The following is a 57,252-nucleotide window of genomic DNA, read 5'->3' as shown; positions in this document are numbered from 1 at the left end:
ATGCGCGCGGTGAGGTCTTCACCTTCGGGGGCGACGCGTTCGCTGCAGGTGCGTCCAGCCTGTCTGGCGGCGCCCGCAACCAGGCCAAGGCGCTCGCCGAGTACCTGAACATCGGCAAGAAGGGCCGCCTGCGCATCGAGGCCTACGACAGTGCCAACGGCGTGGGCCAGAAGCGTGCCGAAGCGCTGCGCGACGCCCTGGTCGCGGGTGGTGTCGCCAGCAACCGCATCCAGGTCAGCGGCAAGAAGGCAGCCTCCACCCGGGCCCGTTCGGCCGAGGTCATCATCGCCCCGTAATGCATTGATATTGTTTGTTTTTCGTTGCAATGAGCATTCAGCCTGAACCCCGCCCCGGCGGGGTTCGGTCTTTTTGACGCAGGGGTCTTGTACCCCGCCTTGAGCAGGCGTAGGGTCAATCGTCCGGGACGCAATGCCGCGGACCGGACGATGGGAGGGCCGGGCCGATGCAAGCAGGGCGCGAACCGCAGCAGATCGACGTGCGCAGGCCAGTGCCGCAGGTCGTTGCAGGCGTCCAGGTGGCCATCGGCCGGCGCTCCTCCATGAACAACGCCCCGTGCCTTGTGGCCGGGGCGTTCGTGTATCTGTCGAAGGAGGTCCATCATGTTTGAAGATCAGCCCCAGAGCGAGATCGACGCCCGTCGCGCGCGTGATCCGGAGTTCAGGGCACTCCATGACCAGCACCGCAAGTTGAACAAGAAGTGCATGGACGCGGAGTTGGGTGTACTCCCGATCGATGATGTCACCCTGGGTCGCATGAAGCGTGAGAAGCTGCTGGCCAAGCAACGCCTTCTGCGAATGTACGAAACACCGCTCCCAACGACGTCCCCCACGCTTTGACGCACCCCGTCGCGCCCGGAACGGCGTGACCCGGCCATCGATGGCCCCGCCGGGCGACCCCGCCCCGGCATCGCGGCACCGCCGATGAGGCGGCCGCGCCAAGGCACCACAGGCGGTGGTGCCTTGGCCAGCAGGCACAACTCACCGATGCGGGCGGTACCGGTCTCCTCGTCGATCCGGGGCCGCCCGCATCCCTTCATGGGGCAGGCGGGCGGCATGCCTGCACCGACCTGACATTCAGCGCCATCCGTCGGATAATCATCGGTCCGGCCCTGCGTGGCGCGAATCGAAAGTCCTCCGAATGCCCATCCATTCTTCCGTCCTCGAACTCATCGGCCAGACCCCGATCGTCAAGGCCCAGCGCCTGGACACCGGCGTCTGCGAGCTCTACCTGAAGCTGGAGAGCGCCAACCCGGGCGGATCGATCAAGGATCGCATCGGCCTGTCGATGATCGAGGCGGCGGAGCAGCGTGGTGACCTGAAGCCGGGCGCGACCCTGGTTGAAGGTACCGCCGGCAACACCGGCCTGGGCCTGGCGCTGGTGGCACAGCAGAAGGGCTACAAGCTGATCCTCGTCGTTCCCGACAAGATGAGCCGCGAGAAGATTTTCAACCTGAAGGCGATGGGCGCTGAAGTGCGCCTGACCCGTTCAGACGTCGCCAAGGGCCATCCGGAGTACTACCAGGACCTGGCCAAGACCATCGCCGAGCAGACCCCGGGCGCCTACTTCATCAACCAGTTCGGCAACCCGGACAACCCGGCCGCGCATGAGTTCGGCACCGGCCCGGAAATCCTCGAGCAGATGGGCGGTGACCTCGACGCCATCGTGTTCGGCTGCGGCAGCTCCGGCACCATGACCGGCCTGTCGCGCGCGTTCGCCAAGCTGTCGCCGAAGACCGAGCTGGTGCTGGCCGATCCGGTCGGCTCGATCCTGGCCGAATACATCAACGACGGCGTGCTCAACGACAAGTCGGGCAGCTGGCTGGTGGAAGGCATCGGCGAGGACTTCCTGCCCTCGATCTCCGACTTCAGCCGCGTCAAGAAGGCTTATGCGATCAGCGATGCCGAGAGCTTCCACACCGCGCGCGAGCTGCTGGGCAAGGAAGGCATCCTGGGCGGTTCGTCCACCGGCACCCTGCTGGCGGCGGCGCTGAAGTACTGCAAGGAGCAGACCACGCCGAAGAGGGTGCTGGTGCTGGTCTGCGATACCGGCAACAAGTACCTGTCGAAGATGTACAACGACTACTGGATGCTGGACAACGGCTTCCTGCAGCGCCCGCAGCACGGCGACCTGCGCGACCTGATCCTGCGCCCGTACGGCCAGCGCGACACCGTGGTGATCGGCCCGAACGACCTGCTGACCACCGCCTACCAGCGCATGAAGCTGTACGACGTCTCGCAGCTGCCGGTGATGGACGGCGAGAAGCTGGTCGGCATCGTCGACGAAAGCGACGTGCTGCTGCATGTCTATGGCGACGAGGCGCGCTTCCGCGACACCGTGGCCACCGCGATGGTCAGCAAGCTGGACCGGCTGGACGTGAAGTCGCCGATCGAGGCCCTGCTGCCGGTGTTCGACCGCGGCCAGGTGGCGATCGTGATGGACGGCGACGCCTTCCTCGGCCTGATCACCCGCATCGACCTGCTGAATTATCTGCGTCGGCGCGTTCAGTAAGGCGTTTATCGCCGCAGATCGCTGCTGAATCCCGGTTTATCCGCGTCAAAGCTCGTTAAGGCCGCGCTGATAGACTCCCGCTCCTTCGACGGCGCCGGTCATCGGCGCCAATCAGGAAACGACATGTCCAACGCTTCTTCCCCGGACCGCGCGCTGGCCCTGGCCACGCTGGCCATCCACGGCGGCCAGTCGCCCGACCCCAGCACCGGCGCGGTGATGCCGCCGATCTACGCCACTTCGACCTATGCCCAGTCCAGCCCGGGCGAGCATCAGGGCTTCGAGTACTCGCGTACCCACAACCCGACCCGGTTCGCCTATGAACGCTGCGTGGCCTCGCTGGAAGGCGGTACCCGCGGCTTTGCCTTCGCTTCGGGCATGGCGGCCAGCTCGACCGTGATCGAGCTGCTCGACGCTGGCAGCCACGTGGTGGCGATGGACGACATCTACGGCGGCAGCTTCCGCCTGTTCGAGCGCGTGCGTCGCCGCACCGCCGGGCTGGACTTCAGCTTCGTCGACCTCACCGATCTGGCGGCGTTCGAAGCCTCCATCACGTCGAAGACGAAGATGGTCTGGATCGAGACCCCGACCAACCCGATGCTGAAGATCGTCGACATCGCCGCGGTCGCCGCCATCGCCAAGCGCCATGGCCTGATCGTAGTGGTCGACAACACCTTCGCCTCGCCGATGCTACAGCGTCCGCTGGAACTGGGTGCGGACCTGGTCCTGCATTCGGCCACCAAGTATCTCAATGGCCACTCGGACATGGTCGGTGGCATGGTGGTGGTCGGCGACAACGCCGAACTGGCCGAGCAGATGGCCTTCCTGCAGAACTCGGTGGGGGGCGTGCAGGGCCCCTTCGACAGCTTCCTGGCCCTGCGCGGCCTGAAGACCCTGCCGCTGCGCATGAAGGCACACTGCGCCAACGCGCTGGCGCTGGCCCAATGGCTGGAAAAGCACCCGGCGGTGGAGAAGGTGATCTACCCGGGCCTGGCCTCGCACCCGCAGCATGAACTGGCCGGCAAGCAGATGGCCGGCTACGGCGGCATCGTCTCGATCGTGCTCAAGGGCGGGTTCGAGGCGGCCAAGCGCTTCTGCGAGAAGACCGAACTGTTCACCCTGGCCGAGTCGCTGGGCGGTGTTGAAAGCCTGGTCAACCATCCGGCGGTGATGACCCATGCCTCGATTCCGGTCGCGCGCCGCGAACAGCTGGGCATCAGCGATGCGCTGGTGCGGCTGAGCGTGGGCGTGGAGGAGCTGGGGGATCTGCAGGTGGATCTGGAGAGGGCACTTCAGTGACCGTCGGATTGTCCATGGTGTCTGACGCATGAGTGCCTCGAATCTGGCTGGTCTCATCTTCCAGCTCACCCGGCGTGAAGTCAGTGGCCGCTACAAGGGCTCAGTGCTCGGCTTGTTCTGGTCCTTCGTCAATCCGCTGTTGATGCTCAGCGTATACACGTTGTTCTTCTCGGTGATCCTGAAAGTTCGCTGGGGCGATCAGCCACAGCGTCAGGCGGATTTTGCGATCCTGTTGTTCGTCGGCCTGATCCTCCATGGATTCATCGCCGAATGCATCAACCGCGCGCCGGGATTGATCACGGGAAACGTCAACTACGTCAAGAAGGTCGTGTTCCCGATCGGCATTCTGCCGATCGTTTCCTGTTCATCGGCGCTGTTCCATTGGTTCATCAGTCTGAGCGTTCTGGCGCTTGCACTGGTGTTCGTCGGGAACGGTGTTCCGGTCACTTTTCCGTTGATTCTGGTAGTGATGGTCCCCCTGGTGCTGTATGCGCTGGGCATCAGCTGGATACTGGCGTCTGTGGGCGTTTACCTGAGGGACGTCAACCAGGTGGTGGGTGTTTTCTCGCAGATCCTGCTGTTCATTTCGCCAGTGTTCTTCCCGGTCACCAAGATTCCCGAGTACATCCGCCCGCTCTTCCTGGCCAATCCGCTTACGACGATCATCGAGCAGGCCCGTGCCGTCGCGGTGTTCGGTCAGCTGCCGGACTGGTGGCAGCTGGCGGGGCAGTTTGCTGCCGCGTCTGTGGTCTGCCTGCTGGGAATGGTCTGGTTCCGTCGCACCAAGTGTGGATTCGCTGATGTCCTTTAAGAAGGAGCTTGCACGATGAGTCGCCTGAAGCAATGGCTTCTTCGCCAGCGTTTCTTCTATGTGCTTATGGGGCTGAAGTACTACCTCGGCAACAATGTCGTTGCCCGCTTTCCGATCGAATGTGTTCGCCGGTTCTATCTGACCCGCGTGCTCAAGGTGGCGATCGGCAAGGACACGCACGTCAGCATGCGCTGGTTCGTCACTGGTTATCCGGTGCGCGCGCACGTCAGCATCGGTGACAACTGCGTGATCAACCGGGAGGTGTATCTGGATGGCCGGGTAGGCGTGGTTGTTGGAAACAACGTCAATGTTTCCTTCCAGACCTGCATCCTCAGCCTGCACCATGACCACAACGCACCGACCTTTCCCGCGATTGGCGGCGTGGTCACCATCCAGGACCATGCCTGGATCGGTGCCCGCGCCACCTTGTTGCCGGGCGTGACCATCGGCGAAGGTGCCGTGGTTGCGGCGGGTGCGGTCGTGGCACGCGACGTGGCACCGTATGAGGTGGTGGGTGGCGTACCCGCCCGAAAGATCGGTGAACGCAACCGGGATATCCAGTACCTCACCAGGTTCTCACCGTATTTTGATTCGGATATCTTCGATGAAACCGCAGGTTAAGAAACAAGTCCTCGTGTTCATGCTGGCGCCTTCGCTGCCGGCGGTGACGGGGGGCGACATCTATGCGGTGAACGCAGTTCTGCCGTTCGCCGAGGAGATCGACTACCACCTGTTCTGCTACGTCGGCGGCGACGCCGACCGACGCAAAGTCGAGCAGCATCGCGCGCTCTACGACAAAGTGTTCCGGTCGGTCCATCTCGAGCCTCGTCCGAAGATGCCGTTCGAGCTGCCCAAGGTGCAGCGAGCCCTGTCGATGGCGCGGCAGGCACTGCAGGGTCTGCCTTTCATCGATGCCAGCTACTACAGCCGCAGTGCCGTTGCGGCTGCACGTCGCATCGTCCGGGAACAGGGCATCGATGCGATCGAGGTCAACTCGACCCATCTGGCGTTCTTCCGTCGATTCTTGCCACAGGTGCCGGGCATCCTGCTGAGCCACAACATCGAAGCTGACATTTTTCCGTTCTGGATGCCGGCAGGCCTGACCGGATGGAAGCTGCGTTTCATGGAATGGGTTGCCAGCCGAAGCCGGCGAGCCGCGAAGGCTGTCGAGATCGACAATGCCTTCGGGTTCTCGGCGATGACCTTCATCTCTCGCCATGACATGTCGCGGGTTACCGACAAGGTCCCGCGCTACCTCATGCCGCTGCACTTTCCGTTGGGTACCACGCGTTTTGAAGACAAGCCGGATGATGTCTTCCACGTACTGTGGATGGGAGGCTTTGGCTGGTACCCGAATGCGGAGGCGGTGACCTGGTTTGCCGAGAAGATCCATCCGCTGCTGGCAGGCCAGTTGCAGGAGCGGAAGATTGTTCTGCACTTCTGCGGCGGCAATCCTCCGGAGGCGCTGCAGGCATTGCATGACGGGCGCAACGTTCTCGTGCATGGCTTCGTCGACGACCTGCAATCGCTGCTGGACAAAGCGCATCTGCTGATGGTGCCACTGCTGTCCGGCGGCGGCATCCGCGTCAAGATCGTCGAGGCGATGTCTGCCGGCATCCCGGTACTCAGCACCAGCAAGGGGTGCGAGGGCATCGGCGCGACCGACGGCGTGGACATCCTGGTGCGTGATGACGCAGAAGGGTTTGCCCGTACATTGCTGGAATGCGCGCAGGACCGAGCGCGACTGGCAGCTCTGTCGGCGGCAGGGCAGGATCTCATGGCGCGCGAGTATTCACAGCAGGCAAGCCTGGACGCCAAGCGAGCCGCCTATCGGCATGCGGGGGTGATGTGATGCAGGCAGCAGATACGCCGTTGACGGCTGCGCCGGTGGTTTCGGTACGTGGTGTCGGCAAGGTCTTCCGCATTTTCGACCGTCCGGCGCAGCGCCTGTTGCAGCCGGCAGCAAACCGGCTCCGGCGCCTGGTGGGCATGCAGCCGCAGCCGGCGCGCGTGTTCCATGCGTTGGACGACATCAACTTCGACATCGCGCCGGGCGAAACTGTTGGAATCATCGGCCGCAATGGCAGCGGCAAGTCGACGCTGCTGCAGATCCTGGTCGGTACGTTGCAGGCCAATACCGGCAGCGTGACCGTCAACGGGCGGGTATCGGCGCTGCTGGAACTGGGCGCTGGTTTCAACCCGGAATTCAGCGGGCGCGACAACGTCTACCTGGCAGGTGCCATCATCGGCCTGGGTTCGGCGGACATGACCCGCCTCATGCCTGAAATTGAAAAATTCGCCGATATCGGTGAATTCATCGACCAGCCTGTCAAGACCTACTCTTCTGGCATGTTCGTACGGCTCGCGTTCGCCGTGGCGATCCACGTGTCACCCGATATCCTAGTTGTGGATGAAGCGTTGGCAGTGGGCGACACCGCCTTCCAGACCAAGTGCCTTACCCGCATTCGCAAGATGCAGTCTGAAGGCGTCAGCATCATCTTGGTTACCCACTCCACCAATACCCTGCTGGAATACTGCGACCGGGGCATCTACCTGCGTCGCGGACGGGTCGTGCTGGACGGACCGTGCCGCGAGGTTGTCAAGAAGTATGCCGACGACCTGGTGGACGAAGAAGGCGGAGCCGTGATCTATGCGGACGAGGCCCTTGCCAGCTTGCAGGACGATGGCCTGCCTGCAGACGCTGCGGCATTGCCGGCAAGCGAAATCACCGGCGTGGAGATTCTCGACCTGCAGGGGCAGCCAAGGACGACGTTCGGCCATGGCGAACAAGTACTGGTGAAGGTCGCCATCCATGTACGCCGGCGTATCGAGCAGCCCTGCTATGGAATTCAGTTGAAGAGCGTGGATGACATCGCCCTGTGGGCTGGCACCACCCAGAACATGAGCCTTTCGCCGCTGCCGACGGAACCGGGCGATTATGTTTTCGACTGGCAGTTGACGTTGAATGTCACCGGCAACCGCTATGTGCTGGCACTGGGCATCGGTGACCTCGACACGGGCGAGTACCACCGTCACTCACGCGTGCCCTACGCGGGCCATGTGGATGTATTGCCTCAGCCCCATTCCGGTCATGGCTGGCTTGCTCCCGCCCCTCGCTTCACCGCACCAGTGAGAACTGCATGATGACGCACTCCAAGCCAGTATTCAGGGCCCTGGTCGTGGGTTTCTATGGGGCACCCAACGTGGGCGACGAGGTGCTGCTGGACCTGCTGGTCCGTCGCATCCGCGAACTGGGCGGCGAGCCGGTGGTTGCCAGCATCGATCCCTCGTTGACCCGCCGCATGCATGGTGTGGATGCCGTGCAGTTTGCCAATGTCGGGGACATCGCTCGTGCATTGATGCATTGCGACGTACTGGTGATGGGGGGCGGCGGCATCTTCCAGGACCATCATCCCTTCAACCTCGATGCGGTGTACCTCCCTTATGCGAACGACATTTCCGGCTATGCACGGCCGATGCTGCTCGCGCGGCAACTGGGAGTGCCGACAATCGTATGGGGGCAGGGGGTTGGGCCGCTGAGTTCAGAGGGCGCACGCACCCTGGTGCGCGAGTTGTTCCAGCATGCGGCCGCCGTATCCGTGCGGGATGAATCATCCAAGGCACTGCTGCGCCAGATCGGCGTGGATCGGGATATCCTCGTTGCCGCCGATCCGGGATGGTTGTTCCGCCGCTATCACCCATTGCCGGCGCAACAGGCCGCGCACGATGCAGGCCAGCCGCAGAACAAGGTACTGGCGGTGGTGGTGCGTGAATGGGACAAGGGGCAGTGGAAAACGTCCCTGGTGGAGGCGTTGCGCACTGCAGTTCCTGCAGGATGGCGGATCCAATGGGTGGCGTTCCAGGCCCATACCGAAGGCAGTGGCGCGACGTCCGACCTGCCCTTGATCGAATCGCTGCGCCAGCAGCTACCCGGGCGCAGCAATGATGAACTGATCGCACCGGCAACAACGGATGCGACCTGGCAGACAATCGCCAGCGCTGACGCGGTGCTGTCCATGCGCCTGCATGCCAGTATCCTTGCCCTGCTGGCCGGCAAGCCCACCGCAGGCCTTGAGTACGACGACAAGCTGTCGCATGCCCATGCGATGGCTGGAATGCCGTCGATTCTGAGGCTGTCGACCGACGATGGCCCGGAGCGCTTCGTGCAGGCGATCGAATCGCTGGTCACCGAAGCCTGGCGGCCGGATCCGCAGGTGGTGGACAGCCTGGAAGTGTCCGCCAGCGCGCACCTGCAGCTGCTCGACGGCTGCTCCTCCCTGCCGCCGGTGCCCCTTCGCTTCGACGCAACCTCCACAGACTGGTTGTCACTGTGGTTGCAACAGGCACTGGTCGAGCTTGAACAGACCCGGCAGCAGAGCCAACGCGCCCACGATCTACTGCTGTTCCGGGACCATCAGCTTGCCGTGCAGACGACGCAGAACACAAACCTGACGCAGCAACTTGTCGAGAAGCAAAAGAAGATGAATGAAGACATGGTCCGCCTGGATGCGGCTCAAGGCCAGCTGCAGGAGAATGCGCAGGCATTGCAGCAGATCAGGCAGGAAAGTGCGCAGGCACTGGAGCAGATCAAGGAGGAAAGTGCGCAGGCACTGCAGCAGGTCAAGGAGGAAAGTGCGCAGATGCTGCAGCAGATCCAGCAGCAGTTGGCAGGCAAGCAGGCCTATATTGATGACAAGGAGGTCTACATTGCGATCCTGCTGCAGCAAATCGAACAGGTGCAGGCCGAGCTGGCGCGCAGCCGTCAGGAGACCGCAGATGCGCTGAATCTCTGGCGTCGCCTGCGTAGGTTCCTGCAGTTGCTTCGCCGCGATCTGGTGCGCCTGCTGGCCGCCCCCTTCAAGTTGGCTTCGGTCTGGAGGCGGCACGGGTTGAAGGTCGCACTGCAACAGATCCCGCGACGCATGAAGACGCTGGGTGTTCCTCAGACCGCTGCCACGCAACAGATGGCGGAACCGCCACCGCCGATGGTGCGACCGGTTCGCCGCGAACGCCTGCTGGTGATCGCCAACACGTTGACCACCGACGGCTGGCCCAACCGGGCGATGCACTTCGCGAAGGCGGGCGATCGTGCCGGCTTCTTCGTGCGCATCACCGCGGTGGATGGAAGTGCCTGGCCGGACGATGGCAGCGGCCTGCCGGCGCGTCTCGCTGTCGATGCGCACGCCTGGCTGCAGGAAGTGCGTGCCGAGGGTACTCGCGTTCTGCTTGCCGATGCATCGCCGGAGGCGCTGGGCCTGGCCCGGTCGGCACGTGAACGCGGTGCCGAAGTGATCGTCGACCTCGCTGCACTCGGTGCGGATTCTCTCTCCGCGGAACTGCGCGTCCTTACTGATCGCGTTGTCACCGGAACCCCGGAGCAGAAGGTCGATGGCCTGCCGTCGCGCTTCCTGGGCGCGGCTGGAGACAATGAAATCTTCGACTCCTACCGCAGTCATGGGCTGCCGCAGGCATATGAGGACGGGCGACAACATGTCCTGTTCGTTGTCCTCGGCGGAGACGGCGACGCCTGGCTTGATGCCGCGCTGAAGTCGTCCCCCGATCTCGTTTTCCATGTCACGGGAATGAACGTGGATGGCCGCGACAGCCGCCAGGTACGTGCCCTCGATTGGTCGTGGCAGCCGCAGCAGATGGCTCCGCTGATCGCCGGCGCGCATGCGGTTGTCATCGTCGGCGGGGCCGGGGACCGCACGCGCCTTGCCGACCTGTCAATGGCGGCGCTGCTGCTGGAGAAGCCGGTGTTTGTCGATGCGCTGCCGTCATTCGCACCGTCGCCCAACCTGCATCGGGTGGATGCCGTGCAGCTTTCCGCACAGCTGGCCGGCGCCACTGCGTCGGAAGACTACGCATCCATCGCCCGCCACGCCTGGCTGGGCCATGTCGAGCAGTTGATGCAACCGGAGTATCCGCTGTCGGTAAGCGTGGTTGTGCTGATCCACAACAACCGCCGCATCATTGAGCGCTGCGTGAGCACGTTGCTGGAGCACGCCGGGGAATGGCTGCAGGAAATCGTGGTTGTCGATAACCAGTCCAGCGATGGCGGCGCCGAACTGGTTGAATCGCTGTACGCAGGGCATGCCAAGGTGAAGCTTGTGCGCAACAGTGAGAATGGATGCTCCTCGGGTCGCAACCTGGGCGTCAAGCATTCCACCGGCCGTTATATTGCGTTCTTCGACTCCGACCAGTGGTTGACCTCTCCGTCCTGCTTCAGTGAAGCCGTGAACATCCTGGCGGCCAACCCCGGTGTCGGCACCATCGGCTGGAATGCAGGATGGTTCGACGCCACGCGTGATGACCTGGGTGGACCCATCTCCGACTACCTTCCCAATCGCGGCATGAACAACGAGGCCCGCATCAAGGGATACCGCGATGACGTGGGTTTCCTGGGGACCAGCTGCATGTTCATTGCCCGTGACCTGTTCGAGCGTCTGGAAGGCTTCGATGTGTTCTACGACCCTACGTGCTTCGAAGACACGGACATCTGCTTCCAGGTGAAGAAGGCTGGTTATTCGGTGGCGTTCCGTGACCTGGCCGGTGTCCGTCACCAGCCGCACCAGACTACCGGCGCCAGCGAGGGCAGCGAGCGCTACAAGCAGCTGTTCAACCGCAACGCAGCCTACTTCCGCGACAAGTGGAAGGGGTATCCGGAGTTCTTCGTGGACCTCAAGTCCTGGCATTGAGCGAGGCAGAGACTGCAATGGGGTGGGGCAAGGTCAAGCGACGGCTGCTGGAAGCCATGCTGATGTTCGGCCCTGGGTTGTACAGTCGCTGGTCGATGTCACGGTCCACAGGAACACCCGCGGAGGTTCCGTCGACGGAACGCCCGCGGGTGCTCCTCGTGGACCATGATTTTCCCGAGATTGACCGTGATGCGGGATCGCGCGCGATCTCATGCTTCGCTGACCTGTTGGTCGATGCCGGCATGGAGGTCGTCTTCTGGTCGGCAACGATTGAGCCCTCCGCAGCTGGGAGAGCTGCCCTTGAAGGGAGAGGCATCACCCCATTGAGTCGACGGGAAACGGGGGCACTGGACGGATGGTTGGCGACGTTCGGAGGAAGTTTCATCGGGTCGGTGTCAAGCCGCCCACTGATCGCGGCCATGTATCTACCGGTCCTGCGCGCGGCGATTGCCGGTACTCATCTCTATTACGGGCACGACATCCACTATCTGCGGTTGCAGTTGATGCGTGCTACGTCCAAGGCCACCCTTGCCGATCATTGGCAGTGTCTGTTGATGAGAGTGGTGGAACAGCGGGCGTGGAGAAATGCCGACGTAGTTCTGTATCCCTCTAAAGATGAGGCTGAAACAGTGAACCGTTACCTTGCTGATCGCGGCTTGGCCGGGAACGGCGAGATGTTCCCGCTGTGGACCGTGGATGCAGGATCCATGCAGCACACGCCCGGCCCGGGCAAAAGATCGGGATTGCTGTTCGTTGGCAGCATGGCGCATGCACCAAACGCAGATGGTCTGGACTGGTTTCTGCACAAGGTGCTGCCCTTGCTTCAGCGGGGGGGACAGGCGCCGGTCCTCACCGTGGTGGGCTCCGGTATGGAGAACTACCGTGTGCCCCAGCATGCCTCTGACACGGTGCGTATTCTCGGTCGCATCGATGATGCTGCATTGGAGCGCTGTTACGCGTCTACGCGCCTGGTCATCGCGCCGTTGCGTTTCGGCGGCGGGGTCAAGGGGAAGGTGATCGAGGCAATAGGGCAGGGTGTTCCAATCATCTTGACCGGTGCGGCCGCGCAGGGCCTGGCTGGAGTCGAGGATATACTGCCGACTACCGATGACCCGTCGAAGTTTGCTGCTGCCATCCAGGCGCTGGATCAAGACGACCAGGCTTGGTCAGCCGCGTCTACCAAGGCGCGCCTGTTCCTGGCGGAACACTATGACCATCGTCAATTCGTGCAAAGGCTCAGGCACCTGCTGCTGCATTCCTGATCGGGAGTGAAGTCCTGTGATGCACGAGACTGTCCATGGGGCAATGTTCCCTATCGCTCGCTGGATCGGCTGCAGGTAGCCGCGCGGGCCTGCCCAACCATGCCGTTGGCTCACAAAGGATTGGCTTGGCCATCATCCAGTCGAGTAGCATTCCGCACGGGATACGACGTCTTCAGGGCAGTCAAAGAGCCGATTGGGCCCGTTCACGGCCATCGGTACCTCGGCCTGGATGATGCTAGGCCGGTCAAATTCAGTTGGGCGAATCTGGAGTTAGGGGAAGATATGGATTGGAGTAACTTGGCTGGGCGGGCGCGGTCGCAGCTGCACTCGATGTGCACTGATGCCCCGAGCCATGGCGGATTCAAGATGGTGGCTGCGCTTCTGTCCATGCTGCTCGTGGCATCCGCTTATAGCCAACTATCGAATCTGCATGTGTTCGGTCACGATGAAGTTCACTATAACCACTATTTCCAGCTGAAGCTGTTGCAGGATGGCCGGTGGCTGAACTACATCTTCAAGGATGTGCTTGTCAGTATTGACGCGTCGGCTTGGTTCGCCGCGTATATCGCCGCACATCTTTTGCTGGTCTATCGCATTGCGCGCCGCGCAGGCCTGTCGGTTGCACTGGCACTGATCATTTCGGCCGTCGTTTCGATCTCTCCGCCAGTCGTGGAACAAAGCATGTGGCCGGCCACTGCGTTCTCGGCAGTTGCAGTCCTGATCCTGGCCGAGGTGGTCACGCGGCGAGTGGCGATAGCACCGGTTGCGGTCTATGCGGCGCTCGGGATCCTTCTGTTCGGGACGATGCAGAGCTACTACTTCCTGGTCCCGCTCCTGTTCATCGGCGAATTCGCGTCCGAACAGCGGAGTGCTCGGGATCGATGGAGGTTGTGGTTGCAACACACGCTCAGCTGGGTGGGAGGGGCGGTACTCGGCGCTTTGGTCATGTCGATGATGCTGCTGCTGCTGGCAGGGCATTTCGGTCCGCAGGTGGATGACTGGCGATCGCCACATCCGGCCAAGGATCTTCCCTCTTTATGGCAGAACGTAAGCTACGTCATTGGATCATTCGGGAAGTGTGTAGCTTCCATTGGCAAGGCCTCGAACCTGGATGGTTGGTTGCTGTTGGCAACCGTGCTGCTGCTCGTTCCATTCGCCGTTCGCCGGAAGGGTTCAATCCAGATCCTGTTGACGCTCGCAATGGTCGCTGCGGCGTTCCACGCATTCTCTATTCCGTTGGCACCAGTAATTACCACGCGCAGCCTGATCGCGCTGGTACTTGGACTGGCGCTGTTTTTCGGCCTTCTTGGAGGCGGGAATCGTATCTCACGGGCGGTCGTATTCCTCCTCCTGCTGGCGGGCGGTATTGGATTCCAGGCACAGGCCCGTACGTTCCTCCAGACCCAGGTGGAAACGACCTCCTTCCTGTTTGAGAAGATCCACACGCTATTGCCATTGCCGGCAGACCGGTATTCAGTACTGGCGGTTTCCGGCCGCATGCCGGGTGGCAAAGAGCCAGCTGCCACTTTCAACAACGAATACTTGATGAATTCGGTGGTGGTGGCTACCGGGGCCAGGAGTTTTGTTGATTGCCGGACGCACGAGGCAGAAGTGTGCGCGATGGCGGTGGAAGGTGACGCCGTGAATGAAACCGGGCTGGGTGAAGGGCGACTGAGGCTCTTCCAGGATGCAAAGGGTGGCGCGGTCATCGTCTATAGCGATGACTGATCAGGCGCCGCCAGTGCGCCCGGCCCGACGTAGATCGCAGCGGCTCCCGTGCAAGGAGGTCATCGCCATTTCCTTGCTGGGGCAGCATCGTGGTGGTTTGCCGCGCTGATCTCTATCCCGCCTCGCCGGACTTTTCTCCGGCGAGGCCAGTGATACGGAGGCGACCCCATCCAGGTCCCTCCATGCAGATCATTCAGATCTGCTTCCGGTAATGTGCGTACGCTGCAACGAGCATGTCCTCGTCATTGCGTGTGGGATGCCAATCCAGAACTTCCTGCGTAGGTGCAATGTCGACCACGTAGTTGATGTCGGCGATCTGATACTGCTCCCGATGCAGCAGCGGTTTGCCCAGCTTTTCCAGAAGCGACAGGGTCATCTTCAACGGCTTGGCGGGTACCGGCACTACAATCGAGCGCGAGCCGATACGCTTGATCGTATTGCGCAGCAACTGGCGAACTGGTGGTGCATCGCCCGATCCCAAGCTCAGTGCGACGGCGGGGAATCCCTTCTCGACCGCAGCAAGAATTGCGCTGACGACATCCTCCACGGCGATCATCTGGTAGCGGTTCCGACCGCTGCCGATGGTTGGCACGGGAAGGCCAAGGTCCATCAGCCGGAACAGCTTGATCAGGATGCCAAAGCGTCCGGGGCCCACAATCATGCGTGGACGCAGGACGGTAATCAGGTAGCCCTCGGTTCGTGCTTGTTCGCACAGCTGTTCCGACGCCGCTTTGCTGCGTCCATACGGCCCCAACGGGTTGCGTCGGTGCGTTGGAGGTACAGGCAGCGATTCCGGCAGCCCGTACACCATGTCCGTGCTGGTATAGATCAAGCGTGGCTGGCGCAGTTTACGCATCCACTTCAGTACATTGGCTGTACCGGTAACGTTGACCTCGGCGAACCAGGCGTCCTGTTCTTTTGCCGGCACGGCGTTATGGAATTGCCTTGCCGCAAGATGGTGGACGACATCACCTTCATCCAATGGCACGCGCGACAGCGCCGCAGTATCCAGAATATCCAGCTGGTGATGGACGACCCTGCCGGAGAATTCTGCAGGCAGAGGCAGCAGGTCAACGGTCTGAACCTGCTGGCCCTGTGCAAGGAGGGTCCGGACGAGATGCGATCCGGTGAAGCCTGAGCCACCAATGACAATATGCTTGGTCACGGCTCAGCCCCCACGCGCGACGAGAACGACGCCAGCACAGATCAGCGCGATTCCAGCCAGCTTCATTACGCTGACCGGTTCACGGAAGAACAGATATGCAGCACCAACGACAATCACGTATCCCACGCTCAGGAAGGGATAAGCGAAACTCACCTGGACCTTGGAGAGGACGTACATCCAAAGCACGATGCTGATCGCATAGCACGACAGTCCGCTGAAGACCCACGGATTGAGGACAACGCGGATGGCGCCCTGTGCGAGCTCAAGCACGCCCTGGTTGGTCACCAGCGAAACATTCGGCATGCCTTTGCGAAGGAAAAGCTGCGCACTCGCATTGAGGGCTACGGAGAACAGAATGAGTGGGATGAATTTGAGATACATGCGATCAACTTTGGAATGATGAGGAGGCATTACCAGTGGCGTGTCGCCGCCATTACGATGATCAGCCCGGCGATGCCGACGCCCTGGCTGACGCGGTCGCGCGCTGCGAACACGATGGGGTCATCATGCATGTCGCCCCGGTGGGCGACAAACCAGGCACGGCTGATCCAGTACAGCAGCACAGGACAGAGCAGCCACAGCACTTGGGGCGTGGCGTACAGTCTGAGGCTGTCAGGGCTGTTGATGTAGAGGGCGAAGACCAGAACGCCGATGTAGCCCGCAGCTGTCCCGAATGACTGCACCAGCGGCAGATCGGCCACGGAATATCCGCGACCGGAGGCTTTCTGCTTTCCCTGCGTTGCAGCCGCGGTTAGTTCGGTATAGCGCTTGAGAAGGGCAAGGCTGAGGAAAATGAACATCGAGAACGCGAGCAGCCAGAATGACCGTGGCGAATCGATTGCAAAAGCGCCGCCGATGATCCGCACGGTGTAAAGCGCCGCCAACACCACGACATCGATCATCACGATGCGCTTGAGCGTGAACGAATAGGCCAGGGTCGTGATGAAGTAGATCAGCAGGACCAGTGCAAACGCAGGACTTGTCCACAGCGCCAGTGCGAAACCGGCCAGTGTCAACAAGGGGGTGGCGACCAGGCCATGAAACAGGGGCAAGGTCCCGGCCGCGAATGGTCGCTTCCGCTTCCGTGGATGCTGCCGGTCTGGCGCCAGATCCAGCAGGTCGTTCAGCAGGTAAACGCCGGATGCGCACAGGCCGAAGGCAAGGAAGGCGAGCGCCGCGTTTACTACGGCTTCTGGTTCGAACAGACGGTGCGCGGTAAGCAGTGGAACCAGTACCAGAAGGTTCTTCAGCCACTGGTACAGCCGCAGGGCCTTGATCCAGGTGCGGAGCCCTCCGGGCTGTCCAGGCAGGTGGTCGATCAACCGGGTTTGCGCGCGGGCCTGGTTTGCCAGCGATCCGGTGGCGTTGACGACGACAGCACCTGCGGCGTGCTTCCAGACCGGCAGGTCAACGCGGTGGTTGCCAAGATAGTCGAACCCCCGTTCCCCATAGCGCTCGACAAGGGCTTCAGCCTTGGCGTGCCCGGCCAGATTGCGGGCCCCATCGCTGGCGATGACCTCGTCAAAAACGCCGAGATGATCGGCGATCGGCTGGACCAACAGCCGGTCCGAGGCGGTGCACAGGACACGCGGACGCTGCGGTGTCGCGCGCAGCATGGCCACGACACGCTCATCGTATGGCAGGGTTTCAACCTGCAAGGCCACCCGGGAAGCGAGCTGGCGCTTAACATAGGCCTTGCCGCGCAGCAGCCAGAACGGTACCAGCAAAGCAAACAGCGGGTTGCGCGCCAGCAGGGCCAGCAGTGATTCGTACAGCAGGTCGCTACGCAGCAGCGTCCCGTCCAGATCGACGCACAGGGCTGCTCCCGGCGTCAACTCACCGGATCCAGCCGGTACATCATTGTGATGCGACATATGCCGCAGTTCCCCTCATCCAATAGTGCGGGGAGTATACGAGGGGGAGTTACATTGCGACAGATTCAGGTACCAGCGCGGGGGCGTGAAGGCAGCGCATCCCGGGACAGGCTGGAGCAGCCGGTTGAGTCGTCGCAGCCGGGGCCAAGTGCAGACGGTGCAGGGTAATCAGCTCGCAGTCCTCCGTAGCGCAGGTCGTTTGTCCAGGCACCAGCGTCAAGGTGAGCTGCCCGCCGGCGGCGCTGGACAGGCCTGCCAGGTCGATGGGGTATTCACGCGTCCCTGCTTCGATCTGAAGCAAGCCGAGCGGGGCGTCGTTGGCCAGCACCGTGAGCTCGCGAGGTGACTGCGCCGACAGTGAAAGGACTGCCTGCAGCCGGGCGGGCTCGGATGGCAGGCGCAGTCGTAGCGAGGCGGCCGCGCCACGAACGCTGCGCCCTTGGGGAGAGGGACCGTGCCAGCCACAGGAAATGAAACGATTGCTGGCATCGGCGCTGAAATCCACCGACGATCCCACAGGCAGTGCCTCGTAGGCAGGCAGCAGGGTATAGCCATCCAGTCGCACCGCAGCGTCTGGCGATACGCCGACACGGACTTCAGCCAGGGGCAGGTCTTCAGGGAATACATACCTGGCTTCCAGCATCGTCCCGTCACGTCCATCGGCCGTGTCCAGCAGCGCATGGCGGTCGTAGGTCTGTGCCCCGTAACTGGCAACGACGTCGGCCCAGGCACCGTTGGCGGGGTGGGCCACGCCCTGCAGGCTGAGGGTGTAGTTGCCTGCGCACAGATCCTGGTAGGCGCCATAGGCCAAGGTCCCTTCCGCACCCTGCGAGAACAGCTTTCCATCCATCGCTTCACCGACGATCGTATGGCTCGCATCGAAGTGGGTGCGGATGATGAAATCGTTGCGCAGCTGGGATGCCGGGGGCGCTTCGCGTGCAGCCTGCAGCAGTTCCGGCACCAACGCGCCGGCCTTGAGCGATTGTTGTGACACCACGCGAGCCGTTCCGTCAGCGCTCCCCCACAGGCACCACTCATCGGCGGGCTGTCGTTCGTCGAACGCAAAGCAACGATCAATGTAGAGGACCTGCTGGGAATCACCGCCGGCCAGAAGGTGGCCAGAGCGGATGCCGTTCGTGCCAAGCTGGGCAATTCGGCCGCGGTCATCGGCAGCGATGGCCAAGGGCGGAGTCAGCGTCTGCTTACCCAACTGGATGACGCCATCCACCAACTGCAGGTGATCGTCGATCCGGCCCAGCTCCCATAGCGTGCTGGAATAGGCCATGAAACCTGGCAGGTGGTCCTCGCTGGCATCTGGTTCCCGACCGGGTCGGACACTCAATGAAGTACCTGCGCCCTTCACGGAAAGCTGTGAGCGGCCAAAGCCGAGTGCCACTCCCCCTTGCAGGGCATCAAGCAGTGAGGCGCCCGTATCGAGGGTGGTCGCGGGTCGATCAACCTGCCTCGCGCGCAGGTCGCTGCCGAACATGAGAAGAAGGTTGCTGCGATCAGCATCTCGCAACAGGTCGGCAATGTCGTTGGGCAGGGCCAGATGGTCCGATGCAACAACAATGATTGTATTGCGAGCGTAGGGACTGGCGCGGATGCGGCGTACGAAATCAGCAACCAGTCGGTCCGAGCAATGGATTGCGTCGAGCATCGGCCTGCGCTGGCCAAGCCCCTCATAGGCGACATCGAGGCAGGCATGGGGGATGTGTCCGCTTGGATGATGTGTATCCAGAGTCAGGCCGACGAGGGCGAAAGGCGTGGTCTGCTGCGAGAGCGCAGCGAAGCGGTCCCAGAGCGCATCCAACAGGACATCATCGTGGACGCCCCATGGCGAGAAACGGTTGTCGCCCAGCTTCAGGCTCTTGAAATAGGAGCGATCGCGTACCGTGCCGAAGCCGTGGCTGGCGAGGAACTGTCCCTTTCCAGCGAAATCAGAAGCGGCGCCACCGATGAACTCGACGTCGTATCCGCGCTCGCGCAGGTGATCGGTCAGGCAGTACGCGCCAGGCAGGAAGCGGCCGATGCTTGCATAGCCATTGGCGTCCTGGCTGAGGGAAAGGGGGACGCCGCACAGGGAACTGACCATGCCGGCGATCGTCCACGTGCCGCCTTCGCGCGAGTCCACGTGCCGGAAATCCACGGCCTCGCTGCGCAGCTTGTTCAACTCTGGCGCAAGGCCAGGGAATCGCGACTCATCGAGATAGGTGCGCTCGAAGCTTTCGGCGTAGAGAATCACCACGTTGCGGTGATTCCCGAGCGGGGCGTCGGGACGTACGTACTGGTCCCCTTGTGCCGGTGCAAGACGTGCCTGCCGATCCTGGCGTACCAGTGTCGCGACGTCGTAGACGATCGGATTGAAAACCAGCGTCGCCAGCAGAGAAGCCGCGAACAGGGGACCGGCGGGTGCCCACCTCCGTGCCGAATGCAGGCGGGGCATGAAAGCGAGGGCCAGGCATGCCACCAGTGCTGCCGAAAGCAGGCCGATGGGCAAGCTGAAATCAGCGGCGCCTGCGCCGCGCATGCCTGCGCGCAGATGATAGATCACGGCGTAATCGATGCCGTTGCCACTGAGTGCATCAATGAAAAGCCAGATCGCCAGCAGTGCTCCGCAGAGCGCAGTGACCAGCAGCTTCCATCGCTGTCCATGTGTGCAATGTCGCGCAAGCAACGCGAGCATTCCGATCCATGCCGCAAAAAACAGGCATTTCATCGCCATCTGCATTCTCTCCCTCCGGTTGGAGCGATGGGAGGGGAAATGCTACAGAATCAAGACAGCGCAAAAGGCGTGTTGCAATATGCCGACATGTTTTGACGAGTGGCAGGGTGGGCAATGTCTGCCCACCCTGCGAGTTGCTACGCAGGTTTCGACTACAGCGCCTTTTCCAGCTCCGGCAGGATCGCAAACAGATCGCCCACCAGACCGATATCGGCGATCTCGAAGATCGGCGAATCCGGATCCTTGTTGATCGCGACGATCGTGCCGGCATCCTTGATGCCGGTCAGGTGCTGGATGGCGCCACTGATGCCGACGGCCACGTAAAGTTCCGGGGCGATGATCTTGCCGGTCTGGCCGACCTGCAGGTCGCTGGGCACGTAGCCGGCATCAACCGCAGCGCGCGAGGCACCGACGGCGGCACCGAGCTTGTCGGCCAGCTGGAAGATGACCTTGAAGTTCTCTTCCGAACCGACACCACGGCCACCGGAGACCACGCGCTTGGCGCTCTGCAGGTCCGGGCGGTCGCTGGCACCAGCGGCGAGGCCGACGAAGCGGGTGTGGGTCGGCAGGGCAGCATCGACGCTGGCCGCCTCGATGGTCGCGCTGCCGCCCTGGGCGGCTTCCGGCCACGAGGCGGCACGCACGGTGGCGACCACGATCTGGTCGGCCGGGGCTTCCACGGTGATGATCGCGTTGCCGGCGTAGATCGGGCGCTTGAAGGTGTGGCTGCCTTCAACGCTCATCAGGTCGGAAACCTGGTTGACGCCCAGCAGGGCGGCCACGCACGGCATCAGGTCCTTGCCGAAGGTGGTCGACGGGCCGAACACGTGGGTGTAACCCTTGGCCAGCTGCGCGATCTGCGGTGCCAGCACCTGGGCGATGGCCTGCGCGTTGGCAGCGTTGGCCACGGTCAGGACCTTGGCGACGCCAGCGATCTTCGCGGCCTCGGCAGCCACGGCAGCCGGATCGGCGGCCAGCACCAGCACGTCGATGCTGGCGCCGCTGATGGCGGCAGCAGCGCTGACGGTCTTGGCGGTGGCGGCGTTGAGCTTGCCGTCGTGGTGCTCGGCGATGACGAGAATCCTGCTCATTACAGCAACCCCTTCTGCTTGAGTGCGGCAACCAGTTCGGCCGCGTCCTTGACCATCACACCCTTGCTGCGCTTGGACGGCGCGGCGTACTGGGTGGTCTTGAAGGTGTCGGCGGCTTCAACGCCGAGGTCGGCCAGCTGCAGGGTCTCCAGCGGCTTGGCCTTGGCCTTCATGATGTCCGGCAGCTTGATGAAGCGCGGCTCGTTCAGGCGCAGGTCGGTGGTGACCACGGCCGGCAGATCGACTTCCAGCGTTTCCAGGCCGGCGTCGACTTCGCGGGTCACCGTGGCCTTGCCGTCGGCAATGTCCAGCTTGCTGGCGAAGGTCGCCTGCGGGCGCCCCCACAGCGTGGCCAGCATCTGGCCGGTCTGGTTGGCGTCGTCGTCGATCGCCTGCTTGCCCAGGATCACCAGGTCCGGCTGTTCCTTCTCGATCAGCTTGAGCAGGGTGCGCGCGGCGGTCAGCGGCTGGATGGCCTGGTCGGTGACCACATGGACGGCGCGGTTGGCGCCCATGGCCAGGCCGTTGCGCAGGTGCGCCTGGGCATCGGCCGGGGCGATGGTGGCGACCACGACTTCGCTGGCGATGCCCTTGTCGCGCAGGCGCAGGGCCTCTTCCAGGGCGATTTCATCGAAGGGGTTGGGGGACAGCTTGACGCCGTCGGTGACCACGCCGGAACCGTCCGGCTTGACCTGAATGCGGACGTTGTAGTCCACCACGCGCTTGTACGCGACGAGGATTTTCATCTGGTACGGGGTCCTTCAATAACGGAGAGAACGTCCGGTCCTCGCACAGCAACCGGTTCGGGGGTGGGACCCCGATTCTAACTGGCCTTTGTCGACCATGCGAATGCGTATGGTGAAACGGCGTCCTGTATCCACGTCGCCTGAGTGGCTACTCTAGCGGCCGGTTCCGCTGCCCCGCCACATGCCTTCATTGACCTCGCCCCCTCCATACCGCCTGCTGCTGGCGATTGCCGTTGCTGGTGTGGCCATGCGCCTGCTGTTCGTGCAATGGATCCCCTTGCAGCCCGTTGCCGATTTCGGCCGCTATCTGGAGGTTGCCAGCAGCGTTGCCAGCGGTGGCGGCTTCCGGATTTCAGGCATTCCCTATGTGTCCCAGCCTCCGTTGTACCCCGGAGTGCTCGGCGCCTGGTTCATGCTCACCGGCGTGAACGTGGGCGCGGGCAAGATTCTCAATGTCCTGCTCTGGGCCGGCACGCTGGTTTCGTGGGTCGGTCTGGGGGTGCGCCTCCAGCTGCGCCCGGCCTGGCAGGTTGCCTCTCTGGCAGTGCTGGCATTCCATCCGGCGCTGGTCGCCTACAGCAATGTACTGGGTACCGAATCGCTGTCACTGTTCCTTGCCGTGTTCGGCATGCTTGTGGCGGTCGTGCGTTTTCCGGGCCGATGGCTGCTGCTGGGAGCCGTGCTGGCACTTACCGCGTTGAACCGGCCACAGATGCTGCCGTTGCCGGGAGCCGTGGCACTGGCGTTGCTCCTGCGTGATGGGATGCGCATCGCCACCTGGCGGCGGATCAGCATGGTGGTGCTGGGTTTTCTGCTGGTACTGGGGCCGTGGACCCTGCGCAACGCAGTTCTTTTCGGCCAGTTTGTGCCCGTCAGTGCAAACAGCGGGTATGTGCTGATGGTCAACAACAACGATGCCAATGCGCATGGCGGGTGGATGCCCTTGAAGGATGTCCCCCTCCAGGCTGACGACAAGGCCCGGTTCGCCGATGCTGGATTTCCCCAAGGGTTCTTCAGCGGAGAAAGCGAGGACTGGAAGCTCCGCCACTGGACGCCTGCGGCCGACGTGATTGGCTCAGCAATTGGCCGCCGTTGGATTTCCGAACACCCCGGCCGCTTCCTGGAGTTGGCGCTGCTGCGCGTGCGCGGATCGTTCGATGTCGGCAGCCTCCTGCATTGGCCGTTCCTGGAGAGAGGCGGTGCTCCGGTGTGGCTGGGTAGGTTGACGCTGGCACTCAACATTGCGTTGACGGCCTGGACGATGGTTGCGCTGCTGCGCATCTGCCTCCACCTGCGCCGCTGGCAGCCCGTTCATTGGCTTGCCGTGGCCACACTTGGCCTGGGAATGGTGTCGATCCTGCTGTTCGAGGGGCAGGGACGCTACCTCCTGCCACTGGTCCCAGGGGCGCTGTTCATCATTGCCGCCGCGGGCAGGCTACGCTTGCCCAGCCGGATCAACGCTTGATATCCCGTGGTCCTCCGAACCCTTCGCTGCAGACACGTCCCAACCCGTACCAATCAGGAGAACAGGTAGTGCCCACATGGCTCGTCACCGGCGGTGCCGGATTCATTGGCGGTAACTTCGTTCTCGAGGCCGTCGCACGCGGCGTCAAGGTCATCAACCTCGATGCACTGACTTACGCCGGCAACCTGAAGACCCTGGCCAGCCTGGACGGCAACCCGCAGCATGTGTTCGTGCAGGGCGATATCGGCGACAGCGCGCTGGTCGCCCGCCTGCTGACCGAGCACCAGCCCGATGCAGTGCTGAACTTCGCCGCCGAAAGCCACGTGGACCGTTCCATCGACGGCCCAGGCGCCTTCATCCAGACCAATGTGGTGGGCACCCTGGGTTTGCTTGAAGCGGTACGCGACTACTGGAAGGCGCTGCCGGCCGAACAAGGGGCGGCCTTCCGCTTCCTGCATGTGTCCACCGATGAGGTGTATGGCACCCTGGGCGAGACCGGCAGGTTCAGCGAAACCACCCCGTACGCCCCGAATTCGCCGTACTCGGCGTCGAAGGCCGCTTCGGACCACCTGGTGCGTGCGTTCCACCACACCTACGGGCTGCCGGTGCTGACCACCAACTGCTCCAACAACTACGGCCCGTATCACTTCCCCGAGAAGCTGATCCCGCTGGTGATCGCCAAGGCGCTGGCTGGCGAACCGCTGCCGGTGTACGGCGATGGCAAGCAGGTGCGCGACTGGCTGTTCGTGTCCGACCACTGCGAAGCGATCCGCACCGTGCTGGCCAAGGGCCAGGTCGGCGAGACCTACAACGTCGGCGGCAACTCGGAAAGGCAGAACATCGAAGTGGTGCAGGCGATCTGCGCACTGCTGGACCAGCGCCGTCCGCGCGAGGACGGCAAGCCGCGCAGCAGCCAGATCACCTATGTCACCGACCGTCCTGGCCATGACCGCCGCTATGCGATCGATGCTTCCAAGCTGAAGAACGAGCTGGGCTGGGAACCGGCCTACACCTTCGAGCAGGGCATCACCTTCACCGTCGACTGGTACCTGGACAACCAGGACTGGGTCAACGGCGTGCTCGACGGCAGCTACCGCCTGCAGCGCATCGGCACCACGGACTGAACCCAGGAGACACCATGACCCAGCGCAAGGGCATCATCCTCGCCGGTGGCTCCGGCACCCGCCTATATCCAATCACCAAGGGTGTCAGCAAGCAGCTGCTGCCGGTGTACGACAAGCCGATGATCTACTACCCGCTCAGCGTACTGATGCTGGCGGGCATCCGCGAAGTGCTGATCATCAACACCCCGCACGAGCAGGCGCTGTTCCAGCAGTTGCTGGGCGACGGTTCGCAGTGGGGAATGGACATCCAGTACGCGGTGCAGCCGAGTCCGGATGGCCTGGCCCAGGCCTACCTGATCGGCCGCGACTTCGTGGCTGGCAAGCCGAGCTGCCTGGTGCTGGGCGACAACATCTTCCACGGCCACGGCCTGCGCGAGGTGCTCAAGCGTGCTGACGAGCGCGTGCACGGCTCGACCGTGTTCGGGTATTGGGTCAATGACCCGGAACGGTATGGCGTGGCCGAGTTCGACCAGGGCGGCAAGGTGATCGATCTGGTGGAGAAGCCGGAAAAGCCGCGCTCCAACTATGCGGTGACCGGCCTGTACTTCTATGACGGCAAGGCCTGCGATTACGCGGCCGAATTGAAGCCGTCACCGCGTGGCGAACTGGAGATCACCGATCTCAACAAGCGTTACCTGGCCGAAGGCGACCTGCACCTGGAGGCGCTCGGCCGTGGCTATGCGTGGCTGGATACCGGTACCCACCAGTCGCTGCTGGAAGCATCCAACTTCATCGAGACGATCCAGACCCGTCAGGGCCTGCAGGTCTGCTGTCCCGAGGAAATCGCGTTCGGCAAGGGCTGGATCAACGCTGGACAATTGGAAGCGCTGGCCGCGCCGTTGATCAAGAACAGCTACGGTGAATACCTGCATAAGCTCGCCGTGCGTGGAGTCGTTCCATGAAAGTGATTGAAACCCGGTTGCCCGGCTGCGTGGTGATCGAGCCGGCGGTGTTCGGCGATGCCCGCGGTTATTTCTTCGAAACCTGGAACGCCGAGCGCTTCGCCGCGCTGGGCCTGCCGGACCGTTTCGTGCAGAGCAACGTGTCGACCTCTGCGCAGGGCGTGCTGCGCGGCCTGCATTACCAATGGCCGCGGCCGCAGGGCAAGCTGGTCAGCGTGCTGGAAGGCGAGGTCTACGACGTGGCCGTGGATATCCGCCGCGGTTCGCCGACCTTCGGCCAGTGGGAAGCGGTGGTGCTGAGCGCGGAGAACAAGAAGCAGTTCTGGATTCCAGAGGGCTTCGCGCACGGTTTCGCCGTGCTGTCCGAGCGTGCGGTGTTCAGCTACCTGTGCACCGAGGTCTACCTCAAGGACTTCGATGCCGGCGTGCGCTGGAATGACGCCGGCATTGCCGTGGACTGGCCGGTCAGCGCACCGACCCTGTCAGCCAAGGACGAGAACGCACCGTTCCTGAAGGACATTGCTGAAGATCGCCTGCCGGTCTACGTGCCATGACCGTGCTGGTGTTCGGTGGCAACGGGCAGGTGGGCCAGGAGTTGCTGCGCGCGCTGGCGCCGCTGGGGAAGGTGATTGCAACCACGCGCAGCGGCCAACTGCCCGACGGAAGTACCTGTGAAACGGCCGATTTCGGCCAGCCCGACAGCCTGCCGGCATTGCTGGACCGCGTGCAGCCGTCGCTGGTGGTCAATGCGGCCGCCTATACCGCAGTTGATCGTGCGGAGCAGGAGGTCGATGCGGCCTTCGCTGCCAATGCGCAGGCGCCGGGCGTGATCGCGCGCTGGTGTGCGGCGCATGGCGTGCCGTTCGTGCATTACTCCACCGACTACGTGTTCGACGGCCAGGGCAGCGCGCCCTACCGCGAGGACCAGCCGACAGCACCGCTGGGCATGTATGGCACCAGCAAGCGCGATGGCGAGGACGCGGTGCGTGCGGCCGGTGGCCGCCATCTGATTTTCCGCACGGCGTGGGTGTATGCATCGCACGGCGCCAACTTCCTGCGCACGATGTTGCGTGTGGGTGCAGAGCGTGACGTATTGCGTGTGGTGGCTGACCAGATCGGTACGCCGACGCCGGCGGCGCTGATCGCCGATGTCACCGCGCAGGCACTGCAGCATCCGGGCCAGCTGTCGGGTATCTGGCACCTGACCGCCAGCGGCCGGACCAGCTGGCATGGCTTTGCCGAGGCCATATTTGCCGAGGCGTTGGCCAGCGGCGTGTTGGCCAAGGTGCCGACGGTCGAGGCGATTCCCAGTTCCGAGTATCCGACCCCGGCCAGGCGCCCGGCCTGGTCGGTGCTGGACAACCGCAAGCTGCAGCAGGATTTCGGCGTCGTGCTGCCGAGCTGGCAGGATGGCCTGAAGCGGGTGATGGCGGAGCTGGCCTGACGGCCGTAGCGCCGGGCCAAGCCCGGCGACGCAGCGCTGCCGGGCCGATCAGGAACGGGTCAGAGCCCGTTGCGCAGCAACGGGATCCGACCCCGGGCAAACCTCAGCTGCGCCCGTAGGTATCCTCGAACCGCACGATGTCATCCTCGCCCAGGTAGCTGCCGGACTGCACTTCGATCAGTTCCAGCGGCAGCTTGCCCGGGTTGCGCAGGCGGTGGGTCACGCCCAGCGGAATATAGGTGCTCTGGTTCTCGCTGAGCAGGATCACCTCGTCACCACGGGTCACTTCAGCGGTGCCGCTGACCACGATCCAGTGTTCGGCGCGATGGTGATGCATCTGCAGGCTCAGCGTGCCGCCGGGCTTGACCGTGATCCGCTTGACCTGGAAACGCTCGCCGTTGTCGATCGAATCGTAGGCACCCCACGGGCGATAGACCTTGCGGTGCCAGGTGGCCTCGCTGCGGCCTTCGGCCTTCAGCTGCGCCACTACGGTCTTGACCTCCTGCATGCGATCGGCCTTGCCGACCAGCACCGCGTCGTCGGTTTCCACCACTACCACGTCATCCAGCCCGACCAGCGCCACCAGGCGCTGTGCGTAGGCATAGGTGTTGCGGCAGTCGATGGCAATCACGTCGCCCTGGTGGGCGTTGCCATCGCCGTCCTGCTGCGAGACATCGCGCAGCGCGGTCCACGAGCCGACATCGTTCCAGCCGGCATCCAGTGGAATCACCACGGCATCGGCGGTCTTCTCCATCACCGCATAGTCGATCGAATCGGACGGAACGGCAGTGAAGGCCTCCTTGTCCAGGCGGGTGAAATCGGCATCGCGACGCGCCTGCTGCCAGGCCTGGCGGCTGCCGGCGAGCATGGCGGGCTGGAAGCGTTCCAGCTCCTGCAGGTAGCGCGAGGCCTTGAACAGGAACATGCCGCTGTTCCAGTAGTACTGGCCGCTGCTGACGTAGCGGGTGGCGGTACCCAGGTCGGGCTTCTCGACGAAGCGCTCGACCGCGCGCAGGCCCTGGCCATCGGCGGCCTTGATATAGCCGTAGCCGGTTTCCGGGCCGGTCGGCACGATGCCGAAGGTCACCAGCTTTCCGGCTTCGGCGGCAGCGGCGGCAGCCTGGACGGCGCTGCGGAATGCAGTCTCGTTGTTGATCACATGATCGGAGGGCAGCACCAGCAGCAGCGCGTCGCCGCCGTCGCGGGTGGCTTCCAGCGCGGCCACCGCGATCGCCGGTGCCGTGTTGCGGCCGACCGGCTCAAGGATGATCGCGGCTGGCTCGGCGCCAACCTGCTGCAGCTGCTCGGCGGCAACAAAGCGGTGTTCCTCGTTGGCAATCACCAACGGGCCGCGCGCGGCAATCGGCGCCACCCGCTGCCAGGTGGCCTGCAGCATCGTCTGTTCGCTGGCCAGCGGAAGGAACTGCTTGGGATAGGCTTCGCGCGAAAGCGGCCACAGACGGGTACCGGAGCCACCGGACAGGATGACAGGCTGGATAGTGCTCATGGCCTTCCTTTGATTATTTCTGCAGCAGGGAGGAAATCTCGTCGGTACGCGCCTGCATCAATGCAGCGTCTCCCCGCGATTCCACATTCAGGCGCAGCAGCGGTTCAGTGTTGGAGCTGCGCAGGTTGAAGCGCCAGTCGCCGAAATCGGCGCTGACGCCATCGGTGTAGTCCAGCGCGGGCGACTGCGCGGCGAAGTGTTCCATCACGCGTGTGACCGCAGCCTTGGCATCGGCAACCTTGAAGTTGATCTCACCGCTGCAAGGGTAGGCGGCCATGCGGTCTTCAACCCAGTCGGCCAGCGAGCGGCCGCTTTCGGAGACCAGCTGGGCGATCAGCAGCCACGGAATCATGCCCGAGTCGGCATACGCGAACTCGCGGAAGTAGTGGTGGGCGCTCATCTCGCCGCCGTACACGGCATCCTCCGCGCGCATCTTTTCCTTGATGAAGGCGTGGCCACTCTTGCACAGCACTGGCACGCCACCGGCCTGTTCGACCATCTCCACGGTGTTCCAGACCAGGCGGGGGTCATGCACGACCTTGCCACCCGGATGGTGGGCGAGGATTGCCTTGGCCAGCAGGCCGACCAGGTAGTAGCCCTCGATGAAGCGGCCGTTGTGGTCGAAGAAGAAACAGCGGTCGAAATCGCCATCCCACGCAATGCCGAAGTCCGCGCCATGTTCGCGCACGGCGTCGGCGGTGGCGGCGCGGTTTTCCGGCAACAGTGGATTGGGAATGCCGTTGGGGAAGCTGCCGTCCGGTTCGTGGCAGATGCGGATGAACTCGAACGGCAGGTGCGGTGCCAGCAGGTCGACGATGGCACCGGCGCCGCCGTTGCCGGCGTTGACAACGATCTGCAGTGGCTTGAGCTTGCTGGTGTCAACGTAGCTCAGCAGGTGCTGGATGTAGGCGCTCTTGTCATGCTGGGCGATCTGGCCGGCGCAAGGCGGCTGTGCCGCGGATGAATCGGCGGCGACCGCATCGGAGATCGCGAACAGGCCGGTATCGGAGCTGATCGGCCGGGCGTTCTCCTTGACCAGCTTCATGCCGTTGTAATCCATTGGATTGTGGCTGGCAGTGACCATCACCCCGCCTGCAGCCCCCAGGTGATCGGTCTGGAAATAGACCTCCTCGGTGCCACACAGGCCGATGTCGATGACTTCGCGGCCGGCACCGCGCAGGCCGGCCGCCAGCGCGTCCTGCAGCGCGGGGCTGGTCAGGCGGACGTCGTGGCCCAGCACCACCGGGCCCGGAGCGAGCTGTGCATTCAGGGCCGTGCCGATCCGGCGTGCCAGGTCTTCGTTCAGTTCTTCCGGCACGCGGCCGCGGATGTCATAGGCCTTGAAGGCGGGCAGGGGCATCGGTCAGATCCAATGTGAGCTTAGCCACTGATTGTAGCCTTTGTCCTGTATGGGAATCGTTTCCATTCCGCAACTCCCGGCGATTGGCTGAGGGTATCGGGTACGCGGGGGCGCCCGTACCGCTTGGCAAGCGGGTAAACGGCCGCTGGCTGGGCGATCACGGCCAGGCCAGCCTCCCTCAAGTGGCCGGGAGCCAGCAGCAGCCCCAGGAGTTCCTGCCACTGGCAGCCAAACGCGATCACGCCGTTGCTGGCGTACTTGACGTGGCGGAGCAGGACCGGCGGGCGATGGCCGGACGCGGACAGCTGCAGGGATGACGCAGGCTTGTGGCGCGGTTGCTTCCCCCCGCCAGGAATTGCTGGCCGAGCATTTCACCCTGGCGACGCGCCTGTCGCCGCATGGCTGCGTGCCGCGACATCTGACAGGCAGCGTTCACCCTTTTCCAGCGGCCACGCGTCCGTCCCGCGAAGCAGGCCCTCTTCGTTGCAGGTCCGGGCCATCAGTGCGGGCGAGCCGGGCGCCGCGCCCACCACCGGCAGGAGAAACCCCCATGCAACGCAGCCCTTGGCGATGCCTCGGCAATGCTGCGGCGCATCCAGCTCTTTCGTTGCCTCCGGCTAGAATGCGGTCATCCTCAACGTGCAGGGCAGTAGAGCAATGCAGCAATCGACTTCCGGCGGAAAGCGCGGCAAGCGCTTCGCCAGTGCGACGGAGGCCCTGCAGGGGGTGGTCGCCGATGGACAGACCCTGGCCGTGGGCGGCTTTGGCCTGTGTGGCATTCCCGAGGCGCTGATCGCTGCGCTGCGCGACAGTGGCGTCAAGGGCCTGACCGTGATCTCCAACAATGCCGGTGTCGATGGCTTCGGACTGGGCCAGCTGCTGGAAACCCGGCAGATCAAGAAAATGATTTCGTCCTACGTGGGCGAGAACAAGGAATTCGAACGGCAGTTTCTGGCTGGTGAGCTGGAGCTGGAGTTCAACCCGCAGGGCACACTGGCCGAGCGCCTGCGTGCCGGTGGTGCGGGTATTCCGGCATTCTTCACTGCCACCGGCTATGGCACGGTGGTTGCCGAGGGCAAGGAAACCCGCGAGTTCGACGGTAAGCACTACGTGATGGAGACGGCGCTGCGCGCCGATGTGGCACTGGTCAAGGCCTGGAAGGCCGACGAGGCCGGCAACCTGGTGTTCCGCAAGACCGCACGCAACTTCAACCCGGCCTGTGCGATGGCCGGCAAGGTCTGCATCGTGGAAGTGGAGGAGGTGGTGCCGGTCGGTGCCATCGACCCGGACCAGGTGCACCTGCCAGGCATCTATGTGCACCGCATCGTGCACAACGCGCATCCTGAGAAGCGAATCGAACAGCGCACCATCCGCGCGGAGGGCAACTGACATGGCGTGGACCCGTGACGAGATGGCGGCACGCGCCGCCCAGGAGCTGATCGATGGCGCCTACGTGAACCTGGGCATCGGCCTGCCGACGCTGGTTGCCAATCACATTCCCGAAGGCGTGGATGTGTGGCTGCAGTCGGAGAACGGCCTCCTCGGCATCGGCCCGTTCCCGACCGACGCTGAAGTCGACGCGGACCTGATCAATGCCGGCAAGCAGACGGTTACGGCGCGTGCCGGTGCCAGCTACTTCGGCAGCCACGACAGCTTCGCGATGATCCGCGGTGGCCATGTGAACCTGGCCATCCTTGGCGCCATGCAGGTCACCGACAAGGGTGACCTGGCCAACTGGATGGTGCCCGGCAAGATGGTCAAGGGCATGGGCGGGGCAATGGACCTGGTCGCCGGCGTGCAGCGCGTTGTGGTGCTGATGGAGCACACTGCCAAGAACGGCGAGCACAAGATCCTGGCCGAATGCACGCTGCCGTTGACCGGCGTGGGCGTGGTCGACCGCATCATCACCGATCTGGCGGTGTTCGACGTGACTGAAAAGGGCCTGTTGCTGGTGGAGGCCGCGCCGGGTGTCAGCGATGAAGAGCTGAAGGAAAAGACCGGCGTCGCGTTCCGGCGTTGAGGACAATGATGTTGCCGCGCAGCGCCAGCCTCAGGGTTGGCGTTGTGCGCCTCCGACGACGTAGCCGGCGTTGGCAACAAGGTCCGGCAGCAACTGCATGACCGGATCAAGTGCATTGTCGTTGTCCAGCTCACTGGGATAGCAGTGCGCATCCAGCAGTGACCGCAACGCCGACGCCCGCAGCCACATCGTGCCTGCTGTCTGCGGCGTAGGGGCGTCGGCCATCCCCAGCCGCGCCGCCCAGCGGAGATGACGGCGTGAAACGGCGATGGCCTCCGGAGTGGATGCCGCGAACATGCCCAGCGCAGGTTGCTCATCGAACTGTTGAAGCACAGCGTCGAGATCGGCCGTTCCTGGTAGCTGAGGTCTTGTCTCGCTGCTTCCGCGGAGGTCCAGCCAGCAGGCCAGCAACGATGGATCCGGACCAAAAGCCTCCAGGACCTGCACGATGCTGGACAGGGCATTGCCCGCATGGCCGATGATATCGACCGCAGCGTCATGAGGGCGCTGCGCCATTGGAATGAAAACACGGTAGCTCACGCCCAGGCCGCTGGCGGCCTCGCAAGCTGTAGCGATCAGCCCGGGATCATCAATGAGAATCAGCAGGCAGGCCCGCAGGGGGCCGGCGGGCGAAGCCGGGGACAGCGCTTGGCGCGTCGCGTCAAGCCAGGCATGCCCAAGCCGGGCATCCGGTTCCAGCACCGCGCCTTCGGCCCATTCGTTCCAGGCATTGATGAAGACCATGCGTTGGCGCGCAGGCGCCAGGGCCAGGCGTTCATGGATCGTGGTGCGCAACCAGTCGCGGTAGCCACGGGGTGAGGCGTGCAGGTACACGCGGCCGCGGCCGGAACGACGCGCCTCGTTGTCCCAGCCCGGGTTCACGCCGGGATAGAGCGGATAATCCGGAAGCGGCCGCGCTGCGATTTCTGCAGCCAGTTCGCGCCAGTCGCGTACATCGCCATTGAAGGCAGGATTGAGCAGCCACTGCTGTGCCGACAACGAGCGCGGGTTACTCATGTTCGGCGGGAATTCGACGGCGGCATCAAAGCCGATATCGCGCGGATCCGGTCGCTCGAAGCCTTGGACGTAGGCCAGGTGGATCTCGCCCACGCCGTTGTCGCGGCACCAGCGGCGCCAGCGCTCGGCAGTCGCCCGGGCGTCGGGCAGCAGGTTCGGGCGATAGACCAGCAGCATCGGCCGACCCTCGACCTTCAATGCACGGCGGTCGCGCAGGTAGGGCGCGACATGTGCGATGAAGGCCAGATCGTCCTCTGCGCTGTGCTGCTGGCCTATCAGGATGTCGTCGTCGCGGCCGTCCCAGCGTCGTGCCCAGTTCTCGTTGGCCCAGCACAGGCAGAACGGCAGGTCGATGCTGTCATCGGCCAGCCATTGACGCAGCGGGTCCTCCATCAGGGTGCGGCCGCTGAACCAATAGTAGTAGAAGCAGAATGCGCCGATGCCGTACTCCGCAGCCAAGCGTGCCTGGTCACGCATCACCTGCAGGTTGCGCAGGTCATAAAAGCCGAGGTCGGCCGGCAGGCGGGGTTGGATGTGACCTTCGAACTGCGGCAGGGCGCGGGTGACGTTGCGCCACTCGGTAAAGCCCTTGCCCCACCAGGCGTCGTTCTCCGGGAAGGTATGGAACTGCGGCAGGTAGAAAGCGACCAGCGTCGCCGGCATGGGTGACGGCAATGCTCCCTCACGCCATGGCACGTGGCCGATCGCCGGTTCATCGGCACGCCAGCGCAGCTGGGCACTGGCGCGCGCGCCCCCCTCATCCTGCTGCCCCTTGGGGGGCGGCGGCACCCAGTCGCCATGCCGTGCCAACAGCCGGGTGCGCAACCGGTCGCGCTGCGCCTGCGGCAACGGCAAGGCCCGGAACACGGCGCGCAGCAACGGGAACAGCGACTGGCGCAGGCTCATCGGGCGAGGCCTCGCGACAGCGGGCGGTAGGACGGAATCAGCATCTGGGCAACGGTCATGGCGCCATTTTCGGTGCTGGCGGCCATGACGGCAAACGGCGGCGTGCTAGCGTGTGACCATGCTGTTCCCCCACGACCTGCCCGATGCCGATGTCCTGCACCTGCCGGGATGGCTGGCTGCGGCCGAGGCCGACCAGCTCCTGTATTCGCTGCAGGCCGAAGTGCCCTGGGAAACCCATCGCATCCGCATGTTCGGCAACTGGGTGGACTCGCCGCGGCTGAGCTGCTGGATCGGCGACCCGCAGGCCCGCTATCGCTATTCCGGTGCCGAGTTCGTGCCGCGCCCCTGGCCGCCGGTGTTGCAGGCCATGCGCGGGCGCCTGGAAGCCGAAGGCCACGGCCGCTTCAACAGCGTGCTGCTGAACCGCTACCGCGGTGGCGGTGACTACATGGGCTGGCACAGCGATGACGAGCCGGAGCTGGGTCCGGCCCCGGTGATCGCTTCGCTGAGCCTGGGCGCGGCGCGCCGATTCCTGCTGCGACGCCGCGACGACCCGGCACGCAAGGCTGAATTCGTGCTGGGCCACGGCGACCTGCTGCTGATGGCCGGACAGACCCAGCGCTTCTACCAGCACGCGCTGCCGAAGATGGCGCGGGTGCACGGCGAGCGGATCAACCTGACCTTCCGTTGGATTTCGCCGCGTTGACGAAGAAGGGGTCAGGTCCCTTTCCAGCCCGAAAGGGACCTGACCCCGTAACCACATGCCCGGCGAATGCTGCGATCAGCGCGCAACGGTCGGCTGGTCGGCCTGCCCGCTCTGCAGCGTCCAGCCCACCACGTCCTGCGCCAGCTGCTGCAGGCCACGCTCGAACGCGGCGGTCACCGCCGGTACGTCGGTGCTGCCGACCGGCTGCGCCTGGCGGAAGGTGCGGTCAGCGACCACACGCTGGTCGGCGACATGGATCAGCTTGGCGTTGACCTCGATCACCACGGTGGGCGTGGCCTGGCCCTGGTAATCCGATTCGAAGCGGCGCACATCGGTGGACAGCTTGTAGTCGGCGCGGATGCCGGCGGTGCTGCGGGCCACGCCGCGGATGCGGCCGGAATCCTCGAAGCCACGCAGCAGGGTGTCTTCGATCATGTCGGTGGCCGGTTGCGCCCAGCTGGCACCCTTGTAGATCTCAAGCTGCGACGGTGTCGGCCGCACATTGATGCGCGGGCTGTCGACCATGCGCGCGGCGCTGGGCTTGGCCAGTACCAGCTGCCAGCTGGCCTGCGGCCACGCCGGGTCCGCCTTGACCTGCACGGACGGCGAGTACAGCGTCACCGCGGTTTTCTCGCTGCTGCCGAGGATGGAGCAGCCCCCCAGCAGGGTGACCATCGAAGCGGCCAGCAGCAGGCGCGGAAGGGTGGTCGGGCTCATTTGGGTTCGAACTCCTTCGGTGCGTCGCGGCCCAGCAGGTAGCGCGCGGGGTTGTTCTCGAGGCGGTCGCTGACCCGGCGCAGGTCGCGGATCAGGCCGCGCAGTTCGGTCAGCGTCGGGCCCAGCTGGCCGAGGCCATCGTTGGCGAAGCTGTTGATCGCGGCGCGGTTCTCGCCAAGGATCGAATCGGCGTTGCCGGCGGCCGAGTCGAGCTTGGCCAGGGTCGCGTCGAGCTTGTCGATGATGCCAGGCAGCTGCTGCACCAGGTTCCTGTCCAGGCGCTCGATGGTGCCGTTGGTGGTCTTCAGCGTGGTGTCCAGGCTGCGGGCGGCATCGCGCGCGCTGAGCAGCAGCGCCTGCGTGCCCTGGTCACGGTCGGCCAGGCCGCCGCTGATCGTCTCCAGGTTGGCCAGCGTCGCGTTGATCGAGGCCACGTTGCGGTCGCTGAGGATCTGGTCCATGCGCTCGACGATGCGGTTGGCGACGTCGGTGATGTTCTGCAGCGCAGAGGGCGTGGTCGGGATGATCGGTGCCGGGTCCTTGTTGACCGTGGTCAGCGCCGGCGACTGCGGCGTGCCGCCGCTGAGCTGGATGATCGACGGGCCGGTCAGGCTGGTGATCGCCAGCTTGGCGCGGGTATCGGTCTTGACCGGCGTGTTGGAGTTCAGGCGGATGCGCGCGACTACCTGGCGCGGGTCGTCCGGCACCAGGTTCAGTTCGGTGATCGAGCCCACCGCGATGCCGTTGTACTGCACCGGGCTGCCCACCGACAGGCCGGTCACCGCTTCGCGGAACACCACGCGGTACTCCTGCCAGGTACGGTCGGAGGAGTATTTGGCGGCCCACAGGCCAAAGGCCAGCAGGGCCAGGCCGGTGATCAGGGTGAACGCGCCGATCAGCACGTAGTTGGCTTTGGTTTCCATGGCTCAGGCACTCTCGATCTGTTCGCCACGCGCGGCGCGCGCGCGGGGTCCGTGGAAGTATTCCTGGATCCACGGATGATCCAGTTTCTCGATGTCAGGCAAGGGTGCGTTGGCCACCACCCTGCGGTCGGCGATCACCGCGACCCGGTCGCAGATCGCGTACAGCGTGTCCAGGTCGTGGGTGATCAGGAACACGGTCAGCCCCAGCGCTTCCTGCAGGGTCTTGATCAGGCGGTCGAACGCGGCCGCGCCGATCGGGTCGAGGCCGGCGGTGGGTTCGTCCAGGAACAGCAATGGCGGATCCAGCGCCAGTGCCCGGGCCAGGCCGGCGCGCTTGCGCATGCCGCCGGACAGCTGTGAGGGCAGCTTGTTGATCGCATCGGCGGGCAGGCCGGCCAGCTTCACTTTCAGCAGCGCCAGTTCGTAGTGCCAGCGCTCGGGCAGCTCGCGGTGGTGTTCCTTCAGCGGCACCTGCACGTTCTCGCCCACGGTCAGCGAGGAGAACAGGGCGCCGTCCTGGAACAACACGCCGGTGTTGCGCTCGATGTGCAGCCGGCTCTCGGCGTCGTCGGCACGCGCGTCGCGGCCGAGTACTTCGATCTGCCCGGCATCGGGCACGCGCAGGCCCAGGATCGAGCGCATCAGCACCGATTTGCCGGTACCGGAGCCGCCGACCACGCCCAGGATTTCGCCGCGGCGCACATCCAGGTCCAGGTCTTCGTGCACGGTCTGGCTGCCGAAGCGGTTGACCAGGCCACGCACGCGGATGGCCAGTTCGTGGCCCTGGTCGTCGCGCATGTCGATGGAGTCGGGGAGGGCGGATGTGCTCATGTCACCAGTCCATGTGCATGAACCACAACGCCGCGAAGGCGTCGATGATGATCACCAGCGAGATCGTCTGCACCACGCTGGAGGTGGTGCGCTCGCCGACCGACTGCGCGGTGCCCTCGACCTTCAGTCCTTCCAGGCAGCCGATCAGGCCGATCACCAGCGCGAACACGGGTGCCTTGGACAGGCCGACCAGCAGGTGCCGCACTTCCATCGTCTCGTGCATGCGCGCGATGTACATCTGCGGCGGGATGTCGAGGTCGAACGCGCCGACGGTGATGCCGCCGGCCAGGCCCGCGATCATCGCGATGAAGGTCAGCAAGGGCAGGGTGACCAGCAGCGCCAGCAGTCGCGGCAGCACCAGCAGGTCGACCGGGTCCAGGCCCAGCGTGCGCATTGCATCGATCTCCTCGCGTGCCTTCATCGCACCAATCTGCGCGGTGAACGCACTGGCGGTGCGGCCGGCCAGCACGATCGCGGTCAGCAGTACCGCGAACTCGCGCAGGAAGGCGATGTTGACCAGCTCGACCACGTAGATCTCGGCGCCGAAGTCGCGCAGGATGGTCGAGCCGAGGAATGCGATCACCGCACCCACCAGGTAGGACAGCAGCGCCACCAGCGGTACCGCATCCAGCCCCACCTGCTCCATCTGGTGCACGGTGGCGGTCAGCCGGAAGCGGCGGGGTTCCTTGACCAGCCGGGCCGCCTTGACCAGGTTCTCGCCGAGGAAACTGCACAGCGCCTTGATGTTGTGGCCAGTGGCGTGGACGCTGACACCCAGCCGTTCCAGCGCGGCCAGCACGCCGAAATCGCGCTTGGGCTTGGGGCGGTCGTCGGCCACTTCCTCGATGGTGCACACCAGCGCCTGGTGGTCCGCGCGGAACTGCAGTGCGTCTTCGTGCAGATCGGCACGGTGGGCCACGCGCAGCACCTGCAGCACGCCGGCCGAATCCAGCTGCTCGATGCCGGTGGCATCGATGCCGGTCAGCTTGTCGGGAACGCCGTGCAGGACCTCGGCCGCGGCCAGCGCGGTCTTCAAGGTCCAGGTGCCGGACAGGTGGATCAGGCCCGGGTCATGGGCATCCTGTTCGAGCTGGGGGGCGAGGTTCGGGGTGACGTGGGCCATTCGGGTCGCAGCATAACCGTTCTGTATCGGGCTTCGCGTCGAACTCGGATGAATTTCTCCGGTGGGCCCCAGCGTAGGTAATACTACGGCGCATGTCCGCAGACGCTCACACGATCCCCACGCCCCAGGCCACCTACGCACAGCGCGTGGCCTTTGTTTCCGAGATCGCCGGACGCCTGCACAGCTATGGCACCACGGCCCAGCGCCTGGAAACGGCGGTGGTGGCACTGGCCCGCCAGCTCGATCTGGATTGTGAACCGTGGTCGAATCCCACCGGTATCATCCTCAGCTTCAGCGATCCGGCGCAGGCGATCGGCTCCAGCGACATCACCCGCGTGATCCGCCTGGCGCCCGGTGAGAACGACCTGCACAAGCTCAGCGTCGCCGACCATATCGCCGAAGAAGTGTCCAACGGGCGGATGAGCATCGCCCAGGGCCATACCGCGCTGCGCCAGCTGGACAAGGATCCGGGCCGGCGCGGCAAGCTGCGCACCATCCTGTCATTCACCCTCGGCGCGGCCGGCGTGGCCGGCATGTGGAAGCTGCCGTGGCTGGACATCGCCACCGCCGGTGTCATCGGCCTGATGATCGGCCTGCTCGGCATGGTCACCGACCGCCGCCCGGCCACCCGCGAAGCGGCCGAGGCGCTGGCGGCGCTGCTGGCCGGCATGGTCGCCACCCTGGTGGCGTCCTTCATTGGCGCGCTCAACCTCAATACGGTGATCATCGCCTCGCTGGTGGTGCTGCTGCCCGGCATGTCGCTGACCAATGCGGTCAATGAGCTGGCCAGCCAGCACTGGGTGTCGGGCACCGCGCGCTTTGCCGGCGCGCTGACCACCATCATGAAGCTCAGCGTCGGCGCGATGATCGCGGTGACCCTGGCCGACGTGCTCGGGCTGGATCCGGTGATCCGCGCCACGCGGCCGCAGGGGCCGTGGGTGGAGTGGGGTTCGCTGCTGACCGCGGCCTTTGCGTTCGCGATGCTGTTCAAGGCCAACCGGCGCGATTACCCGTGGGTGATCGCCGCCTCGGTAGCCGGTTATGCGATCTCCAAGTTCGGCGGCCATGCCTGGGGCGCGCCGGCCGGCATCTTCCTGTCGGCGATGCTGCTGACCGCGGGCGGCAATCTGTTCGGTCGCCTGGTCGGGCGTCCGGGCGCGATCATCCGCCTGCCCGGCATCATCATGATGGTGCCCGGCAGCACCAGCCTGCGCGGCGTGCTGACCCTGGTCCAGCAACAGGATGTCGGCGCCGGCCAGAGCGTGTTCCTCACCGTGCTCAACGTGGTGATGGCGCTGGTCGCCGGCCTGCTGTTCGGCAACCTGCTGATGCCCGCTCGCAAGACCCTGTGATGATGTCGGTGGGTGTGGACCCCGGTCCACACACCGGAGAATGAAAAACGCCGGCGTCCGCCGGCGTCTTTCATTCCAACCTGATCCCGGCCTCAGGCCTTCTTGATCAGGAAATCTTCCGGCTTCTTGTTGCCCTTGGCGGTCAGTTCAGCCATCCAGCGCGGCTGCTTGCCACGGCCGGTCCAGGTTTCCTTCGGATTGGCCGGGTTGCGGTACTTCGGTGCAACCTTGCCCAGCTTGCGGCCGGCGGTCTTCGACGGGGCCTTGGCGGCCGGGGCGGCCTTGCGGGCACGCGTGGCCGGGGCGCTGCCGAACAGTTCTTCGATGGTGTAACCCTCGGTCTTGGCCAGCTTGGTCAGCTGGGCCCGGACCTTGGTGATCGGCCGGCGCTTGGCGACGATGGTCTGCTGCTTCTTGGCGGTACGGATCAGGGCGCCCAGCTCGCGTGCTGACAGGCCGGTCAGGTCAATGCTCATTTACGGTTACTCCGGAAACTAATGTGTGGACGGGACAAGCCAGTCCATGGCGTCGGCGGACAGAATAGAGATGAATTAATCACAGCACAAATGCAGGCGGGTCATGGCGTGGCGGCATGCAGACGCCATCCCGGTGATTTTGACCGGATTATGTCCGCTGCAATATCGGGGAAGGGCGCGGGCAAAAAAAAAAGACCGGGGCAGGCCCCGGTCTTTTCCTGATCAGCCCTGCAGACGCTGCAGCAGGGAGGCCTTGTCCAGGTTCTCCGCGTCGCTGGCGCGGCGCGAGCGGTACTCGTAGGTGCCAGCGGCCAGGCCGCGTTCGCTGACCACCACGCGATGCGGAATACCGATCAGCTCCATGTCGGCGAACATCGCGCCCGGACGCAGGCCGCGGTCGTCGAGTGCAGCGTCCAGGCCCGCCTCGCGCAGCTCCTGCAGCAGGTTGGCAGCGGCGTCGGCCACGGCCGCATCGCCCTTCGGGTTGATCACGCACACCACCACCTGCCACGGCGCCATCGCGTCCGGCCAGATGATGCCGGCATCGTCATGGTTCTGTTCGATCGCGGCAGCCACCACACGCGAGATGCCGATGCCGTAGCACCCCATCGCCATCACCGCGGCCTTGCCGTTCTCGTCCAGCACGGTGGCATCCAGCGCTTCGGCGTACTTGCGGCCGAGCTGGAACACATGGCCGACTTCGATGCCACGTGCGATCTTCAGTTCACCGCCGTCCACGGCACGGTCGCCGGCCCGCACGTTGCGGATGTCGGCCACTTCCGGTTCCGGCAGGTCGCGGCCCCAGTTGACGCCGGCCAGGTGGAAACCGGCTTCGTTGGCGCCGACGACGAAGTCGGCCATCGCCGCCACTTCGCGATCGGCGACCACGCGGATGGCCTTGGCCGGGGCGACCGGGCCAAGGAAGCCCGGCACGCTGCCCAGGTGCTCGGCGATTTCCGCCTCGCTGGCGAAGCGCTGCTCGTCCAGGCCGGCGACCTTGGCCAGCTTGATCTCGTTGACCTCATGGTCGCCACGCACCAGCGCCAGCACGAACTGCTGTGCCTTGCCTTCGCCGGCGATCAGCGCCACCGACTTCACCGTGCGCTGCAGGTCGATGCCGAGCAGCGCCGCGACGTCCTCGCAGGTCTTCTGGGTGGGGGTATCCACCTTGCGCATCGTTTCGGTGGCGGCCGCACGCGGCGCCGGGTCGGCGGCAATCGCCGCTTCCATGTTGGCTGCGTAGTCCGAGCCGGTGGAGAACACCAGCGCGTCCTCGCCGGAATCGGCGATGACGTGGAATTCCTGCGACGCATCACCGCCGATGGCACCGGAGTCCGCCTGCACCATGCGGAAATCCAGGCCGAGGCGGGTGAAGATGCGGCTGTAGGCCGACTTCATGTTCTCGTATTCGCGCACCAGGCACTCATCGTGCAGGTGGAACGAATAGGCGTCCTTCATCAGGAACTCGCGCGAGCGCATCACGCCGAAGCGGGGGCGGATCTCGTCGCGGAACTTGGTCTGCACCTGGTAGAAGTTCACCGGCAGCTGCTTGTAGCTGGACAGCTCGCTGCGCGCGAAGTCGCAGGCGGCTTCTTCGGCGGTCGGGCTGTAGCAGAACACCTGGTCCTTGCGGTCCTTGATCTTCAGCAGCTGCGGGCCGAACTTCTGCCAGCGGCCGGTCTGCTCCCACAGTTCCTTCGGCTGGATGGTCGGGATCTGGAATTCCACGGCACCGGCCCGGTCCATTTCCTCGCGCACGATGCGCTCGACCTTGCGCAGCACGCGCAGGCCCAGCGGCGACCAGGTGTACAGGCCCGATGCCAGCTTGCGGATCATGCCCGCGCGCAGCATCAGCCGATGGCTGGTCAGCTCGGCGTCGCTGGGGGTTTCCTTGGTGGTGTGCAGGTGGAACTGGGAGAGGCGCATCGTCGGCTTCGGATAACGGCAGAGACCTCTATTCTGCCAGCCCGGCCGGGGGGAGGGGTATCGGCAGGGCTGCGCCCTGCACCCGCCTCAAGCAACGTCAACAGCAACAGCAACAGCAAAAACGGGTTTCCTGGGAGATGGCGGGGTGGGTCCGGCGGCAGGGGACGCCGTGAACCCATCCCTGGGGGCTTGGTCGCGGCTTGCTCGTGTGCGCTGTCCTGCGCACACGGCAAGACCGGTGTTGAGCGTCCTGCCCAACCCGCCCGAGGCATGCCTCGGGCCCATGGCGCTCACACCCCTGCCGCCGGACCCACCCCGCCTTCGACAGTTTCCTGCGAGCTGTCGGAATGGCTCCTGGGGTCAGATCCGTTTTCCGCAGGAAAACGGCTCTGACCCCGGATTCAATTCGAGATCCGACAGATTTGATCCACGCATCGCGTGGATCTACTGGCCACCGGGGATCTGTCGGGGGTGGGGCGGTGCCGGATTGCGGGGTGTCCGCGGCATGGACGCCGCGGCCAAGCCCCCATGGACGGGTTTACGGCGTCCCCGCAATCCGACACCGCCCCGCCATTCCACGGAATGCCCGCTTTTGACGTTGCCGTTGCTTGCAGCCTCTGCAGGTGCAGGGCGCAGCCCTGCCGATACCCTTAACCGGCCGGTGGGCAGTACGCCTTGATGGCGGCCTGCGCCAATCCCCTCTGCGCGGTGTGCTGCTCCGGAGTCAACGGGGTATCGGCCTTGCCATCACCATCGGTGTCCTGCATCACCTGGCCACCACCGTCCAGCAGGGCCAGGTTGGCCCGGGCCGTGCTGCACTGCCCAGGGACCGGCGCGGCCGGGGTCTCGGTGCCGGCTGCGGCCTGCGGGGTGCGGGCCTGCTCGCGGGTCTCGAACTTCTTGCCCGCCGGCGGGGTCTCCGAATACTGGGTTACGCCATGGGCGTCCTTCCATTTGTAGACGGGGCCGGCCACGGCGTTGGCAGTGGCCAACAGCAGCAGGCATCCAAGGCAGGACAGGGCACGCATGGCAGACTCCACGGAATGGGCGCAGAACGCCGATTGCAGCATTGGCGCCGACCGCTGGCAAGTCGATTAAACTGGATTCCATGGACCCGATCACACCGCCGCCGCGCTCGCGCACGATTTACCTGCTGCCCAACCTGTTCACCACCGCCGGCCTGTTCGCCGGTTTCTACGCGATCATCGCCGCGGCCAACGGGGATTTCGTCAATGCCAGCATCGCCGTGTTCGTGGCGGCGGTGATGGATGGCCTGGACGGGCGCGTGGCGCGCCTGACCGGTACCAGCAGCGAATTCGGCGTGCAGTACGACTCGCTGGCCGACCTGGTCAGCTTCGGCATGGCCCCGGCGCTGGTGATGTACCACTGGTCGCTGTCGTGGCTGAAGTTCGACGATCCGCTGCTCGGCCGCGTCGGCTGGGCCGTGGCCTTCCTGTATGCGGCCTGCGCGGCGCTGCGCCTGGCCCGCTTCAATACCCAGGTGGCGGTGGTCGACAAGCGCTGGTTCGTCGGCCTGGCCAGCCCGGCCGCAGCGGGCCTGATGATGTCCTTCGTCTGGGCGTTCGCCGATGGCAACCTGGGCTGGGACGGCAACCAGCTGCGCTACGTGGCGCTGGCGGTGACGATCATCGCTGCGCTGCTGATGGTCAGCCGCATCCGCTTCTGGAGCTTCAAGGGTGGCGCTGCCAAGGGCACCCGTTCGGACCGCGTGCCGTTCCTGGTGCTGGCACTGGTGCCGGTGGCGATCGCCATTGCGGTCATCGACCTGCCGCGCGTGCTGTTCGCGGTCGGCATCCTGTACGCCTTGTCCGGCCCGGTGATGTGGGCCGTGCAGCGCCTGCGCAAGAAGCCCGAGGCCGCGTGAGCCAGGACCTGCCCGTGCTGTGGTCACCGGCCCAGCAGGCCTGGCTGCAGGCCATGGGCTACACCGTCTATCACGATGGCCAGCTGGCTGCCGAGCTGGATGCCGCGCTGCAGTTGAGCGTGGCCGAAGCCGAGGCCAGCGTCGCCCCGCCGGAACCGGTGCGGGCCCCCGTGCCGTCGCGCGAACAGCATGCCGGGGTGGCGCCCGCAGCCCGCCCGGAACGGCCGGCACCGCCGCGCCGCGAAACGCCGGTCAGTGCCCCGGATACCGTGCCGGCGGCTGAGCGCCCGATGCCCAGCGGCAACGCGCGCCAGCCGGTGGTCCGCCTGCCGGATCGCCTGCAGATCGCGCTGCTGCGTGCGTCCGGCTGCAACCCGAACGACCCGGCTACGCAGCGGTTGATGGACAGCTGGCCGCTGGACCAGCTGCGCCACGACCCGGCCGCCAAGCGTGCGCTGTGGCCGCAGCTGCGTGCCCTGCGCAAGCGGGGCACGCCATGAGCGCGGTCACCCGGCCCGGCCCGGTCAGCCTGCGTGCGTTGCGCGAGAGCGACCTCAATGCGGTAATGGCGATCGAACTGCGCGGCTACCCTTTTCCCTGGACCCGCGGCATCTTCATCGACTGCCTGCGTGCCGGCTATCCCGGCCTGGCGATGGAGCGCGATGGCCTGCTGGTCGGCTATGGCGTGCTCAGCATCGCCGCCGATGAAGCGCACGTGCTGAACATCTGCATCGATCCGCTGGCACAGTCGCGCGGGCTGGGCCGCCAGCTGCTGCGCGCGCTGGTGCAGCTGGCCGCCGACCGTGGCGCACAGCGCGTCTTCCTGGAAGTGCGTCCGTCCAATACGCCGGCGCTGGCGCTGTATCACAGCGAAGGATTCAACGAGATCGGCCGCCGCCCGCGCTACTACCCGGCTGCACAGGGCCGCGAGGATGCGGTCGTGATGGCGATCGAGCTGGTCGACGGCGATCTGCAGGAAATGCCGCCGCTGTAACGCAGACGGGTTGCCGGCCAGCGGCCGGCACTACCGATGCGTCGCTCACGCCAGCCGCAACGCCAGCACGCCGCCCACGATGAGCGACGCTGCCAGCCAGCGCGTGCGCGGCACCCGCTCGCGCAGCAGGAACACCGAGATCAGCAGCGCGAACAGGATCGAGGATTCGCGCAGCGCCGAGATCATTGCCACCGGCGCCTGGGTCATGGCCCACAACGCCATCGCATAGGAGGCGGTGGTGCCGACGCCACCGGCCAGTCCCAGCGGCCAATGCTGCCGCGCATAGTCCAGTACCGCGCCGCCGCGCTTATACAACGCCCACAGCGGCAGCGGGATGCCCGACAGCAGGAACAACCACAACGTGTAGCTGAGCGCGCTGCCGGACTGGCGCGCACCCTGCGCATCGACCAGCGTGTAGGTGGCGATCATCGCCGCTGTCAGCAGCGGCAGGCGCAGCTGGCCGCCGCGCGCACCCAGTGCCATGCACAGGATGCCGGTGCTCACCAGCACCACGCCCAGCCACGCTGCGGCGGGCAATGGCTCACCGAGCAGGGTGCCGGCCAGTGCGACCAGGATCGGCGCGCTGCCACGCATCAGCGGGTAGGCCAGGCTCATGTCGACCTGCTGGTAACAACGCGCGACCAGCCCGTAGTAGGTCACCTGCAGCAGCACCGACGCAGCCAGCCAGGGCCAGCTGTGCGCGGCCGGGAAGGGCAGGAAGGGCAGGGCGGCGGCCGACAGCAACGCGGCACTGCCGGTCACCAGCACGGTACCGAGGAACTTGTCCGGGCCGCGCTTGACGATCGCATTCCAGCTGGCATGCAGCGCCGCGGCAGCGAGGACGAGCAGGAAGATGGAAAGCGGCATCCGCCGATGATGCCATGCGGGACAAATGGAAACGCCGGGCATCGCCCGACGTTTCCGATTCCGCTTCGGTGGGTGCCAACCTCTCCCGCCGTGGCAGGTGCCAACCCTCCCCTGCCGTGGTAGGTGCCAACCTTGGTTGGCACGCACCAGAGCGCGGCGTTACAGCTTCGCGCGCTGCTCGCGCAGGCCGGCCAGCTGGGTGTTCCAGTCGACCAGGCGCACGCGCTCCTGGTCGACCACCGCCGGTGGCACCTTGTCGGTGAACCTGGCCAGCTTGGTTTCGCTCTTTTCCTGCTCGCCTTCCACGCGCTTGATCTCCTTGTCCAGGCGCGCGCGCTCGGCATCGAGATCGACCAGGCCTTCCAGCGGCACCAGCAGCTTCAGCTCGCCCACGATCGCGGCGGCCGCCGGCGGTGCGCTTTCGCCCTCGGCCAGCCACTGGATGCTGTCCAGCTTCAGCAGGAACGACAGCGAGGCGCTGAAGCGTTCGATGCGCACGCGGTCCTGCTCCAGGCCGGCCTGCAGGCGCAGCGGCACCTGCCTGGACGGCGCGACGTTCAATTCGCTGCGCACGCGACGCACCGCACTGATCACCGCCTTCAGCCATTCCACGTCGGCCTCGGCCTGGGCGAAATCACCGGCGAATTCGGCGGCGGTCGGGTACGGGCGCAGCGACAGCGTGGTTTCGGCCAGGCCCAGGCGCGGGGCCAGCTGCTGCCACAGCTGTTCGGTGATGAACGGGGTGAGCGGGTGCAGCAGGCGCAGCAGCGCTTCCAGCACGTACAGCAGGGTGTGGCGGGTGCTTTCGGCATCAGCCGCGTCGGCACCGTTCAGTGCCGGCTTGCTCAGCTCCAGGAACCAGTCGCAGAACGCGTTCCAGGCGAACTCGTACAGGCACTGCGCCAGCAGGTCGAAGCGGTACGCGGCGAAATGGCCCTGCGCTTCGGCGGTGGTGGCGGCCAGGCGCGAAAGGATCCAGCGCTCGGCATCGGTGCGCGGGGTCGGCACGCCGGTGAATGCCGCACCTTCGGTGTTCATCAGCGCGAAGCGGCTGGCGTTCCACAGCTTGTTGCAGAAGTTCTTGTAGCCCTCGGCGCGGTTCATGTCGAACTTGATGTCGCGGCCGTGGGTGGCCAGCGCGGCGATGGTGAAGCGCAGCGCATCGGCACCGTGGGCAGCAATGCCGTCCGGGAATTCCTTGCGGGTGGCCTTCTCGATCTTCTCCACCATCTTCGGCTGCATCAGGCCGCCGGTGCGCTTGGCGACCAGGTCGTCGATGGTGATGCCGTCGATGATGTCCAGCGGGTCGAGCACGTTGCCCTTGCTCTTGGACATCTTCTGGCCCTGGCCGTCGCGGATCAGGCCGGTGAAGTAGACGTCCTTGAACGGGATCTTCCCGACCAGGTTGTCGGTGGCCATGATCATGCGCGCCACCCAGAAGAAGATGATGTCGAAGCCGGTGATCAGCACCGACGACGGCAGGTAACGGTCGAAGCCGCGCTCGGCCATGGCCTGTTCGTTCGGCCAGCCCAGGGTGGAGAACGGCCACAGCTGCGAGGAGAACCAGGTCTCCAGCACGTCGCTTTCCTGGTTCAGCACCACCTCGCTGCCCAGGTTGTGCTTGGCCCGCACTTCCTCTTCGCTGCGACCGACGTAGCAGCTGCCGGTGGCGGCATCGAACCACGCCGGGATGCGGTGGCCCCACCACAGCTGGCGGCTGATGCACCAGTCCTGGATGTTGTTCATCCAGTGGCGGTAGGTGTTGATCCAGTTCGGCGGCACGAAGGCAATGCTTCCGTCCTCGACCAGGTCCAGGCCACGCTTGGCCAGGTCGTCCATCTTCACGAACCACTGGTCGGTCAGGTACGGCTCGATCACCTGGCCGGTTCGGTCGCCACGCGGCACCTGCAGCTTGTGCGCCTTGGTCTCGACCAGGATGCCCAGATCTTCCAGCTCGGCCAGCACGGCCTTGCGTGCTTCATAGCGGTCCAGGCCCCGGAAGCGTTCCGGCGCGTTCTCGTTCAGCGCCGCCACCGGGGTGAACAGGTTGATCATCGGCAGGCTGTGGCGCACGCCTACTTCATAGTCGTTGAAGTCGTGCGCCGGGGTGACCTTGACCACGCCGGTGCCGAACGCGCGGTCCACGTAGTCGTCGGCGATCACCGGCACGCGCCGGCCGGTCAACGGCAGCACCACGTTCCTGCCGATCAGGTGCGCGTAACGCTCGTCTTCCGGGTGCACCATCACCGCGGTATCGCCCAGCAGGGTTTCCGGGCGGGTGGTGGCAACGACCAGGTAGTCGCGGGTTTCGCGCAGGGTTTCCACGCCGTCGGCATCGCGCTCGACGTGTTCGTAGCTCAGGCCGTCATCCAGCGTGTAGGCGATCGACCACAGGAAGCCGTCCTCCTCGGCGCTCTCCACTTCCAGGTCGGAAATGGCGGTCTTCAGCACCGGGTCCCAGTTGACCAGGCGCTGGCCGCGGTAGATCAGGCCCTGCTCGTACCAGCGCACGAAGGCCTCGTTGACCGCCGCCGATGGCTGCGGGTCCATGGTGAAAGTGCTGCGCGACCAGTCGGCGGAGGTGCCGAGGCGGCGCATCTGGCGTTCGATGGTGTCGCCGGACTGCTGCTTCCACTCCCAGACCTTGCCGATGAAGCCTTCGCGGCCCAGCGAATCGCGGGTCTCGCCCTTGCCTTCCAGCGCCAGGTTGCGGCTGACCACCATTTCGGTGGCGATGCCGGCATGGTCGGTACCGACCTGCCACAGCGTGTCGTAGCCGCGCATGCGGTGGTAGCGCACCAGCGCATCCATCAGGGTCTGCTGGAAGGCATGGCCCATGTGCAGGGTGCCGGTCACGTTCGGCGGTGGCAGCAGGATGGTGTACGGCTCGCCCGTGCCGGACGGCTTGAAGTGGCCGGCCTTCTCCCAGGCCTCGTAGAGGTCGGTCTCGAAGGACGTCGGGTCGTAGCTGGAGGCGAGTTGGGTCATGCGGGGGAACCGGTAATCAAGGCGGAAGGGAGATCAGCGCGACCCGAGGGCGCGGCGGATCTTCTGGTCGGTGTGGTACTGGCTGACCGCGTAGGCGGCCCAGATGGCGGCGGGCAGCCAGCCGATCAGGGTGATCTGCAGGATCAGGCAGACGATCCCGGCCAGCGGCCGGCCGATGGTGAAGAAGGACAGCCAGGGAAGAATCAGGGCGATCAGCAGGCGCATCAAGGGGTCCTCGCCGGGCTCACATGTCGTGCTTGTTGAGGTCGTAACCGGCGGCCTTGTACTGGCGCCAGCGCTCGCGCAGCGGTTCGCGCGCTTCCGGATCGGCCGGGACCACTTCCAGCACACGCTCGCACTGGCCCAGCCAGGGCTCATCGCGCAGGTTGATCACCAGCGGGCGTGCCGGCGCGTCGGTGCCGGGTACGGCGATCAGCACCAGGGCCTCTTCCTCGTCCATGTCTTCGCCGGCAATCTGGTGCGGGATGTAGGCATCGTTGTCGAACGCCCACAGCAGCTCGTCCAGTTCCTCGGCCTGGGCCTGGTCACGGGCCAGCACCAGGGTGAACAGCCCGGCGTCGTTGGCCTTGCGCGCCAGTTCGCAGACCAGGCGCAACGGCTCGGTCAGGAAGCGGGGCTTGGCGATCAGGTAGAAGTCGGCGCGGGGCATGGCAGGGTCCGGGTCAGGCAAGGGCCCGGCAGTGCCGGGCGAGGCCCCGGCCGGCGTCTGCCGGCCAGGGTCGGGTACGGCATCAGGCGCGGGCGACCTGGTCCAGCAGCCACTGGCTCAGCAGGCCGACCGGGCGGCCGGTGGCCATGCCACGCTTGCCTTCATCGCTGGCGACGCCGGCGATGTCCAGGTGGGCCCAGCGCTGGCCTTCGGTGAAGCGCGACAGGAAGCAGCCGGCGGTGATCGCGCCGGCCCAGCGGCCGCCGATGTTGTAGACGTCGGCGAAGGTCGAATCCAGCATCGGCTGGTACTCGTCCCACAGCGGCAGGCGCCAGGCGCGGTCGAACACGTGCTCGCCGGCGGCCAGCAGCTCGTTGGCCAGGTCGTCGTGCTTGCTCATCAGGCCGGCGGTCTGGTGGCCCAGGGCGACCATGCAGGCACCGGTCAGGGTGGCGACGTCGACCAGCGCGGCCGGCTCGAAGCGCTGTGCGTAGGTCAGCGCGTCGCACAGGATCAGGCGGCCTTCGGCGTCGGTGTTGCCGACTTCGATGGTCTTGCCCGACATCGAGGTGATCACGTCGGAAGGACGGTAGGCGTTGCCGTCGATGGCGTTTTCCACCGCCGGCACCACCACCACCAGGTTCAGCGGCAGCTTGGCCTTGACCGCCGCGACGAAGGTGCCGATGACGTTGGCGCCGCCGCACATGTCGTACTTCATCTCTTCGATGCCGCCCTGGGTCTTCAGGTTGACGCCACCGGTATCGAAGGTGATGCCCTTGCCGACCAGCACGTAGGGCTTGGCGTCGCCGCCATTGTTCCACTTCAGCACGACCAGGCGCGGGCGGTTGGCCGAACCGCGGGCCACGGCCAGCAGCGAGCCCATGCCCAGCGCTTCCATCTGGTGCTCGTCGAGGATCTCGGCTTCGGCACCGTCGTGCTCGCCGGCGAACTTCACGCCGACCTCGGCCAGATGGGCCGGGGTGCAGTAGTTCGGCGGCAGGTTGCCCAGTTCGCGGGCGAACTCGACACCGGCGGCGATGGCCTGGCCCTGGGCCAGGGCCTGGGCGTCGTCACCGGCCACGGCCAGCTGCGCCAGGCCGGCATCGTCGGCCTTCTTCTTGCCCAGGGTGGCGGTGTAGCGGTAGGCGGCGTGATCGGCGGCGATCACTGCCTGGCGGATCGCCCAGGCCGCGTCGCGGTCCTTGATGGCCACTTCGGACAGGGTGAACAGCGCGCTGCGGGCGGCGCCGGCCTTCAGCGCGCGCACCGCGTCGCCCACGGCCTTCAGGTACTGCGGCACGCCGAAGCGGGCGGCGTCGCCGAGGCCGACCACCAGCACGCGCGGCGCGGTCACGCCCGGCAGGTCGTGCAGCAGGGTGGTCGCGCCGGTCTTGCCGGACAGGTCGCCACGCTGGGCCAGGGCGGCCAGGCGGCCACCGCTGGCGGCGTCCAGGGCCTGCGCGGCCGGGGTCAGGGTATGGTCGGCATACGCGCCGACCACCAGGCAATCAACGGTGGCGGCGGCCGGAGCAACGTGGTTCAGGGTGAATTCGAGGGCCATTGAGCAGATTCCATTGGCGAGTCCGTACAATCGCAGGCCGTTTACGCCCAGACAGTAGACTGGGCGGCACCGCGAACGAACCCCAGAGTTTAAACCACCGCCCCATGCTGAAGCTCGACCGATACCTGCTGGGCGATTTCGTCCAGAGTTTCCTGGCTACCCTGATCGTCCTGCTGGTGGTCAGCGTGGGCGGCGTGCTGGTGGACATCCTCGGCAACATCGCCGACGGACGCCTGCCGGCCAAGCTGCTGTTCTCCCAGCTGGGCCTGCAGTTCATCGCCTACCTGCCGCTGATCCTGCCGCTGGCGCTGATGCTGGGCCTGCTGCTGGCCGTGGCCCGGCTCTACCGCGACTCGGAGATGGCGGTCATCACCGCCATTGGCGTGGGGCCCAAGCGGCTGCTGCGGCCACTGCTGATGCTGGTGGTGCCGGTGGTGCTGCTGGTCGGCGCCTGCTCGCTGTGGCTGGGCCCGTGGGCCGGCCGGATGGCCGAGCAGATGATCATCGAGGCCAACCGCAGCGTGCTGATGGCCGGCCTGGAGCCGGGCCGCTTCACCCCGCTGCCGAATGGCGGCGTGGTGTACCTGTCCTCGATCTCGCCCGATGGCACCCAGCTGGGCAAGGTGTTCCTGCAGCGCCAGAAGGATGACCGCCTGGAAGTGGTGTCCGCCAATGGCGGCCGCATGTTCTTCGAGGGCACCCGCCAGCGCTTCCTGGAGCTGGATGATGGCCACCAGGTGGAAGGCCCGGTGGCCGGCGCGCTGGATTACCGGCTGGCGACCTTTGCCCGCAACGACGTGGCCCTGCCCGACGGTGCACAGACCCGCACCGAGGACGACCCGGAACTGATGCCGACCCTGCAGCTGATCGGCGATGAGCGCCCGCCGGCGCAGGCGCAGCTGCACCGCCGCCTGGCACCGCCGCTGATCGCGCTGGCCTTCGCCCTGCTGACCGTGCCGCTGGGCCGCAGCTCGCCGCGCCAGCAGCGCTACGGCCGCATGATGCTGGCCCTGATGGCCTACATGGTGGGCACCAACCTGATGTTCATCGGCAGTGGCTGGATCGCCAACGGCAAGATTCCGGCCGCGCTCGGCCTGTGGTGGTTGACCGTGCCGCTGCTGGCGCTGGCGATCTGGATGTATGCACGTGATGGCCGCCTGGGCCGCTCGAAGGGAGCCCGCGCATGAGGCTGCGCCCGATGCGTTTCGATCTGTACCTGGGCCAGTCGGTGTTCACCACGGTGCTGCTGACCTGGGCGGTGCTGGTCGGCCTGGACGTGGTGATGGCGTTCTCCGGCGAGTTCAAGGACATCGGCAAGAACGGCTACACCCTGGGCCATGCCGCCGCCTGGGTGCTGTACACGGTGCCGCGCCGCGCCTACACGATGTTCCCGACCGCCGCGGTGATCGGCGCGCTGATGGGCCTGGGCCAGCTGGCCGCGACCTCGGAGCTGACCGCACTGCGTGCGCTGGGCCTGTCGCGCAAGCGCCTGAGCGTGTCGGTGGCGATCGCGCTGTCGCTGCTGACCGCAGTGATGGTGCTCAGCGCCGAGACGCTGGGCCCGTGGGGACAGGACCGTGCCGATGCATTGAAGGCCAGTGCCAAGTGGGGGCGGGACATCTCCACCACCCGCTACTCCGGCCTATGGGCACGCGAAGGCGACACCTTCCTCAACGCCCAGAGCGGCGAGGAACAGCTGGTGGGCGACAAGGGCACGCGGCTGATCCTGCGTGACGTGCGCCTGTACCGGATCGCCGAAGACGGCAATATCGCCTCGTTGACCCATGCCGCCACCGCCGAGCACGACAAGGACGGTTGGGTGCTGACCGGGGTGCGTCGCGACACCTTCGGCGAGCGCTCGGCCACCCGCCAGGAAGTGGCGCGTGAGCCGTGGAACTCGAAGCTGGATCCGGCGGCGCTGGCCACCGGCATCGCCAAGCCGCGAAACCTCAGCGTGGCCGAGCTGAGTACCAGCATTGCCTATCGCCAGCGCAACGGGCTGGATGCGCGCGATTTCGAGGATGTTTACTGGAGCCGCTGGTTCTACCCGGTGAACGTGCTGGCGCTGTGCCTGGCCGCGGTGCCGTTCGCGTTCGGGTCGCTGCGTAGCGGCGGCATGGGCAAGCGCCTGTTCCTGGGCATCCTGTTTGCACTGGGCTTCTGGCTGCTGCAGCTGTTCTTCGGCCGCATGGCCGGTGCGCTGAAGTTCGATTACCGCATTGCCTATGCGCTGCCGCCGATCGTCATGCTGGCCGTGTCCGGACTGTTGTTCCGGCGCAAGTCGGGCTGATTCTGGTAGCGCGGGGCCATGCCCGGCGCTACCGGGGCAATCCACCGCTTCGGCATCCGTACCACGACCACCAGCATCCCGGCCCAGCGTGCTGGATTCTGTAGAGCCGAGCCCATGCTCGGCTGCTTTTTGCGCACCGCCTGCCAGCCGAGCATGGGCTCGGCTCTACAGATCGTGCATCACCGCTTGGGCATGCGCACCAGGCGGGTGCCGCTGGCGCGGTCGTGCCAGGTCAGGCGTTGGCGGTCGACCCAGGCCCACCAGAATCCCAGGCCGCCCAGCAGCAGCGACAGCGTCCCCACCGCGAAGCGCAGCCACAGCTGGCCGCGCCGCAACGGCGTGCCATCGCGCGACTGCAGTTTCAGCCGCCACGGCCGCATGCCCAGCGTCTGCCCGCCGCGGCGCCAGCTGGCCGTGGCATACCACCCCGTGATCGCCCAGCACACCGCCCACAGCAGCCACTGCCAAGCGCTGAACGGTGCGATGTTCTCGCGCTGCGCGTGGCCGCTGAAGGTGTAGGCGAGGGTGAACAGCGTGCCGGCCAGCATCCACAGCGCCAGCACCGGCAGCGCGTCGTAGACCATCGCCAGCATGCGCCAGGGCAGCAGCGCGCGCGGACGGGGCGTTTCGGTAGCGGCCGCAGGGGCCGTGTCGGTGGCAGGGCGGGACATGCGCCGAGCATACGCAAAGCTGGCCGTGCCCGCAGTGGCCCTCGTATCCTGCATGCATGGCCCTTGTTTCCACCCCCGCCGAACGCCGCCAGCTGGTCCAGCAACTGCCCGAGCTGCGCGCCGACGACAGTGTGCGCATCCAGCGCTTCCTCGATGCGATCTGGGCCGAGAACGGCCTGGCCCGCGCCACCCTGGACAGCTACCGGCGCGACCTGGAAGGGCTGGCGCGCTGGATGGATGGACGCGACGGTGGCCTGGCCGGCATCGAACGTCCCGGGCTGTTCGACTACCTGGCCTGGCGCACCCGCCACGGCTGGTCGCCGCGCAGCAACGCGCGCCTGCTGTCGGCGCTGCGGGCGTTCTTTGCCGATGGCGTGCGCCGTGGCGAACGCAGCGAAGATCCCAGTGCGCTGCTCGACCCCCCGAAGCTGCCGCGGCTGTTGCCCAAGGCGCTGGCCGAGAGCCAGATCGATGCGCTGCTGGCGGCACCGGACATCGACAGCCCGCTGGGCCTGCGCGATCGCGCCATGCTGGAACTGATGTATGCCGCCGGCCTGCGCGTGAGCGAGCTGGTGCTGCTGCCGGCCACGGCGGTCAACCTGCGCCAGGGCGTGCTGCGGGTCACCGGCAAGGGCAGCAAGGAGCGGCTGGTGCCGCTGGGCGAGGAATCGCAGCACTGGCTGGAGCGTTACCTGCAGCAGTCGCGCCCGCTGCTGGTCGGCAAGGGCAAGGTGCATGCCCTGGCGGATGGTCAGACCCCGTTGTTCATCGAGCCGACGCTGCATGCGCTGACCCGGCAGGCGTTCTGGCACCTGGTCAAGCGCCATGCGCAGGTGGCCGGCATCGACCCGGCGCGGATCAGCCCGCATGGCCTGCGCCACAGCTTCGCCACCCATCTGCTCAACCGCGGTGCCGACCTGCGCGCGCTGCAGATGCTGCTCGGCCACAGTTCCTTGTCGACCACCCAGATCTACACCCTGGTAGCGCGCGAGCATCTGCAGAAGCTGCACGCCCGCCACCATCCGCGCGGCTGAGCGCCGGGCTGAATCGCTGCCCGGGGCCGTGCCGGGCGTCGCGGCCCGGTACCGGCGGCTGTGTCAGAATCCGGGGTCTTCTTCTGCTGCGGATCGCTCCATGCTCCGATTTGCCATCGCCGCCGTGTTCGGTGCGCTCAGCCTGACCGCCTGCGCCCAGCCGGCTCCGCCGGCCGCCAAGGCGCCTGCTGCCGCTGCGGCAAAGGCCAGCCCGGCCGCCAACGCGCCGGCCGACCAGGCGGTACGTGCCGCGTTGACCGCGCTCAATCCGGGTTTCCAGGTCGATTACATCGGTGCCGCGCCGTTCCCCGGCTTCCGCGAGGTCGTCGTTTCCGGCCAGCTGCTGTACGTGTCCGATGACGGCCGCTACCTGTTCCAGTCGCAGCCTTACGACACCCGCGCCAAGGGCCCGGCCAACAGCGAGGGCCTGCTTGGTTACCGCCGCGGCCTGCTGGCCAAGGCCAACCACGGCGATCGCATCGTGTTTGCCGCGCCGAACGCCAAGTACACCATCAGCGTGTTCACCGACATCGAGTGTGGTTACTGCCGCAAGCTGCACCAGGACATCGCCGAACTCAACCGCAACGGCATCACCGTCGAGTACCTGGCGTTTCCGCGCATGGGCCTGGGCAGCAAGGACTACACCGACATGATCTCGGTCTGGTGTGCAGCGGATCGTCGCCAGGCCCTGACCAACGCCAAGCGCGGTGGCAGCGTGCCGGCCAGGAACTGCACCAACCCGGTGGCGATGCAGTACGCGCTGGGCCAGCAGCTGGGCGTGAATGGAACGCCGGCGATCTTCGCGCCGGATGGCACCCAGCTGGGCGGCTACCTGCCGCCGGCGCAGCTGCGTGCCGCGCTGGAGAAGCTGTCGGCCAAGCGCTGATCGTCGCTGGTCTTTTTCTGTAGAGCCGAGCCCATGCTCGGCTGCGGAAACAGCAGCCGAGCATGGGCTCGGCTCTACAGGCAGGAAGCCGGGGATGCGTGTCGCATCCCCGGCCTTTTGCTTACTTCAGGCCATCACTGACCGCCTTGGTCAGCGTGCCCTGCGCATCGTCACCGCTGAACTCCCAGACGAACGCGCCGCCCAGGCCCTGGGTCTTCACGTAACCCATCTTGCGGGTGATGTTGGCCGGGGTGTCGAAGCTCCACAGCGTGCTGCCGTTGTAGATCCAGGTGGCACCGGCGGTGTTGTCGGTGTAGCCCGGCCACGCCAGGTTCTTCAGCACCTTCCAGTCCTCGATGCCGGCTTCATACGTACCCGGGGCGGCGCCGGTCGCGGTCTGGTACAGGCCGTTGTTGGCGTTGGCCACACCCGTCCAGCCACGCCCGTAGTAGCCAATGCCCAGGTTGAGCTTGGCGGCGGGCACGCCACGGCTGATGAAGGCCTCGATGGCGTCGTTGCTGTTGTACAGCTTCTGGTCGCCGGTGGACGGATCATTCGGCGAATCGAACAGCGCCGACTGGTGATTGGTCTTCGCATCCCACGCGCCGTGGAAGTCGTAGGTCATCACGTTGATGTAGTCCAGGTACGGGTGGTATGCGGCCGGATCGGTGACACGGATCTTGTCGATGCCGGCACCCACCGCCACCGTCAGCAACAGGCCCGGCCGCACCGCATCGAGCTGGCGGCGGAACTCGGCCATCAGCGCGGTGAAGTTGGCGTTGTCTTCCGGCTTGCCGCATTCGATGCCACAGGCCACCGGGTATTCCCAGTCGATGTCGATGCCGTCGAACACGCCCAGCGCGGCACCGGCACCGCCGGCACCGTCGGTCACCGGCAGGTTGCCCTTGATGTAGGCGTCGATGCACGAGGCGACGAAGGCCTGGCGGTTTTCCGGGCGCGCTGCGCTGGAGAAGCCGCGCGACCAGGTCCAGCCACCCAGCGAGATCAGCACCTTCATGCCCGGGTATTTGGCCTTGAGCTGCTTGAGCTGGTTCCAGTTGCCGCGCAGCGGCTGGTCCCAGGTATCGGCACTGCCGCTGACGCTCTCGGCGGCACTGAAGGCCTTGGTGTAGTCGGCGAAGGCATCGCCACCGGCACCGCTGTTCGGATCCGACGGCTGGGTGATGCCGACTTCGCATCGGTTGTTGCGCACGTTGCCGAACGCGTAGTTGATGTGGGTCAGGCGTGCGGCCGAGCCGCTGCTGTCGATGTTCTTGACCCGGTAGTTGCGGCCGTAGATGCCCCACTGGGTGAAGTAACCGATGACCCGCTTGCCGGTGGTGCCGCCGTCACCGGCCAGCGTGGTGGCGCTGATTTCGGTACCCTGTGCCGACGCATTGCCGGCGTTGTCGCGGGCCCGCACGCGGTAGCGGTAGGTGGTCGATGCGGTCAGCCCGCCATCCACATAGCTGGCACTGGACGGCGAACCGACCAGGCTGCCGTTACGGTACACGTCATAGCCGGCCAGGCCGCTGCCACCGGTGTTGTCGGTGGACGGGCTCCAGCTGAGCGCGATGCTGCTGGCGGTGCGCGTTCCGGCCGCCAGCCCGCCCGGCACGCTCGGTGCGGTGGTATCGCCACCGGCGGCGTTGACGGTGATGGTGATGGTCGGGGTGCTGGTG

Annotated in this window: 50 protein-coding genes (2 of these 50 only partly in view); 27 read left to right on the top strand and 23 right to left on the bottom strand. The window is 65.5% G+C overall.

The features are described from left to right. The 11 genes from AC5P56_RS08680 to AC5P56_RS08630 form a co-directional block, all read left to right on the top strand. Positions 1-296: the end of a hypothetical protein gene (locus AC5P56_RS08680; RefSeq protein WP_288496498.1), read on the top strand. 589 nt of this gene lie to the left of the window's left edge; the window shows 296 of its 885 coding nt (coding positions 590-885); the start codon falls outside the window, past its left edge; its stop codon occupies positions 294-296. A 324-nt stretch (positions 297-620) separates the two neighbouring features. Beyond that, the gene (locus AC5P56_RS08675; RefSeq protein ID WP_005407964.1) at positions 621-857 is read left to right on the top strand and encodes an HP1242/YdcH family protein; all 237 of its coding nucleotides are present in this window, start codon (positions 621-623) and stop codon (positions 855-857) included. A 301-nt stretch (positions 858-1,158) separates the two neighbouring features. Next, entirely contained in the window at positions 1,159-2,529 is a 1,371-nt protein-coding gene (locus AC5P56_RS08670; RefSeq protein ID WP_014645842.1) for a pyridoxal-phosphate dependent enzyme, read from the top strand. 123 nt (positions 2,530-2,652) lie between these two features. Then, complete coding sequence (locus tag AC5P56_RS08665; protein ID WP_053494788.1) at positions 2,653-3,825, top strand: cystathionine gamma-synthase; 1,173 nt, start codon at positions 2,653-2,655, stop codon at positions 3,823-3,825. Between the two features lie 28 nt (positions 3,826-3,853). Beyond that, positions 3,854-4,636 (top strand): ABC transporter permease, encoded by a 783-nt coding sequence (locus AC5P56_RS08660; protein WP_053494789.1) that lies wholly within the window; start codon positions 3,854-3,856, stop codon positions 4,634-4,636. A gap of 15 nt (positions 4,637-4,651) precedes the next feature. Beyond that, on the top strand, positions 4,652-5,257 hold the full coding sequence (locus AC5P56_RS08655; protein WP_069118025.1) for an acyltransferase: 606 nt from the start codon (positions 4,652-4,654) through the stop codon (positions 5,255-5,257). Beyond that, positions 5,241-6,488: a glycosyltransferase gene (locus AC5P56_RS08650; protein ID WP_053494791.1), complete on the top strand. Its 1,248-nt coding sequence runs from the start codon at positions 5,241-5,243 to the stop codon at positions 6,486-6,488. Before AC5P56_RS08655 ends, AC5P56_RS08650 begins: the two co-directional genes overlap by 17 nt. Then, a complete protein-coding gene (locus AC5P56_RS08645; RefSeq protein WP_053494792.1) occupies positions 6,488-7,780 on the top strand; it encodes an ABC transporter ATP-binding protein in 1,293 nt (430 codons plus the stop codon). Before AC5P56_RS08650 ends, AC5P56_RS08645 begins: the two co-directional genes overlap by 1 nt. Continuing rightward, on the top strand, positions 7,777-11,334 hold the full coding sequence (locus tag AC5P56_RS08640; RefSeq protein WP_495231541.1) for a polysaccharide pyruvyl transferase family protein: 3,558 nt from the start codon (positions 7,777-7,779) through the stop codon (positions 11,332-11,334). The genes AC5P56_RS08645 and AC5P56_RS08640 overlap by 4 nt, the downstream gene beginning before the upstream one ends. Before the next feature lie 149 nt (positions 11,335-11,483). Continuing rightward, a complete protein-coding gene (locus AC5P56_RS08635; RefSeq protein ID WP_288496495.1) occupies positions 11,484-12,596 on the top strand; it encodes a glycosyltransferase in 1,113 nt (370 codons plus the stop codon). Between the two features lie 366 nt (positions 12,597-12,962). Then, positions 12,963-14,324, top strand: coding sequence for a glucosyltransferase domain-containing protein (locus AC5P56_RS08630; protein WP_188239221.1), 1,362 nt, complete (start codon positions 12,963-12,965; stop codon positions 14,322-14,324). Positions 14,325-14,517: 193 nt separating this feature from the next. Here the strand turns inward: AC5P56_RS08630 and AC5P56_RS08625 are convergent, their stop codons facing one another. The 6 genes from AC5P56_RS08625 to AC5P56_RS08600 form a co-directional block, all read right to left on the bottom strand. Continuing rightward, the gene (locus AC5P56_RS08625; protein ID WP_069118022.1) at positions 14,518-15,489 is read right to left on the bottom strand and encodes an NAD-dependent epimerase/dehydratase family protein; all 972 of its coding nucleotides are present in this window, start codon (positions 15,487-15,489) and stop codon (positions 14,518-14,520) included. A 3-nt stretch (positions 15,490-15,492) separates the two neighbouring features. Continuing rightward, the gene (locus tag AC5P56_RS08620) at positions 15,493-15,870 is read right to left on the bottom strand and encodes an SMR family transporter (RefSeq protein WP_053494798.1); all 378 of its coding nucleotides are present in this window, start codon (positions 15,868-15,870) and stop codon (positions 15,493-15,495) included. A gap of 29 nt (positions 15,871-15,899) precedes the next feature. Further along, entirely contained in the window at positions 15,900-17,306 is a 1,407-nt protein-coding gene (locus AC5P56_RS08615; RefSeq protein WP_288496539.1) for a UbiA family prenyltransferase, read from the bottom strand. Positions 17,307-17,412: 106 nt separating this feature from the next. Then, positions 17,413-20,094 carry a sulfatase-like hydrolase/transferase gene (locus tag AC5P56_RS08610; protein WP_288496494.1) on the bottom strand — a complete coding sequence of 894 codons (2,682 nt, stop codon included), beginning with the start codon at positions 20,092-20,094 and terminating at the stop codon, positions 17,413-17,415. A 146-nt stretch (positions 20,095-20,240) separates the two neighbouring features. Next, on the bottom strand, positions 20,241-21,179 hold the full coding sequence (locus AC5P56_RS08605; protein ID WP_014645853.1) for an electron transfer flavoprotein subunit alpha/FixB family protein: 939 nt from the start codon (positions 21,177-21,179) through the stop codon (positions 20,241-20,243). Beyond that, positions 21,179-21,925, bottom strand: coding sequence for an electron transfer flavoprotein subunit beta/FixA family protein (locus tag AC5P56_RS08600; RefSeq protein WP_014035896.1), 747 nt, complete (start codon positions 21,923-21,925; stop codon positions 21,179-21,181). Before AC5P56_RS08600 ends, AC5P56_RS08605 begins: the two co-directional genes overlap by 1 nt. 247 nt (positions 21,926-22,172) lie before the next feature. On the opposite strand from AC5P56_RS08600, the gene AC5P56_RS08595 reads away from it, so the two are divergent. The 5 genes from AC5P56_RS08595 (at position 22,173) to rfbD (ending at position 26,860) form a co-directional block, all read left to right on the top strand. Further along, positions 22,173-23,390: an ArnT family glycosyltransferase gene (locus AC5P56_RS08595; RefSeq protein WP_111205544.1), complete on the top strand. Its 1,218-nt coding sequence runs from the start codon at positions 22,173-22,175 to the stop codon at positions 23,388-23,390. 68 nt (positions 23,391-23,458) lie between these two features. Further along, entirely contained in the window at positions 23,459-24,514 is a 1,056-nt protein-coding gene (rfbB, locus tag AC5P56_RS08590) for a dTDP-glucose 4,6-dehydratase (RefSeq protein WP_111205543.1), read from the top strand. Between the two features lie 14 nt (positions 24,515-24,528). Next, the gene (rfbA, locus tag AC5P56_RS08585) at positions 24,529-25,416 is read left to right on the top strand and encodes a glucose-1-phosphate thymidylyltransferase RfbA (RefSeq protein ID WP_053494803.1); all 888 of its coding nucleotides are present in this window, start codon (positions 24,529-24,531) and stop codon (positions 25,414-25,416) included. Continuing rightward, entirely contained in the window at positions 25,413-25,970 is a 558-nt protein-coding gene (rfbC, locus tag AC5P56_RS08580; RefSeq protein WP_053494804.1) for a dTDP-4-dehydrorhamnose 3,5-epimerase, read from the top strand. Before rfbA ends, rfbC begins: the two co-directional genes overlap by 4 nt. Next, positions 25,967-26,860 (top strand): dTDP-4-dehydrorhamnose reductase, encoded by an 894-nt coding sequence (rfbD, locus tag AC5P56_RS08575; protein ID WP_111205542.1) that lies wholly within the window; start codon positions 25,967-25,969, stop codon positions 26,858-26,860. The genes rfbC and rfbD overlap by 4 nt, the downstream gene beginning before the upstream one ends. A gap of 103 nt (positions 26,861-26,963) precedes the next feature. Here rfbD and AC5P56_RS08570 read toward each other — a convergent pair whose 3' ends face one another. After that, entirely contained in the window at positions 26,964-28,367 is a 1,404-nt protein-coding gene (locus AC5P56_RS08570) for a mannose-1-phosphate guanylyltransferase/mannose-6-phosphate isomerase (protein WP_053494806.1), read from the bottom strand. 13 nt (positions 28,368-28,380) lie between these two features. Then, positions 28,381-29,727 carry a phosphohexomutase domain-containing protein gene (locus AC5P56_RS08565; protein WP_053494807.1) on the bottom strand — a complete coding sequence of 449 codons (1,347 nt, stop codon included), beginning with the start codon at positions 29,725-29,727 and terminating at the stop codon, positions 28,381-28,383. A 657-nt stretch (positions 29,728-30,384) separates the two neighbouring features. Between AC5P56_RS08565 and AC5P56_RS08560 the strand changes: the two genes are divergently transcribed. Both AC5P56_RS08560 and AC5P56_RS08555 read left to right on the top strand, forming a co-directional pair. Next, positions 30,385-31,116 (top strand): CoA transferase subunit A, encoded by a 732-nt coding sequence (locus tag AC5P56_RS08560; RefSeq protein WP_053494809.1) that lies wholly within the window; start codon positions 30,385-30,387, stop codon positions 31,114-31,116. 1 nt (position 31,117) lies between these two features. Beyond that, the gene (locus AC5P56_RS08555) at positions 31,118-31,747 is read left to right on the top strand and encodes a CoA transferase subunit B (protein WP_053494810.1); all 630 of its coding nucleotides are present in this window, start codon (positions 31,118-31,120) and stop codon (positions 31,745-31,747) included. Positions 31,748-31,777: 30 nt separating this feature from the next. Here AC5P56_RS08555 and AC5P56_RS08550 read toward each other — a convergent pair whose 3' ends face one another. Continuing rightward, a complete protein-coding gene (locus AC5P56_RS08550; protein ID WP_188239224.1) occupies positions 31,778-33,670 on the bottom strand; it encodes a glycoside hydrolase family 99-like domain-containing protein in 1,893 nt (630 codons plus the stop codon). Between the two features lie 118 nt (positions 33,671-33,788). Here AC5P56_RS08550 and AC5P56_RS08545 point away from each other — a divergent pair, with 118 nt between their 5' ends. Beyond that, positions 33,789-34,376, top strand: coding sequence for an alpha-ketoglutarate-dependent dioxygenase AlkB family protein (locus AC5P56_RS08545; RefSeq protein ID WP_014645863.1), 588 nt, complete (start codon positions 33,789-33,791; stop codon positions 34,374-34,376). 75 nt (positions 34,377-34,451) lie between these two features. Here AC5P56_RS08545 and AC5P56_RS08540 read toward each other — a convergent pair whose 3' ends face one another. The 4 genes from AC5P56_RS08540 to AC5P56_RS08525 are packed head-to-tail and all read right to left on the bottom strand — an operon-like array spanning position 34,452 to position 37,970. Then, positions 34,452-35,093 (bottom strand): ABC-type transport auxiliary lipoprotein family protein, encoded by a 642-nt coding sequence (locus tag AC5P56_RS08540; RefSeq protein ID WP_014645864.1) that lies wholly within the window; start codon positions 35,091-35,093, stop codon positions 34,452-34,454. Continuing rightward, complete coding sequence (locus tag AC5P56_RS08535) at positions 35,090-36,016, bottom strand: MlaD family protein (RefSeq protein ID WP_014645865.1); 927 nt, start codon at positions 36,014-36,016, stop codon at positions 35,090-35,092. Before AC5P56_RS08535 ends, AC5P56_RS08540 begins: the two co-directional genes overlap by 4 nt. 3 nt (positions 36,017-36,019) lie before the next feature. Further along, the gene (locus tag AC5P56_RS08530; protein WP_046428302.1) at positions 36,020-36,847 is read right to left on the bottom strand and encodes an ABC transporter ATP-binding protein; all 828 of its coding nucleotides are present in this window, start codon (positions 36,845-36,847) and stop codon (positions 36,020-36,022) included. A 1-nt stretch (position 36,848) separates the two neighbouring features. Then, complete coding sequence (locus tag AC5P56_RS08525) at positions 36,849-37,970, bottom strand: MlaE family ABC transporter permease (protein WP_014645867.1); 1,122 nt, start codon at positions 37,968-37,970, stop codon at positions 36,849-36,851. A gap of 92 nt (positions 37,971-38,062) precedes the next feature. On the opposite strand from AC5P56_RS08525, the gene AC5P56_RS08520 reads away from it, so the two are divergent. Beyond that, positions 38,063-39,322: a threonine/serine exporter family protein gene (locus AC5P56_RS08520; protein ID WP_014645868.1), complete on the top strand. Its 1,260-nt coding sequence runs from the start codon at positions 38,063-38,065 to the stop codon at positions 39,320-39,322. A 92-nt stretch (positions 39,323-39,414) separates the two neighbouring features. On the opposite strand, the gene AC5P56_RS08515 is transcribed toward AC5P56_RS08520, so the two are convergent. From AC5P56_RS08515 to AC5P56_RS08505, 3 genes are all read right to left on the bottom strand, one after another. Beyond that, on the bottom strand, positions 39,415-39,798 hold the full coding sequence (locus AC5P56_RS08515) for an H-NS histone family protein (RefSeq protein WP_010480700.1): 384 nt from the start codon (positions 39,796-39,798) through the stop codon (positions 39,415-39,417). A gap of 222 nt (positions 39,799-40,020) precedes the next feature. Then, positions 40,021-41,724, bottom strand: a complete 1,704-nt coding sequence (locus AC5P56_RS08510; protein ID WP_014645869.1) for a proline--tRNA ligase — start codon at positions 41,722-41,724, stop codon at positions 40,021-40,023. A 650-nt stretch (positions 41,725-42,374) separates the two neighbouring features. Continuing rightward, complete coding sequence (locus tag AC5P56_RS08505; RefSeq protein ID WP_329768584.1) at positions 42,375-42,752, bottom strand: DUF4124 domain-containing protein; 378 nt, start codon at positions 42,750-42,752, stop codon at positions 42,375-42,377. Positions 42,753-42,832: 80 nt separating this feature from the next. On the opposite strand from AC5P56_RS08505, the gene pssA reads away from it, so the two are divergent. From pssA to rimI, 3 genes are read left to right on the top strand one after another with little or no spacing between them, the layout of a single operon-like run. Then, positions 42,833-43,609, top strand: coding sequence for a CDP-diacylglycerol--serine O-phosphatidyltransferase (gene pssA / locus AC5P56_RS08500; protein ID WP_005415206.1), 777 nt, complete (start codon positions 42,833-42,835; stop codon positions 43,607-43,609). After that, on the top strand, positions 43,606-44,109 hold the full coding sequence (locus AC5P56_RS08495) for a hypothetical protein (protein WP_014645872.1): 504 nt from the start codon (positions 43,606-43,608) through the stop codon (positions 44,107-44,109). Before pssA ends, AC5P56_RS08495 begins: the two co-directional genes overlap by 4 nt. Beyond that, positions 44,106-44,603, top strand: a complete 498-nt coding sequence (gene rimI, locus AC5P56_RS08490) for a ribosomal protein S18-alanine N-acetyltransferase (protein WP_014645873.1) — start codon at positions 44,106-44,108, stop codon at positions 44,601-44,603. The genes AC5P56_RS08495 and rimI overlap by 4 nt, the downstream gene beginning before the upstream one ends. 45 nt (positions 44,604-44,648) lie before the next feature. Here the strand turns inward: rimI and AC5P56_RS08485 are convergent, their stop codons facing one another. The 5 genes from AC5P56_RS08485 to AC5P56_RS08465 all read right to left on the bottom strand — a co-directional run bounded on the left by AC5P56_RS08485 (position 44,649) and on the right by AC5P56_RS08465 (position 50,689). Then, entirely contained in the window at positions 44,649-45,470 is an 822-nt protein-coding gene (locus tag AC5P56_RS08485; RefSeq protein ID WP_262092963.1) for an EamA family transporter, read from the bottom strand. A gap of 159 nt (positions 45,471-45,629) precedes the next feature. Continuing rightward, positions 45,630-48,458 (bottom strand): valine--tRNA ligase, encoded by a 2,829-nt coding sequence (locus AC5P56_RS08480; protein ID WP_032962264.1) that lies wholly within the window; start codon positions 48,456-48,458, stop codon positions 45,630-45,632. Positions 48,459-48,491: 33 nt separating this feature from the next. Beyond that, the gene (locus AC5P56_RS08475) at positions 48,492-48,683 is read right to left on the bottom strand and encodes a YqaE/Pmp3 family membrane protein (protein ID WP_014035920.1); all 192 of its coding nucleotides are present in this window, start codon (positions 48,681-48,683) and stop codon (positions 48,492-48,494) included. 19 nt (positions 48,684-48,702) lie between these two features. Beyond that, a complete protein-coding gene (locus AC5P56_RS08470) occupies positions 48,703-49,128 on the bottom strand; it encodes a DNA polymerase III subunit chi (RefSeq protein WP_014645876.1) in 426 nt (141 codons plus the stop codon). Between the two features lie 82 nt (positions 49,129-49,210). Then, positions 49,211-50,689: a leucyl aminopeptidase gene (locus AC5P56_RS08465; RefSeq protein ID WP_069118015.1), complete on the bottom strand. Its 1,479-nt coding sequence runs from the start codon at positions 50,687-50,689 to the stop codon at positions 49,211-49,213. A 104-nt stretch (positions 50,690-50,793) separates the two neighbouring features. On the opposite strand from AC5P56_RS08465, the gene lptF reads away from it, so the two are divergent. Next, entirely contained in the window at positions 50,794-51,876 is a 1,083-nt protein-coding gene (gene lptF / locus AC5P56_RS08460; RefSeq protein ID WP_075076731.1) for an LPS export ABC transporter permease LptF, read from the top strand. Then, positions 51,873-52,979 (top strand): LPS export ABC transporter permease LptG, encoded by a 1,107-nt coding sequence (gene lptG, locus AC5P56_RS08455; RefSeq protein WP_032962258.1) that lies wholly within the window; start codon positions 51,873-51,875, stop codon positions 52,977-52,979. Before lptF ends, lptG begins: the two co-directional genes overlap by 4 nt. Positions 52,980-53,158: 179 nt before the next feature. On the opposite strand, the gene AC5P56_RS08450 is transcribed toward lptG, so the two are convergent. Next, entirely contained in the window at positions 53,159-53,650 is a 492-nt protein-coding gene (locus AC5P56_RS08450; RefSeq protein ID WP_100449377.1) for an RDD family protein, read from the bottom strand. Between the two features lie 56 nt (positions 53,651-53,706). Here AC5P56_RS08450 and xerD point away from each other — a divergent pair, with 56 nt between their 5' ends. Together xerD and AC5P56_RS08440 are read left to right on the top strand one after the other, a co-directional pair. Beyond that, positions 53,707-54,684 carry a site-specific tyrosine recombinase XerD gene (gene xerD / locus AC5P56_RS08445; RefSeq protein ID WP_046428433.1) on the top strand — a complete coding sequence of 326 codons (978 nt, stop codon included), beginning with the start codon at positions 53,707-53,709 and terminating at the stop codon, positions 54,682-54,684. A 100-nt stretch (positions 54,685-54,784) separates the two neighbouring features. Beyond that, entirely contained in the window at positions 54,785-55,570 is a 786-nt protein-coding gene (locus AC5P56_RS08440; protein WP_014645882.1) for a thioredoxin fold domain-containing protein, read from the top strand. Positions 55,571-55,691: 121 nt separating this feature from the next. Here the strand turns inward: AC5P56_RS08440 and AC5P56_RS08435 are convergent, their stop codons facing one another. Next, positions 55,692-57,252, bottom strand: partial view of a glycosyl hydrolase family 18 protein gene (locus AC5P56_RS08435; RefSeq protein ID WP_197575588.1) — the 3' portion only. The gene runs 539 nt beyond the window's last position; 1,561 of the gene's 2,100 nt are visible here — the last part of the coding sequence; its start codon lies beyond the right edge, outside the window; the stop codon is at positions 55,692-55,694.

Source organism: Stenotrophomonas sp. YJH_SMC_131, assembly GCF_059367975.1.
The sequence above is the reverse complement of the archived record's forward strand: the minus strand, read 5'-3'. Positions and strand labels throughout refer to the sequence as shown.

Bases quoted from the DNA above. Each gene is read 5' to 3' on its own strand.
- AC5P56_RS08525 (WP_014645867.1), bottom strand. From the start codon at position 37,970: ATGGCCCACGTCACCCCGAACCTCGCCCCCCAGCTCGAACAGGATGCC.
- lptG (WP_032962258.1), top strand. From the start codon at position 51,873: ATGAGGCTGCGCCCGATGCGTTTCGATCTGTACCTGGGCCAGTCGGTG.
- AC5P56_RS08620 (WP_053494798.1), bottom strand. From the start codon at position 15,870: ATGTATCTCAAATTCATCCCACTCATTCTGTTCTCCGTAGCCCTCAAT.
- rfbC (WP_053494804.1), top strand. From the start codon at position 25,413: ATGAAAGTGATTGAAACCCGGTTGCCCGGCTGCGTGGTGATCGAGCCG.
- AC5P56_RS08640 (WP_495231541.1), top strand. From the start codon at position 7,777: ATGATGACGCACTCCAAGCCAGTATTCAGGGCCCTGGTCGTGGGTTTC.
- rfbD (WP_111205542.1), top strand. From the start codon at position 25,967: ATGACCGTGCTGGTGTTCGGTGGCAACGGGCAGGTGGGCCAGGAGTTG.
- AC5P56_RS08530 (WP_046428302.1), bottom strand. From the start codon at position 36,847: ATGAGCACATCCGCCCTCCCCGACTCCATCGACATGCGCGACGACCAG.
- pssA (WP_005415206.1), top strand. From the start codon at position 42,833: ATGGACCCGATCACACCGCCGCCGCGCTCGCGCACGATTTACCTGCTG.
- AC5P56_RS08610 (WP_288496494.1), bottom strand. From the start codon at position 20,094: ATGCAGATGGCGATGAAATGCCTGTTTTTTGCGGCATGGATCGGAATG.
- AC5P56_RS08440 (WP_014645882.1), top strand. From the start codon at position 54,785: ATGCTCCGATTTGCCATCGCCGCCGTGTTCGGTGCGCTCAGCCTGACC.
- AC5P56_RS08645 (WP_053494792.1), top strand. From the start codon at position 6,488: ATGCAGGCAGCAGATACGCCGTTGACGGCTGCGCCGGTGGTTTCGGTA.
- AC5P56_RS08630 (WP_188239221.1), top strand. From the start codon at position 12,963: ATGGTGGCTGCGCTTCTGTCCATGCTGCTCGTGGCATCCGCTTATAGC.
- AC5P56_RS08675 (WP_005407964.1), top strand. From the start codon at position 621: ATGTTTGAAGATCAGCCCCAGAGCGAGATCGACGCCCGTCGCGCGCGT.
- AC5P56_RS08605 (WP_014645853.1), bottom strand. From the start codon at position 21,179: ATGAGCAGGATTCTCGTCATCGCCGAGCACCACGACGGCAAGCTCAAC.
- AC5P56_RS08550 (WP_188239224.1), bottom strand. From the start codon at position 33,670: ATGAGCCTGCGCCAGTCGCTGTTCCCGTTGCTGCGCGCCGTGTTCCGG.
- AC5P56_RS08560 (WP_053494809.1), top strand. From the start codon at position 30,385: ATGCAGCAATCGACTTCCGGCGGAAAGCGCGGCAAGCGCTTCGCCAGT.
- AC5P56_RS08545 (WP_014645863.1), top strand. From the start codon at position 33,789: ATGCTGTTCCCCCACGACCTGCCCGATGCCGATGTCCTGCACCTGCCG.
- AC5P56_RS08480 (WP_032962264.1), bottom strand. From the start codon at position 48,458: ATGACCCAACTCGCCTCCAGCTACGACCCGACGTCCTTCGAGACCGAC.
- AC5P56_RS08475 (WP_014035920.1), bottom strand. From the start codon at position 48,683: ATGCGCCTGCTGATCGCCCTGATTCTTCCCTGGCTGTCCTTCTTCACC.
- AC5P56_RS08485 (WP_262092963.1), bottom strand. From the start codon at position 45,470: ATGCCGCTTTCCATCTTCCTGCTCGTCCTCGCTGCCGCGGCGCTGCAT.
- AC5P56_RS08555 (WP_053494810.1), top strand. From the start codon at position 31,118: ATGGCGTGGACCCGTGACGAGATGGCGGCACGCGCCGCCCAGGAGCTG.
- AC5P56_RS08465 (WP_069118015.1), bottom strand. From the start codon at position 50,689: ATGGCCCTCGAATTCACCCTGAACCACGTTGCTCCGGCCGCCGCCACC.
- AC5P56_RS08470 (WP_014645876.1), bottom strand. From the start codon at position 49,128: ATGCCCCGCGCCGACTTCTACCTGATCGCCAAGCCCCGCTTCCTGACC.
- AC5P56_RS08520 (WP_014645868.1), top strand. From the start codon at position 38,063: ATGTCCGCAGACGCTCACACGATCCCCACGCCCCAGGCCACCTACGCA.
- AC5P56_RS08510 (WP_014645869.1), bottom strand. From the start codon at position 41,724: ATGCGCCTCTCCCAGTTCCACCTGCACACCACCAAGGAAACCCCCAGC.
- AC5P56_RS08450 (WP_100449377.1), bottom strand. From the start codon at position 53,650: ATGTCCCGCCCTGCCACCGACACGGCCCCTGCGGCCGCTACCGAAACG.
- AC5P56_RS08570 (WP_053494806.1), bottom strand. From the start codon at position 28,367: ATGAGCACTATCCAGCCTGTCATCCTGTCCGGTGGCTCCGGTACCCGT.
- AC5P56_RS08670 (WP_014645842.1), top strand. From the start codon at position 1,159: ATGCCCATCCATTCTTCCGTCCTCGAACTCATCGGCCAGACCCCGATC.
- AC5P56_RS08595 (WP_111205544.1), top strand. From the start codon at position 22,173: ATGCGCCTGCTGTTCGTGCAATGGATCCCCTTGCAGCCCGTTGCCGAT.
- AC5P56_RS08660 (WP_053494789.1), top strand. From the start codon at position 3,854: ATGAGTGCCTCGAATCTGGCTGGTCTCATCTTCCAGCTCACCCGGCGT.
- AC5P56_RS08565 (WP_053494807.1), bottom strand. From the start codon at position 29,727: ATGCCCCTGCCCGCCTTCAAGGCCTATGACATCCGCGGCCGCGTGCCG.
- AC5P56_RS08665 (WP_053494788.1), top strand. From the start codon at position 2,653: ATGTCCAACGCTTCTTCCCCGGACCGCGCGCTGGCCCTGGCCACGCTG.
- AC5P56_RS08650 (WP_053494791.1), top strand. From the start codon at position 5,241: ATGAAACCGCAGGTTAAGAAACAAGTCCTCGTGTTCATGCTGGCGCCT.
- AC5P56_RS08535 (WP_014645865.1), bottom strand. From the start codon at position 36,016: ATGGAAACCAAAGCCAACTACGTGCTGATCGGCGCGTTCACCCTGATC.
- AC5P56_RS08540 (WP_014645864.1), bottom strand. From the start codon at position 35,093: ATGAGCCCGACCACCCTTCCGCGCCTGCTGCTGGCCGCTTCGATGGTC.
- lptF (WP_075076731.1), top strand. From the start codon at position 50,794: ATGCTGAAGCTCGACCGATACCTGCTGGGCGATTTCGTCCAGAGTTTC.
- AC5P56_RS08505 (WP_329768584.1), bottom strand. From the start codon at position 42,752: ATGCGTGCCCTGTCCTGCCTTGGATGCCTGCTGCTGTTGGCCACTGCC.
- AC5P56_RS08655 (WP_069118025.1), top strand. From the start codon at position 4,652: ATGAGTCGCCTGAAGCAATGGCTTCTTCGCCAGCGTTTCTTCTATGTG.
- xerD (WP_046428433.1), top strand. From the start codon at position 53,707: ATGGCCCTTGTTTCCACCCCCGCCGAACGCCGCCAGCTGGTCCAGCAA.
- rimI (WP_014645873.1), top strand. From the start codon at position 44,106: ATGAGCGCGGTCACCCGGCCCGGCCCGGTCAGCCTGCGTGCGTTGCGC.
- rfbA (WP_053494803.1), top strand. From the start codon at position 24,529: ATGACCCAGCGCAAGGGCATCATCCTCGCCGGTGGCTCCGGCACCCGC.
- AC5P56_RS08600 (WP_014035896.1), bottom strand. From the start codon at position 21,925: ATGAAAATCCTCGTCGCGTACAAGCGCGTGGTGGACTACAACGTCCGC.
- AC5P56_RS08515 (WP_010480700.1), bottom strand. From the start codon at position 39,798: ATGAGCATTGACCTGACCGGCCTGTCAGCACGCGAGCTGGGCGCCCTG.